The sequence below is a fragment of the Vallitalea maricola genome, assembly GCF_036985595.1.
Classification (GTDB): domain Bacteria; phylum Bacillota; class Clostridia; order Lachnospirales; family Vallitaleaceae; genus Vallitalea; species Vallitalea maricola.
This window is the reverse complement of sequence record NZ_BTPU01000023.1, coordinates 1-57,671: the sequence shown is the minus strand read 5'-3', so window position 1 is coordinate 57,671 and position 57,671 is coordinate 1. Positions and strand designations below refer to the sequence as shown.

At 31.1% G+C, this 57,671-nt stretch carries 41 protein-coding genes (1 of these 41 running past the window's edge); 5 read left to right on the top strand and 36 right to left on the bottom strand.

Translation table 11 applies throughout. The annotated features are described in order from the left end of the window. From AACQ14_RS07505 to AACQ14_RS07420, 18 genes are all read right to left on the bottom strand, one after another. Positions 1–1,082 carry the 5' portion of a zinc-dependent alcohol dehydrogenase gene (locus tag AACQ14_RS07505; protein WP_339362966.1) on the bottom strand. It extends 130 nt beyond the left edge of the window, so 1,082 of the gene's 1,212 nt are visible here — the first part of the coding sequence; it begins with the start codon at positions 1,080–1,082; its stop codon lies off the left edge, out of view. A 28-nt stretch (positions 1,083–1,110) separates the two neighbouring features. Beyond that, positions 1,111–2,517 (bottom strand): aldehyde dehydrogenase family protein, encoded by a 1,407-nt coding sequence (locus tag AACQ14_RS07500; protein WP_339362965.1) that lies wholly within the window; start codon positions 2,515–2,517, stop codon positions 1,111–1,113. 127 nt (positions 2,518–2,644) lie between these two features. Continuing rightward, a complete protein-coding gene (locus AACQ14_RS07495; protein WP_339362964.1) occupies positions 2,645–3,616 on the bottom strand; it encodes a cob(I)yrinic acid a,c-diamide adenosyltransferase in 972 nt (323 codons plus the stop codon). Between the two features lie 40 nt (positions 3,617–3,656). Further along, the gene (locus AACQ14_RS07490) at positions 3,657–3,989 is read right to left on the bottom strand and encodes a glycerol dehydratase reactivase beta/small subunit family protein (protein ID WP_339362963.1); all 333 of its coding nucleotides are present in this window, start codon (positions 3,987–3,989) and stop codon (positions 3,657–3,659) included. Further along, positions 3,989–5,815, bottom strand: coding sequence for a diol dehydratase reactivase subunit alpha (locus AACQ14_RS07485; protein WP_339362962.1), 1,827 nt, complete (start codon positions 5,813–5,815; stop codon positions 3,989–3,991). Before AACQ14_RS07485 ends, AACQ14_RS07490 begins: the two co-directional genes overlap by 1 nt. Positions 5,816–5,973: 158 nt before the next feature. Next, positions 5,974–6,375, bottom strand: coding sequence for a diol dehydratase small subunit (locus tag AACQ14_RS07480; protein ID WP_339362961.1), 402 nt, complete (start codon positions 6,373–6,375; stop codon positions 5,974–5,976). 22 nt (positions 6,376–6,397) lie between these two features. Continuing rightward, positions 6,398–7,045: a propanediol/glycerol family dehydratase medium subunit gene (locus AACQ14_RS07475; RefSeq protein ID WP_339362960.1), complete on the bottom strand. Its 648-nt coding sequence runs from the start codon at positions 7,043–7,045 to the stop codon at positions 6,398–6,400. 13 nt (positions 7,046–7,058) lie between these two features. After that, on the bottom strand, positions 7,059–8,723 hold the full coding sequence (locus AACQ14_RS07470) for a propanediol/glycerol family dehydratase large subunit (RefSeq protein WP_339362959.1): 1,665 nt from the start codon (positions 8,721–8,723) through the stop codon (positions 7,059–7,061). 25 nt (positions 8,724–8,748) lie between these two features. Further along, positions 8,749–9,537: a class II aldolase/adducin family protein gene (locus AACQ14_RS07465; protein WP_339362958.1), complete on the bottom strand. Its 789-nt coding sequence runs from the start codon at positions 9,535–9,537 to the stop codon at positions 8,749–8,751. A gap of 205 nt (positions 9,538–9,742) precedes the next feature. Beyond that, positions 9,743–10,516 (bottom strand): DeoR/GlpR family DNA-binding transcription regulator, encoded by a 774-nt coding sequence (locus tag AACQ14_RS07460; protein ID WP_339362957.1) that lies wholly within the window; start codon positions 10,514–10,516, stop codon positions 9,743–9,745. 153 nt (positions 10,517–10,669) lie between these two features. Next, positions 10,670–10,897 carry a small acid-soluble spore protein Tlp gene (gene tlp / locus AACQ14_RS07455; RefSeq protein ID WP_339362956.1) on the bottom strand — a complete coding sequence of 76 codons (228 nt, stop codon included), beginning with the start codon at positions 10,895–10,897 and terminating at the stop codon, positions 10,670–10,672. Between the two features lie 174 nt (positions 10,898–11,071). Continuing rightward, positions 11,072–12,091, bottom strand: a complete 1,020-nt coding sequence (gene add / locus AACQ14_RS07450) for an adenosine deaminase (RefSeq protein ID WP_339362955.1) — start codon at positions 12,089–12,091, stop codon at positions 11,072–11,074. Positions 12,092–12,248: 157 nt separating this feature from the next. Continuing rightward, entirely contained in the window at positions 12,249–13,358 is a 1,110-nt protein-coding gene (locus AACQ14_RS07445; RefSeq protein ID WP_339362954.1) for a BMP family ABC transporter substrate-binding protein, read from the bottom strand. Positions 13,359–13,424: 66 nt separating this feature from the next. After that, positions 13,425–14,357: a nucleoside hydrolase gene (locus AACQ14_RS07440; protein WP_339362953.1), complete on the bottom strand. Its 933-nt coding sequence runs from the start codon at positions 14,355–14,357 to the stop codon at positions 13,425–13,427. Between the two features lies 1 nt (position 14,358). Beyond that, positions 14,359–15,282: an ABC transporter permease gene (locus tag AACQ14_RS07435; protein ID WP_339362952.1), complete on the bottom strand. Its 924-nt coding sequence runs from the start codon at positions 15,280–15,282 to the stop codon at positions 14,359–14,361. A gap of 1 nt (position 15,283) precedes the next feature. Continuing rightward, positions 15,284–16,324 (bottom strand): ABC transporter permease, encoded by a 1,041-nt coding sequence (locus AACQ14_RS07430; protein ID WP_339362951.1) that lies wholly within the window; start codon positions 16,322–16,324, stop codon positions 15,284–15,286. Further along, a complete protein-coding gene (locus AACQ14_RS07425) occupies positions 16,317–17,876 on the bottom strand; it encodes an ABC transporter ATP-binding protein (protein WP_339362950.1) in 1,560 nt (519 codons plus the stop codon). Before AACQ14_RS07425 ends, AACQ14_RS07430 begins: the two co-directional genes overlap by 8 nt. A 643-nt stretch (positions 17,877–18,519) precedes the next feature. After that, positions 18,520–19,485: a LacI family DNA-binding transcriptional regulator gene (locus AACQ14_RS07420; RefSeq protein ID WP_339362949.1), complete on the bottom strand. Its 966-nt coding sequence runs from the start codon at positions 19,483–19,485 to the stop codon at positions 18,520–18,522. Between the two features lie 506 nt (positions 19,486–19,991). Between AACQ14_RS07420 and AACQ14_RS07415 the strand changes: the two genes are divergently transcribed. The 3 genes from AACQ14_RS07415 to AACQ14_RS07405 all read left to right on the top strand — a co-directional run bounded on the left by AACQ14_RS07415 (position 19,992) and on the right by AACQ14_RS07405 (position 23,987). Beyond that, entirely contained in the window at positions 19,992–21,188 is a 1,197-nt protein-coding gene (locus AACQ14_RS07415; protein WP_339362948.1) for a CapA family protein, read from the top strand. 363 nt (positions 21,189–21,551) lie between these two features. Next, positions 21,552–23,069 carry a glycoside-pentoside-hexuronide (GPH):cation symporter gene (locus tag AACQ14_RS07410; protein ID WP_339362947.1) on the top strand — a complete coding sequence of 506 codons (1,518 nt, stop codon included), beginning with the start codon at positions 21,552–21,554 and terminating at the stop codon, positions 23,067–23,069. A 459-nt stretch (positions 23,070–23,528) separates the two neighbouring features. Further along, complete coding sequence (locus tag AACQ14_RS07405) at positions 23,529–23,987, top strand: hypothetical protein (protein ID WP_339362946.1); 459 nt, start codon at positions 23,529–23,531, stop codon at positions 23,985–23,987. 46 nt (positions 23,988–24,033) lie between these two features. Here the strand turns inward: AACQ14_RS07405 and AACQ14_RS07400 are convergent, their stop codons facing one another. From AACQ14_RS07400 to AACQ14_RS07390, 3 genes are all read right to left on the bottom strand, one after another. Next, positions 24,034–24,753 carry a hypothetical protein gene (locus AACQ14_RS07400; protein ID WP_339362945.1) on the bottom strand — a complete coding sequence of 240 codons (720 nt, stop codon included), beginning with the start codon at positions 24,751–24,753 and terminating at the stop codon, positions 24,034–24,036. After that, on the bottom strand, positions 24,713–25,261 hold the full coding sequence (locus AACQ14_RS07395) for an RNA polymerase sigma factor (protein WP_339362944.1): 549 nt from the start codon (positions 25,259–25,261) through the stop codon (positions 24,713–24,715). Before AACQ14_RS07395 ends, AACQ14_RS07400 begins: the two co-directional genes overlap by 41 nt. Before the next feature lie 424 nt (positions 25,262–25,685). Next, the gene (locus AACQ14_RS07390; protein ID WP_339362943.1) at positions 25,686–27,434 is read right to left on the bottom strand and encodes a glycoside hydrolase family 35 protein; all 1,749 of its coding nucleotides are present in this window, start codon (positions 27,432–27,434) and stop codon (positions 25,686–25,688) included. Between the two features lie 217 nt (positions 27,435–27,651). Between AACQ14_RS07390 and AACQ14_RS07385 the strand changes: the two genes are divergently transcribed. Further along, on the top strand, positions 27,652–28,554 hold the full coding sequence (locus AACQ14_RS07385; RefSeq protein ID WP_339362942.1) for an AraC family transcriptional regulator: 903 nt from the start codon (positions 27,652–27,654) through the stop codon (positions 28,552–28,554). Between the two features lie 82 nt (positions 28,555–28,636). On the opposite strand, the gene AACQ14_RS07380 is transcribed toward AACQ14_RS07385, so the two are convergent. The 14 genes from AACQ14_RS07380 to AACQ14_RS07315 all read right to left on the bottom strand — a co-directional run bounded on the left by AACQ14_RS07380 (position 28,637) and on the right by AACQ14_RS07315 (position 54,693). Next, positions 28,637–30,982, bottom strand: coding sequence for an S-layer homology domain-containing protein (locus AACQ14_RS07380; protein ID WP_339362941.1), 2,346 nt, complete (start codon positions 30,980–30,982; stop codon positions 28,637–28,639). Between the two features lie 207 nt (positions 30,983–31,189). After that, on the bottom strand, positions 31,190–31,810 hold the full coding sequence (locus AACQ14_RS07375) for a DUF2812 domain-containing protein (protein ID WP_339362940.1): 621 nt from the start codon (positions 31,808–31,810) through the stop codon (positions 31,190–31,192). After that, positions 31,797–32,138 carry a PadR family transcriptional regulator gene (locus tag AACQ14_RS07370; RefSeq protein WP_339362939.1) on the bottom strand — a complete coding sequence of 114 codons (342 nt, stop codon included), beginning with the start codon at positions 32,136–32,138 and terminating at the stop codon, positions 31,797–31,799. Before AACQ14_RS07370 ends, AACQ14_RS07375 begins: the two co-directional genes overlap by 14 nt. Positions 32,139–32,537: 399 nt before the next feature. Then, entirely contained in the window at positions 32,538–34,268 is a 1,731-nt protein-coding gene (locus AACQ14_RS07365; RefSeq protein ID WP_423247988.1) for an ATP-dependent metallopeptidase FtsH/Yme1/Tma family protein, read from the bottom strand. 143 nt (positions 34,269–34,411) lie between these two features. Next, positions 34,412–36,082, bottom strand: coding sequence for a ribulokinase (locus tag AACQ14_RS07360; protein WP_339362937.1), 1,671 nt, complete (start codon positions 36,080–36,082; stop codon positions 34,412–34,414). A gap of 55 nt (positions 36,083–36,137) precedes the next feature. Next, positions 36,138–37,145 (bottom strand): LacI family DNA-binding transcriptional regulator, encoded by a 1,008-nt coding sequence (locus AACQ14_RS07355; RefSeq protein ID WP_339362936.1) that lies wholly within the window; start codon positions 37,143–37,145, stop codon positions 36,138–36,140. Positions 37,146–37,429: 284 nt separating this feature from the next. After that, positions 37,430–40,462, bottom strand: a complete 3,033-nt coding sequence (locus AACQ14_RS07350; protein WP_339362934.1) for a glycosyl hydrolase 2 galactose-binding domain-containing protein — start codon at positions 40,460–40,462, stop codon at positions 37,430–37,432. Between the two features lie 39 nt (positions 40,463–40,501). Continuing rightward, positions 40,502–42,751, bottom strand: coding sequence for a hypothetical protein (locus AACQ14_RS07345; RefSeq protein WP_339362933.1), 2,250 nt, complete (start codon positions 42,749–42,751; stop codon positions 40,502–40,504). 300 nt (positions 42,752–43,051) lie between these two features. Then, complete coding sequence (locus tag AACQ14_RS07340; protein WP_339362932.1) at positions 43,052–44,620, bottom strand: ABC transporter substrate-binding protein; 1,569 nt, start codon at positions 44,618–44,620, stop codon at positions 43,052–43,054. Between the two features lie 82 nt (positions 44,621–44,702). Next, complete coding sequence (locus AACQ14_RS07335; RefSeq protein ID WP_339362930.1) at positions 44,703–45,602, bottom strand: carbohydrate ABC transporter permease; 900 nt, start codon at positions 45,600–45,602, stop codon at positions 44,703–44,705. Between the two features lie 28 nt (positions 45,603–45,630). Beyond that, positions 45,631–46,554 (bottom strand): ABC transporter permease, encoded by a 924-nt coding sequence (locus AACQ14_RS07330; protein ID WP_339362929.1) that lies wholly within the window; start codon positions 46,552–46,554, stop codon positions 45,631–45,633. A gap of 254 nt (positions 46,555–46,808) precedes the next feature. Continuing rightward, positions 46,809–48,608, bottom strand: coding sequence for a sensor histidine kinase (locus tag AACQ14_RS07325; protein WP_339362928.1), 1,800 nt, complete (start codon positions 48,606–48,608; stop codon positions 46,809–46,811). A gap of 18 nt (positions 48,609–48,626) precedes the next feature. Further along, a complete protein-coding gene (locus AACQ14_RS07320; protein WP_339362927.1) occupies positions 48,627–50,168 on the bottom strand; it encodes a response regulator transcription factor in 1,542 nt (513 codons plus the stop codon). Positions 50,169–51,096: 928 nt separating this feature from the next. Further along, positions 51,097–54,693 carry a carbohydrate-binding protein gene (locus AACQ14_RS07315; RefSeq protein ID WP_339362926.1) on the bottom strand — a complete coding sequence of 1,199 codons (3,597 nt, stop codon included), beginning with the start codon at positions 54,691–54,693 and terminating at the stop codon, positions 51,097–51,099. Between the two features lie 212 nt (positions 54,694–54,905). Here AACQ14_RS07315 and AACQ14_RS07310 point away from each other — a divergent pair, with 212 nt between their 5' ends. Then, positions 54,906–57,011: a DUF5703 domain-containing protein gene (locus AACQ14_RS07310; protein WP_339362925.1), complete on the top strand. Its 2,106-nt coding sequence runs from the start codon at positions 54,906–54,908 to the stop codon at positions 57,009–57,011. Positions 57,012–57,194: 183 nt separating this feature from the next. Here AACQ14_RS07310 and AACQ14_RS07305 read toward each other — a convergent pair. Then, positions 57,195–57,671 (bottom strand): helix-turn-helix domain-containing protein (locus AACQ14_RS07305; protein WP_339362924.1); only part of this gene is annotated, 477 nt, incomplete at its 5' end.

The window sequence follows — 57,671 nt, the reverse complement described above, 5'->3', positions numbered from 1 at the left end:
CTCAAGAAATCTAGAGTAATTGGATAATCTGATACTTTATATACCCATGAACCTACTGCAGTGATTTCTTTGTTACATATATCAAAGTGAGGGTTGATTGAACAATTACCATTGTCTACGAAGAATCCAACTTCACATAAACCTCCACCACGTTTAACAAAACTCCATATGTTAGCTGCCGCTTGTGGTACACCAGTACATTGGAAAGCAAAATCTGCACCCATTCCAGTAATCTCTTTTATTCTGAGTTTCAATTGTTCACTATCTTTATAATGTCTGAAATTAACTGTGTGTTTTGCACCTAATCTTTTTGCCATATCAAGACGTTTAGTATCTCCATCAACTGCTATTATGTTTTCAACACCCATAGTACGGATGACAGCCATTACCATCAAACCGATAGGTCCACAACCTTGAATAAGCACTTTACTATTAAATGAAAGTAATCCTGTTGTCTTAGCTCTTTCTACTGCATGAACTGCAACTGCTGCTGGTTCAATAAGCATTCTTGTCTTCAAATCCATATCATTTACTTTAAAATATGTAGAACCATTTCTTATAATCAAATATTCACCGAACCATCCATTGAATTTCTTATCATCATCAGGAATAAGTCCGTAGATACCTGAATTCTCACATAGGTTGTCTCTATCAGGCATTGTAAGGCAATTATCACATTCTCCACAAGGAATTGTACATGTCACAATTTTATCCCCAATTCCTATAGGATTACCTACAGTATCTCTGCTAATATTTTTACCAATCTTAACTATTTCGCCAGTTCCCTCATGTCCTAAAACAACTGGTATCAATGAGAATGGATCATTCTTGTATTCATGTACATCAGTACCACAGATACCACAACCTTCTACTCTAATAAGCATTTCATCATCACTGATATTAGGTATTTCAAATTCTTTCACTTCAATGTTTTTCTTACTTGTTAACATAGCTACTTTGGCTGTTTTTGGTATAACTGATTTAGTTGCAGTAGTTTCTACTTTTGTTCCTTTATCATTACCAGCCACTTCACTTATTACCTGTTTAACAATGGATTCAATATCAATATTATTTATTTCCATCTTCTAATAACTCCTCTCTTAATATTTTTTATCTAATACATAAACTCTCTGCCATGACGCATCTTCTTTTCTTGGTAAATGAACTTGCTGAAGTAAGTCCTTCACCTGTTCTACTTGCTATTGTAAATGTACAATATCCTTCTCCACCGAATCCTAATGCTGCATATGAAGGTGCATTCTTTACGAAAATTGCTGTATCAATCAATTTTCCATATTTAGTTAGGTTATCAACATTCTTAGAATGCATATGAGCCGAATGTCTATTACCATGTTCAAGCTCAACTGCTAAATCAATAGCCTTATCTACATCACTTACTCTTACAATTCCAAGAATTGGCATCATAAGCTCTTCTATTACCAATGGGTGATTTTCATCTGCTTCAAATATGATACACTTGATATTTTCATCTACTGTAATTCCAATAGCATCAAGTATATATCTAGCATCTTTTCCTACATATTGTCTATTAAGAACAGTCTTACCGTTTTTATCAATTAATACTGTATTAGTCAATCTATCAATTTCATCGCCTTCAATCTTATAGCTTCCAGCTTCTTCCATGTAATAAATCAACTCATCTGCAACCTCTTCCACTACTACGACTTCTTTTTCTGCTATACATGGTAAGTTATTATCAAAAGTTGCTCCGTTAAATATGTCATAAGCCGCTTTTTTGATATCAGCTGTTTCATCAACAACTACTGGTGGATTACCTGCTCCAGCTCCAATAGCTCTCTTACCAGATGATAAAACTGCTGTCACTACTCCAGGTCCTCCTGTTGCAACTAGAAGTCCAATACTTTTATGCTTAAACATAATATCTGCACTTTGAAGAGTTGGTTTCTTAACGGAACATGCTATATAATTAGGTCCCCCAACTTCCACAGATGCTTTATTAACTAATTCCACCGCATAATTAGAAACTCCTATGGCTCCTGGATGTGGATTGAATACTACTGTATTACCACCTGAAAGCATTCCTATGGTATTACATATAACAGTTTCACTTGAATTAGTAGATGGAGTAATTGCTCCTATAACACCAAATGGTCCTTGTTCAACCAAAGTAAGTCCTCTATCTCCTGACCAAGCAACAGTTTTAATATCCTCAGTTCCAGGTGTTTTTTCAGCAACTAATTTGTGCTTTAATATTTTGTCGCCAACACGACCCATTCCAGTTTCTTTTACACCCATCTCTGCCATTGTCTCAGCATTCTCCATGGTCTTTTTTCTTATGTTCGCTATAATCTTTTCTCTAAATTCAAGAGGTAATTGTCTAACTTTTCTTTGAGTCTTGATACTAGCATTGATAGCATCTTCCATATTCTCAAAAATACCATATGAAGAATTGCTGCTTTCCTGTGTGGTACCCGTGTTACTCATATTAGCAATAACACTCTTGACAATAGACTCAATATCAACGTTGTTTACCACTTAATCCACACTCCTTCCTTATTTTAAGTATCTTATAATGTCTTATATTTCTATACATCTTGCTCTATATATATTGAACTTAGCTATCTATAAAACTTTCAATAAGTTCAAATATTTCCAATCCAACTTATATTACTGAAGCTCCATAATCAGCTAGCATGGTATCTTCCTCAGCACTTCCTCCACTAACACCAAGACCACCAATGATCTCACCATCATGTAACAACAAAGTTCCTCCACCAAATATAACAATCCTGCCATTATTAGTATCTTGAATACCATATAAAGGACCATTAGGCTGTGCTAACTTACTAAGTTCATGTGTGCTCATCTTCAAACTTACAGAAGTAAAAGCTTTATTAAGAGCAATATCATAACTTGCTATATACGCATCATCCATCACATTGACTGCAATAGGATTACCTTCTTTATTGACTACAGCTATTACAACATTCAAATCTATCTCTTTAGCCCTGTCCTTAACTCTCTCTATAAGCTCTTTAGCCTGTTCTAGATTAATACCTTTTTCTGAAACTCTTACTTTACTTGAAATGCTACCTAGTACATCCTTAACTTTTTCCATAATCACCTGATTAAACTCCTGATATCTTGCTAATACATATAGATAATCTGACAACCTGTTAACATATTTCAGATAATCTTTATCCAACTGTCTCTCTCTATAAGACTTCACTAAACCTCTCTCAGCACGTCTGCAAATTGTCCTTGCAACATCAATCTGAGCCGATAATCTAGTTTTTCCTGGTAGAATGAATTTCTTTTGCTTAGGATATTTACCCTCATATTCAACAATCCATTTTTCCAAGGAATTCAACTCTTCTGCTAATCCAGTTTCTCTATCTTCAAGTCCAGCTATAATACCCATCAAAGCAATAAGTCTATTCTGTATTTTTTCTAACTGCTCTATTATCGTTACATCATCTAAACCAGCTTTTACAAGACCAATATAGGACGTTAGTTCATCAAAATTACCATTGGTATCTATGAAAATATTATCTTTATCCACAGATGTACCATCATATAATCTTGTATATCCACCATCTCCACTTTTTGTAAACACATGATTACTGTTTTTCATATCGATTTTCCTTTCATCACAAAATAAAAAGTATCAAAATCTATAATTTAAAAGGCATTCCTTTTACATATCTAGCAGCATTGTTACCAAATACTCTAAATCTAGACCTATCAGCTATATTAATCTTCAGAAGCGGCTCATCCACCTTAAGATTACTAACATGCAAAACTATATGACTCTGTACAACACTTATCCCAACACCTAACAACGAACTTTCCGAAGCCTCATAAGCACTTGTTATAGAATCACAGTCCTTCGTTTCATAGGAATAACTAAACAATCCCTCTTCTTCTATACCAGCCAATATATCTTTTACATACTCTTTATTTTGTCTAGAATAACACACATGTATCTCTGGTCTTCTATGCTCCATCAAATCACCACTTTACCCTGACCCTTATAAGACATCAACAACCCTGTAGCTACTGCATTTCTTGGTCCTTCGCAATTTCTGATATTTCCTCTACCGGAAACAATCTTATATTTAGATAATTCATTAAGAATCAAATCAGGTATCTCAAAATCCAATGCACTTCCTCCAACCAATACTATATTAGGTATATTTCTAATCTGATTATTAGGCGCTATCTGAGTTAATGCACGTATTGCATTCTGCACAAATACTTTTTTCTTTATTGATTTTCTTATATCCACAATCTTTTCCATAGTTATATTACTATTGATAGGAATCATCTTTTCTTCATCCATTACCACTACTTTACCAAACAGCTTTGGAGACAATGGTTTATCAAAAAACTTGATTTCCTTGTTTTCCATCCTTATATGAAATAAACTCTCTACTTTTGCAAGAGGATTCCTTTTAATATGTTCACATAAAGCCAAATCATTAAGTCCTAATTCAGTATTAATCAATAGAGTAATCAATTGTCCTGCTCCTGCAAGATGCACAGATTTTACTAGTCCATTTTCATCTAATATAGCTGCATCTGTTGAACCTCCACCAAGATCAAGAATAGCTAAAGGCAATTCAGTACCAGGAGTAGTCCATGCACCTAATGATGCCATAACAGCTTCAACACCAGCTATCTTAACGTATACACCTGTTTCATCTTGTAATCTACGAGCTATCTTTTCCATAGGCAGATGTTCTGTCTTAACCATAGCCGCAATCCCTACAGCATTTTCCATAGAAACTTCTCCAGCCAAAGCCCCTTTGACATCTACTGGAATCAACGTATCCACCGCTAGAATATCCTGTATCTTAACAGTACCTTCTTGACCTGTTAACTCATGCATATTCTTCTTGATTCCATCTATCATAATTCCTATATTAGTACCTGATTCTCCATCTATATCAACAATTGGTGCCGCCTTATTGCAAGACTTCATTATCTCATCAGCACCTAAATCCACTTTGACTTTTTCTTCCGATTCCTCACCATGTATAGTCAGCTCACCAGCTTTTATTGATTGCTCCTTTACAGACCCTTTCGGTGTTCTAATGAATATAGCTGACCTGCTTCCAACAAAACTCTTGGCAATAGGGACAATATGTCTAGTTTCTTCTGCATTCAACTGAAATATTGAAGCTATACCATAAGGATTGGATAACCTAGTAATGGTATGTCCCTCAGGTGCCACCTCAACAGCGGCTTTCATACCTATCTCAATTTTATCAATGTACTTAACTTCATCCACTATGGGAATCTTCTTATTCAATCTATTATAAATAAGTACCGCTTCATCTTCCTGAACTACAACTGCACTTATTTCATAAACTTCCATCAATCTATTGATCTTCTCCGCCGCCTGCTCATACCCCATATCATTTGATACCAAACATATATATGACCTATTACGTGGCAGCTTATCAATCTCTTCCACAGGATAAATATACCCTGTCCCTATCCCTGCACCTGCTGGTGTATCAGGATTATGACCTATCATAGTTGACTCTGTGATAATTGTTTCTGTAATTGTTTCCATAGCAGTATCGCCGATAACTGGAGCCGCTTCATTAATTCTTATAACAGACAGGTCATCCATCTTTTTATGCACCCTATCCATAGCTATGACCAAGGCATTCTTAATCCCCTCCACATTACTAGGAGTACCCTTAGTACCAGTAGTCTCTACATTAGCACTAGCTAAAAACTTAAGCATCCCTTTATCATTTATCAAACCAATACATACCTCAGTTGTTGAATTACCAATATCAACCCCCGCAATATACTTCATCAAAATCACCTATTCATAAATATTAATATATTTCTCATACAACTATTTCTTGCAATACAGAAGGGTAAAGTGTTACAATCACGCAGACCGATCGCTTCTCAGAGTAAGGCAAGTGATTGTAACACTTTACCCTGACTCCTATCCACAAATCCAAACCATCACTGTTTTTTCAATATCCCTCTACGCTCATAAACCTTAACCGCATCCCTAATAAAATCAGCACACATTACAGCCGAATATTTATTTTCCAGAGTATTTGCATAGTCTAACAATTCATCTTTTGTAGCCCTGTTAGGTCTTAACTTATCATATATCTCAAGTATCAACTCATCCTCAACCTTAGTCAGCTCACTGGCTCTATTAAAGTTCTGCTGAAGTTGTTTTTTCCCGGAACTATAAGCTATTTCACCTTGCATCTTCAAGGTTTCTTTAGATATCTTTATATCCTCTGGCGTAACAATCCCATCTAGAACACTCTCCATATTGATACTATCCAATTTTTTACCTGTATAACTTCTTACTTTATCCTTAGGCAAGGGGTATTTTACCATGACTTTCATTCCTTTCCCCATCACAAAACTTTTAGATCAACCCAATATCCACAGAGTTTTTAGCAGTTACTACAAATTCAGTTTCTCTAGTATGCATTAATGCCGCTTTTACCTGATACTTTGCACGCACAGTAAAATCATTTTTACTTTCAATAGGTTTGACCTGTACTCCTTTTGCATATCTTGCAGCATTTTTTCCTATCTGCCTATATATATCCAAAGTTAAAAGTGGTGCTTGTGGGAACAATTCTAAATTAGTAAGGGGATATAGGTCTCTTTGGTGTATTATGGCTGTTCCTTTTGACTGAATTCCTATTGATACTCCTGAACCAGACATGTTAGCCGCCTCTTTACCTATGAAAGCTACATCCGAAGTTTTATTGACTCTGATTACTCTAGGCAACATTCCTTCTTCTTCAATCCCAGCCATGATTTCCTTAATGACTCTTACATGTTCCAATTCATTGATGGTCTTTTTGATTACACTTCCAAAAGCGGGTCCAATACCTATTACCACTTCTTTTCTATTCATTCCACGTTCAGATTTCTTTATATCCCTAAAAATAGAATCATATTGCTTGTTATCTACATTCTCTTTATTGATTATAGTAGCTTTCTTGTTAAGCTCTTTTACAACTAATCTGGTAATCTGTTCAATAAGCTCATTAGTTAATTCCACTATTTCACCACCTTTATAGATCATCAAGATTAATAATATGTGGAATATCCTTTATTTCCTGCCATCTTTTACCTGATACTCTATATCCAGTACCAGGACCCATATAATCATTTTCCATATTGACAGCACTTATAACATTAAATTCATCATCCAATATTGCAGAGGTATGTAAGTAATCACCTGTTATCCTCTGTTTCAACATATTCAACAAACTGTCAGCTACATCTATATATGAAGCGTTATGTAGTGCTTTTACAATATCAAGTCCTGTTATACCTTTGTTCATCATATCATCAATAGCTGCAAGATCAGCTAATATGTCTCTCTCAGGCATATCTTTACTACCATGAGCATAAGCCGCCGCTTCCACTTCTTCATCGCTGATATCAGGAAGTTTTAGCTCTCTAAATACACCTTGTAAAGCTTTTGCAGCTTTTCTTCTTGTATCAATAACATCTTCTTCTTTTACTGGTCTAAGTCCACCATCAATTTTCAGATCTCGCTGAAGTACATTATAATCATCAAAATCTTCTGCATCGAAATTGGAACCAGCAAACATATTATCGTAATTAGGTGTTCCACTATAACCAGAAAATATAAAATCAGTTCCAGGTAGGAATTGCATCATTGTTCTTGCTGTTCTTCTTTGGTCAGAATGAGTAAAACTTTGATCGTTAGAAGATGCTACTTCCAAATCAAGCATTGCAGCAATCAAGTTCTCAGCAAGTACAGCCCTAATTCCTGATGGTACAGACGCTGGAATACCAATACAACTAACAGAACCGTTTTGTAATCCCTGAACACCAGCACCTTTTGTAACTAGAATACATCTTGTTTCAAGATATAGCATTGATTTACTTTCTGCATTACCCATCAACACTTCTGAACCAGTACCAGAGGTAAATCTCATTTTCAATCCTCTTGATGCATAAGCGGATGCTAAAAACGCTTTTGAATAAGGAGTATCATCACCATCAATAAATACGGATTCTGTTCCGTATACCGATATGGTTTCAGCATAAGTAGTTAACCCTCTTATTCCAAGGTCAAGTTCAATAGCTTCTTCAACAGCACATTGGGTTAGTACACCTTTCCTGCCTACTTGGGCACCAATCAACAATGCTATTGCATTAAAAGGTGCATATCTGGCTACTGCTACTGTTGTTTCTTCTTCTGCGAATCCTCTAAGTGCTCCTTCTGCCGCATCAGCCGCTATCTGTACAGGATTATCTTTGAGATTGGTTATATGTGCTTGGTTTGCAGGTAACTTTCTTGCTCTCATCTTCTGCATTGCCATCATCATCTCTACTACATTAAGATGTCCAACGACTTCACATATCTTGGCAGGAGTTAACCCTGAGATGATTTTTATTATTTCTTCTCTTTTTATATGTATATCAACTAATTTCCTAGCTATATCCAAGGAATCCATTGCCATCATTTGTTCTGTCAGCTCTATATCAATTGCGTAGTCTGCAATAAACTGATCAATGAAATCGAATTCTTCTCTTGATTTTCCATCCATCTTGGTTATAGTATTACTTCTAACCTCTACAGATGGTTTTGGATCAAGAGGACTATTCATAGCAATAAACCCTTTTTCTGGCCATTCATTGATATATCCATCTTGATTAATAGGTCTTTTGTCAAGTATTTCAAATCTTTTTGAACGCTTCATACTTAATCTCTCCTCAAGAGAAATATTATTTTAATTGCTCTATAACTCTCTTAGTTACTTCAGCAACGATTGCACTTACATCATTATCACTTACTTGTGCTTTTTCTTCTTTAACTGGACTACAGCTGCTTCCACCTGTCTTACAAAGATTAGCAGGATGTTTTCCTGATAGATTAAATTTACTTCTTAGATCATATAATGTTTGAACTTGAGTATCTGATAATTCTTGTGGTCCGCCAAGTTGCTTAGATATATATAATAATTGTGCATAGAACTCTAATGATTCCATTTTGTAATAAGCAGTTATTAAACTGTCTCCATAACTTAGTGCCCCATGATTAGCTAATAATACTGCATCATAGTTTTGTAAGAATTTTTCTACCGCATCTGGGATTTCATCAGTTGAAGGTGTTCCATATTCAGCAATTGGTACACAACCTAATGAAATAACTGCTTCTGGCATGATTGGTTGTGTTAATGGAATACCAGCAATGGCAAAACCAGTAGCGTACATTGGATGCGCATGAACAACAGATTTTACATCTGGTCTTTGTTTGTATACTCTAAGATGCATTTTAATCTCTGAAGATGGTTTTAATCCTTTGTTAGCTTGAAGAACATTACCATCAATATCAACTTTACAAATCATGTCTGGTGTCATAAATCCTTTACTTGTACCTGTTGGTGTACATAAAAATTCATTATCAGATATTTTTACACTAATATTACCGTCATTAGCTGCAACCATACCTCTATCATAGATTCTCTTACCAATTTCACATATTTGTTTCTTTATTTCGTATTCACCTATCATTATTATTCCTCCTAATAATATATTTAAAAGTTCTTTGTTCTTGTTTGTTTTTCTTTTATTATCTTTGTTTAATATAATAATAACAGAATAACCAACATTAGTCAAGTATCTTTGCAACAAAAAAACAGTACAAAATTTATATATTTGCACTGTTTTCTTGTTGGTTTCTATTTGTTTTGTTATATCTGAAGTAGATAAGTGATTATTAATCTATCCCTTCACCCACTTTTATTATATCAACTTTATTATCATGTAAAGTTTCAACCCATTTATTGGATAATTCTTTGTCAGTAACAATAATATCAATCTTATCAAGATTATAAGCTTTGATAAATGATTTTTTATCAAATTTACTGCTGTCAACAGCTAATATCACCTGTTCAGAAGTTTTTATCATCTTTTTCTTTACTTCTGTTTCCAATTGATGGGGTTCCATAATTCCATGTTCAATGTTAATTGCTTTACAGCTGATTATTGTCTTATTTACATAGTATTTTTCAATCGCTGATTCTGCCCAGTGTCCCACAAATGATAAGGAAGTGCTTTTTAGTGTTCCACCCGTTGATATAACATTAATGTTAGAATCACCTGCTAAAACCATAGGTATTTTCAATGCATTAGTTATTATAGTAATCTTTTTACCTTTTAGGTATTTTGCAACATATAAAGCAGTTGTACTGGAATCCATCATAATGGTATCTCCATCTTGAATTAAATCAGCCACTGCTTTTCCTATTAGATTTTTGTCTTCTTTATTAGTTGCTTCTCTTATGTTAATGGATATGTCTTCATTAGTGCTTTTATTAAGTACAGCTCCACCATAACTTCTTGTTATGTAGCCTTCGTTTTCTAGTTTTTCAAGGTCTCTTCTTATTGTCTCAAGTGTAACATTAAATTGTTTGCTGAGGTCTAATACTTTTACACTTTCTTCCTTATTAATTATCTCTAATATTGTTTTTCTTCTATCAATTGCTAACATAAAACCACCTATTCCCACCCTTTTTTATTGTTGTTTTTTCTTTTTTATTATAACATTAATAATAATAATAGCAAGAACAAATTTTTATTCTGTAAAATCCAAGCAACTTTCCTATAAGAAAAAAAGACCCCTTGAGGGGGTCATCTAACAATTTTATCTATATCCATCTTTCTTATCTTTTGCTTCATCCTCTATTTCATTTCTCATACTGTTTAATGATTCTTCTCTTCTTCTATTTTTTTCTTCTAATGTTTTTTTCATTTTTTCATCATCTGTCTCTTCAATCATTTCATCAGCCAAATGAATATTTTGTATTGTTTTATCAATATTGTATTGAATTCTATCTACATTATCTCTTCTGTCGTCTTGTTTATGTTCCATTTTAATGTCTCCTTCATTATTTTTTTAGTGATAGATATGGATGATAATCTCTTACATACCTACTTTTATTATTTCATTAACCTTTTTATAATATTCAAAAATATATCCTTTAGTTTTCAGTCTTTTGTAATTATGTTACATTAAGATGAAAACTCCACCCTAATACTTCTTTTATTATAAACCAATTATTTTATATTCTTTTTCTAATATTTTTTTTAATTTTTGTTTGTCATTATTATTTATAAAAGCAGCATTAAGAGAATTAAATGTTATTTCCTTTAATTCATCTAAAATAAAACCATAACGTTCAACTAATATTCTATATTCATTTGTAATATTAGTATTGGAGACAGTCGTATTATCTGTATTTACTGTTACCAAAATACCTTTATCAAAATAATACTTAATAGGATGACTTTCCCATGAATCTACAGCTTTTGTTTGCACATTACTCGTAGGACATAATTCTAACGTGATTTTTTTTTCTTTAATAAGTTCTACTAAATGAGGATCTTCCTTAAGTCTTATACCATGACCTATTCTTTTTGCTCCCAAATTAACTACTGCATCATAGATATTTTCTGAACCTGCTGCTTCACCTGCATGGATTGTGATAGGTATATTATATTTTTTTGCTAAATTAAAGGCATCTTTATTTAAATCAGGTGGAAAATTTGCTTCATCTCCTGCCAAATCAACGCCAACTACACCTTTATCTAAAAACTTAGCAGCAACCTCTATTATTTCAATATTTTTTTCCACTGAATCGTTTCTCATACAAATTAGTATTGCTCTTGCCATAGTAGCAAAGTCATTTTCTCCTTCTTTTAACCCACTCAAGACATTTGATACTACTTCATCAATTCTTAATCCTTGTTCAGTATGTAGATACGGTGCAAATCTAACTTCAATATACCTAACATTTTGTTTTGATACATCCTCAATTGCTTTATAAGCAACTTGTTTTAATGCCCTAGGTGATTGCATACATTTTTTTGATATTTCAAATTTAGTTAAATATTCAGCAAGATTTCTACACTCTTCTTCAACCTGTACATATTCTCTTAATTTATCTACGTTCATTGTAGGAAGTTGAATATTTTCCTGTAGTGCTATTTCTATTAATGTAACTGGACTTACACTTCCATCTAAATGATAATGCAAATCTATTTTTGGAAACAATTGTAAATTCATTAAATTACACCTCCAGCTTCTTGCCTATCTTGCTAAATATTTTATCCATATAACCTGATAATATTATAATTTTTAGTGAATCTTATAATAAAAACATGCCAGTATTTTTTTAACCTTAATAGTGATTGGTTAAAAATCCTGGCATTGTTTTTATATACTAATTATTTTCATTTTTAGGTTTTACCGAATTTCTCATCTCATTTATTTCTTCTGTGCTCATACCTAATGCACTTTTTACTGTTATTTCACCTTCATTCAACTTGGATTCAACATTTTCTATTGTTGCTTTCATTTCATCGCTTAACAAATCATTATAATATTCATTTTTTGCAAGCCCTACTCCACCTTCAGTAACACCTAGTGTTTCATATGTTCCAAATTCTAAAGTTCCATCTACATATTTTGTTACTGCTCTTAAAATAGAATTATCAATTCTCTTAATAGCTGATGTAACAATGTGACTAGCTTTTTCTTTATCTGTTTCAGCAAATAACAATGCTTGATCAGAATCTACTCCAATAGCATATTTATTTCCTTCTTTTGCAGCATCAATAACTCCCAATCCAGTTCCTCCAGCAACATTAAAACTAATATCTGCTGCTTGTTTATATTGAATTAATGATAATTCTTTTCCTTTAGCAGGGTCAGTAAAACTACCTGCGTATGAAACAATTACTTTTATGTCTTCATCAATAAACTGAGCACCTTCAATGTATCCAACTAAAAAGTCATTAATTCCTGGTATATCCATACCACCTATGAAACCTATTATGGGTTCTTCATTTGCAAGTTCCATATCTGATTCTGTTACCAGTGCTGCACAAACTCCTGCTAAAAATGATAATTCATTTGCACCATACAATATAGAATATACATTTTCTACTTCTCCCTCTACAGAAGCATCAAAATTAATGAATCTTTCATCTGGATACTGAACTGCGATTTCATTCATCATCTCTGTAGCTGATCCGCCAGAAATAATAAGATCCCAGTCACCTTCAATTGCATCTAAAAAATTTGGTTCCCATTTTGTAAAATCAGTACTCATTTCAACAACTTTTGTTTTAGCTCCAAACTTTTCTTCAATTAGTTTCATTCCATTATTTGCTGAATCATAAAATGATTTATCTCCCAGTTCACCTGGAATAAGTAAGATAGCTTTTAACGGATCTTCTGTCTTTTTATCACCTTGAGTGTCAGTACCACACCCGCTTAACATAATACTTAAAAGCATAATAACAGTTAATATAATATTTTTTTTCCTCATGATTCTCCTCCTATAATTTTAAAGTTTTTTATTCTTTTTTGTTATCCATCAGCAGCCTTGATATTCTTATACTATTTCATCCAATTTTTCGAATGCTTCAAATAAAAGCTTAACAAATTTTTCTCTATTTATATCTAATAGTACTTTTGCATTTGGCTCTTTTAGAGGTCTAGGTCTAGTATCAGCCAAAGTTTTTCCTCTTGCTCCATCTCCTGTTATAATATCTACATGATAATCTTTATATGCAAATAATTCGGGTTGTAGCAAGTATGCGACTGCACAAGCATCGTGCATAGCATTACCAGTATATCCATGAAGTTCTCCGTATTTAGAATAAAAATCTAATAACTCTGCTACAAAGTTTGAGACTTTACCGTTATTCCTTATTTGTTGATATTCTTCTTTTAATATATAAGCTTTATTAGTAACATCTAGCCCACTCATTATAATTGGTATTCCAGATTCGTATACTATTTTAGCTGCTTCAGGGTCAACATATATATTAAATTCTGCTGCTGATGTAGCATTTCCATTAAAAATTCCTCCTCCCATCAAGGATATTTCTTCAATCTTATCTTTCACATCAGGAAAAGTTTTGATTAATAATGCAATATTCGTAAGTGGACCAATTGCAACAAGTGTTATTTTTTCATTAGAATTTCTAATAATTTTTGCCATATGCTCTATAGCATTAGTTTTTAATACTTTTTTCATAGAATTAGGCAATATTGGACCATCCATTCCAGAATCCCCATGTGCATTATCCATAGCTATCTCTAATTCTCTTACAAGGGGTTCAGAAACACCTCTTGCAACATCAATATCTTCTCCTAGAAAATCTAGAATTTTAAGTGCATTATTTGTAATTTTTTCCACTGTTTGATTTCCAGCTACAGTAGTAACTGCCTCTATTTTTAATTGTTTTTTATGAGCTAACGCCAGACAGATTGCAATTGCATCATCATGTCCAGGGTCACAATCTATTATTATTCTTCTCATGTTAGACACCTCTATTACCCTTATTTTTAGTAGCTATAATTGCATATATACAAAGTCCCACAACAGTAAACACATATGGAATAGTTGATACCAATTCTGCCGGAATATTCAATACCTGTAGTGAGTTTGCAAAAGCATCTGCGAAACCAAATAGAAGGGAAGTTAAAGTTGACCCAATTGTTGTACCTCTTCCCATTGCTTCAGCTGCTAATGCTATCCATCCTCTACCAGCAGACATATTTCGTGAGAACCATGAAACATATCCCATTGATAAGAAAGCTCCTCCCATTCCTGTAAAGAGTCCGCTCAAACATAATGCAAGGAATTGAATTTTATTTACATTAATACCAACTGATTCTGCAGCATGAAAATTTTCTCCTACTGCCCTTATTTTCATTCCTAATGAAGTTTTATTTAGCATTAAATATACGATTATTACAGAAAGTATAGCTAAATAAGTAATTACATTATGTCCTGATAATATATCTCCAATAATAGGTATATCTCTTAGAATAGGTATACTTATATTTGGCATTACCTTACTTGCCAATGATACTGATGTACCTTTGTCTCCTGTTACTAAATATAATATAAATACTGAACCACCACTTGCAAATAAATTTATAGCAATACCACCTAATATAATATGTGTCTTAAACTTTAGTACAAAATAAGCCATTATTGCTGAAATCAAAATACCAATCAAGACAGCTCCCATAAACCCTATAAGAGCGCTTTGAGAAAGTGTGCTAAACAATACTCCTGAAAGAGCAGCCATTATCATTATCCCTTCAAGCCCAATATTAACAATTCCTGCTCTATCTGATATTAATGCTCCTAATGTAGCTAATAATATAGGTGTTGTAACTCTTATCATAGAAAAAGCAAAATCCGTAGAAAAAATCATATCCAGAATTGTATCCATATTACTTAGCCTCCTTTAAAAGCATTCTTTGTCTCCAATAGAATAAAAATCTTTCCCCTGAAATAAGTAAAATTATTACCGCTTGGATAATAGCAACCATTTCTGCCGGTACATTTGTTAATCTTGCCATTAGATCCGCACTAATTCTAATATAAGCTAGAAATAATGCCGCCCCCAGGGTTCCAAAAGGTTTGTTTTTTCCTAGCATTGCCACTAATGCACCATCAAAACCAAGCCCTGGTAATGCAGTCCATCTAAATCTGTTATACATACCTAAAACTTCTACAGCGCCACCCATTCCTGCAATAAATCCAGCAATAAGATGTGCAATAATAATAATCCAGAATGTTTTGATTCCAATATACTTAGAAAATACGCTGTTTATACCAGTCATTCTTAATGAATATCCCCATTTTGTTTTATAAAAAAACAAATATACCAAAAGAGCCATCATTAAAACAATAATTAACCCTATATGTATTCTTGTACCAGGTACTAAATTGGCAAGAACTGTTGTTTCAGCAAATCTATAAGAAGCTACCTCAGTTAGAATAGGATCTCTTAAATAGTAATTTAAAATATAGAAACCTATACCAAAATATATACTGTTAAACATCAAAGAAGTAACCAATACGTTAGCATCCCATTTAGCTTTTAATATTCCAGGAATAACACCTAATACCATCCCAACTAGAGCTGCTACAGCAATAGCTAAAAATCCTTGCATAAAGCCTCCATCAATAAATTTCAAAGCTACTATTGTTGCTACTATTCCACTAATATAATAAATCCCTTCTGAACCTAAATTAAATAACTCAGCCTGAAAAAAGACAGATGTAGCAAGCCCAGCAAATGCTAAGGGTATAAAAAGTTCTATTACATTTCCCATATATCTTTTTGATTTAAATGGCCCTAATAAAAACACCTTTAATGTTTCAATAGGTTCATCACTTACAAAAATTACAATTACAAAGGCTAATGCCAGAGCAATTATTACAGCCATTAAAGTTCTTAGTACTTCAAATCTTTTTTCACTAACCATTGACTGCCCTCCTTATTCTATCTTCTGAATGTTTTTTAATTCCCAGCATACATAATCCTAATTCTTCTTCGGTTATCGATTTTGTATCATCAAAATATGCTACTATTTCACCTTCATACATAACTAAAATATTATCACTTAACTCTATAACTTCATTTAAGTCTGCAGACACTAATAATATTCCTGTTTGATTATCTCTCATATCTAATAGCTGATGGTGAATAAATTCTATCGCTCCAACATCAACACCCCTTGAAGGTTGTTCTGCGATTAAAATTTCTGGTTTAATAGAACATTCTCTTGCCACTACTACTTTTTGAATATTTCCACCTGATAATGATTTAATTTTAGTAAACCGATTAGAACATTTAACTAAAAACTTCTCTATTAAATTATCACTAAGTTCATCCATGTTTTTAGTATTTAGTAAAAATTTCTTTTCAAATTCCCCTGAAACAACTCTATTTCCAATAACATTTTCCTTTATGTTACCTTCACCTGCTATCCCTGTTGTCATTCTGTCCTCTGGAATATATGACAATCCCTTTTTTCTTATATTAAGAATACTCAAATCATTTATTATATCGCCTTTAATTTTAATTTCTCCTGAATTTTCTGTCTGCATTGCCATATTACCTGTAATTAACCTTATTAATTGGCTTTGCCCATTACCTTCTACACCTGCAATTCCTAGAATTTCACCTTTTCTTAGACTAAAATTTATGTTATTAAGAATTTTCTTATTTTGTTGAGAATAATTAAGATTTTTTACTGAAAGTACAGTTTCTCCATATTTAGCAGTTTTTTTATCATACTTTAGTACAACATCTCTACCAACCATTAATCTTGATATATCTTTTTCTGTTACATCTGACGTGTTAAATATGCCTTCAGACTTTCCTTTTCTCACAATGGTAATTCTATCACTAATTTCTTTTACTTCCTTTAGTTTATGAGAAATGAAAATAATAGTATGGCCTTCAGTTCTTAATTTTTTCAGTTGTGCAAATAATTCAACTGTCTCCTGAGGTGTCAAAACTGCTGTGGGTTCGTCAAGTATTAGTATCTTAGCACCACGCACTAGTGCTTTTAGAATTTCTACTTTTTGTTTCATACCTACAGTTAGATTTTTCACTTTGGAATTTGGGTCAACATGCAAGTCATATCTGTTTGATAATTCTTCTGTTATTTTTTTTGCTTTAACTTTGTCAATGAATATACGTTTTTTCGGCTCCATACCAAGCAATAAATTTTGCATAACAGTAAAAGAGGGTACTAACATAAAATGCTGATGTACCATTCCAATTCCCATTTCTATTGCCTTTTCAGGATTATCAATAGTTGTTTTACTACCTTTAAATATTATTTCACCATCACTAGGTTGTTCCATTCCAAATAAAATTTTCATTAAAGTGGATTTACCTGCTCCGTTTTCTCCAACAATCGCATGTATTTCCCCTTCTTTTAAATCAAATTCTATATCTTTATTTGCAACAACGCCATTAGGATATACTTTTGTTATTTTTTTTAATTCTAATATATTATTACTCATGCATAATACCTCCTCACATTTTTATATAAAATGAGTCCTTGGAATATATACTTTATTAATAATAAACATTTTACCAACAATTTTCCGCCGATATAATAGTTGTTCAAGATTAGTATTACCAAAAACAATAATGCATTCTCCTAAATTTGGCATGATAGATAACAATAATTATATAAGCTATCCTTATAGGAGAATGTGGAGAATGTGGAACTTGTTCCACTAAGCCTAAAAAAAATTATACACCATTTAACATGCTCCATATTATGCCTATATTTTTAACAACCACTTATGAAACATGTTCCATACTCTGTATTATAATTTATATTTTCCTCTATGTCAACAACAAATTTTATACATTTTCCTTAGCATTTTTTTGTCACTAACATTAAAATAATATAAATATAACAAATATCCTTTTATTTCCTTACCTATTTTATATATTTTTACCATTTGCCATTACTATAAAAATAGTTGATTATTTTTATGAATAAAGGATTTTGGGTTTAAAAAAGAACAATCTTATGATTGTTCCTTAATCCATAAATTTCTTATTTTATTACTGAATAATTCTATGTATTATTCTATACTAACATCGTTGCTGAGAGAAAATATCAATTTGATAAAGGTAACCTGCAGTTTCACTTTACTTTTCACGTGGTTTAGTTGAACTTCGTTGTATAAATTCTACATTGAAAATATGCTCATTGTCTACTGTTTTTTTATTTTCTATTTGTTCTATAATTAAATCAACTGAAGTCTCACCCATTTTTTGAATTGACTGACCAACAGTAGTAAGAGGTGGACTTGTTTTACTACTATAATATATATTATCAAAACCAATTATTTGAATATCATCTGGCACATTAAGTCCAATCTTATAGCACTCACTCATCAGGGATATTGCTAAATCGTCATTCCAAACGAATACAATCTCATAATTGCTAAGACGATTTTTTATATTAGAAATATCCTCACCATAGATACCTTCGATAATATCACATTTAATTCCTTTTTCCTTCAATTTAGATTCAAAACCACCAAACCTTTTTGAAGATGTTATAATATTATCCGGAACTTTTATATGCAGAATCTTTTTTAAGTTATTTTTTATAATATACTCTGCTACTAGTTCTCCACCTTTAAAATAATCTGAAGCGATAAATGTAATATCTTTGGAAATCTTCTTTTCTATAGATACTACAGGGATATCACTATTTATATATTCTTCTGAACATTGGGGATTAGCAACTATAATTCCATCAACACGATGTCTCTGCATCATTTCTATAATATTCTGTTCATTATTCTTACTATATTCAGTATTGCTTAATACAATATTATACCCTCTCTCTCTTGCTCGGTTTTCTATACCTGTTGCTAGTTCGGGGTAAAACGGATTTACAATATTGGGAATTATTAGCCCTAACATCATAGAACTTTTAGTAAAAATAGCTCTTGCTAATGCATTTGGTTTGTAATTCAATTCATCTATGGCTTTTTGAATTCTTTCTCTAACCTCAAGACTAACATATCCATCTTCATTTATACATCTTGATACTGTAGCTATACCAACTCCAGCTTTTTTTGCAACATCTCTAATATTTGCCATCAATAATCCTCCTAAGATAGAATATCGCCATGAAATTATAGAATATATTCAGTACAATGTCAATATTATTTTATTTTTCAACATACTAAAGAAAATTCTACAACTTTATCCACAAATTTTATAAATCAATATAAAATCACTTAAAATATTAGTATCATTTTTTTATTATCAGTAACACTAATTAAAAATACATATATTTACTTATGACTAATTATAACAAATTACCTTGTTAATTGAAAAGAAAAATATTAAATTTTATTGATATGTATGAAAATATCTTACATACCTTTCTTTTATTATTTCAGTAATCTTTTTATAATATTCCAAAAATACTTCTCTCGTCTTTATTAGTTATTAATAGTAGTAATAAATTCACATATGCTTAGACTAAAATTATAAAATAAAGACCGATTGAATTTATTAAGGTAAAAGCTTATAATATTATTAAAATACTATAATTTTTAAACATTGAGACTGCGAAAATAAATAAATAGGTGGGAGCACATATGATAAAAACAATAAAAAATTTCATAGTTACTATTTTAGCTATCAGCTGTTTTATACTTATGATTGGAGGATGCAGTAATCTAAAATCCGAAGAGGATAATCCCATAATTGATAGGGAAACAAGTGGTGATAATACCAATACTACAAGTACTGACACAGAAACCACTGATAAAGTAGAAAATGATGATAAATCTAGTGCTGATGATGAATTGGATACAGATATAGTAAATCACCATAGAAAAACATTAACCATCACAGCCATAGGAGATTGTACTCTAGGTAGTTTTCCAGAAGTTACAAAAGGAAAATCATTTGAAGATGTCCTAGCTGCTAATAATAACGATTATGAATATCCATTTAAAAATGCTTTTAAATGGATTAAATCAGATGATATAACACTAATAAATTTTGAAGGGACATTAACGGATGCAACAAAACTTGCTAATAAAAAATGGAGATTCAAAGGACCAAAAGAATATACTAATTTTTTAACATCCTCTAGTATTGAGGTTGTAAATATAGCAAACAACCATAGTTATGATTACTTAGAGGAAGGATATATTGATACAGTTACGAATATGAATGATGCAGGTATAGGAGTAACAGGAAATGAGTATATCCATATTAAAAATATTGACAGCATTAAAGTAGCATTTATAGGACACATGGTCAAAGATGAGCCAGAAGATATATTTGATAAGGTAAAAAAAGATATACTGAAAGCCAATCAGGATGGTGCTGATGTAATCGTATGTTCTTTCCATTGGGGAATAGAGTACAATAATACGCCTACCGAGTATCAAAAAAAATTAGGGCATTTTGCAATTGACTGCGGAGCTGATATGGTTATAGGTCATCACCCACACATTTTACAAGGAATCGAGTTATACAATGACAAATATATAGCCTATAGCCTTGGAAATTTTGTTTTTGGTGGAAATGAAATATTATACGACGAAAAACATAAAGACGTTGATACAATATTATTAAGACAACAAATAGATTTAGATGATAAAGAAATAATAGATATAAAACTTTCTATAGTACCTTTTAGATTATCTGGTGATGCAAAATATAATAATTATCAACCTGTTGTTCAACAAGGCGATGAAGGATTACGTATCAGAGATAAATTAATAAGCTTAAGTGATAAATTAGAATATGGTATAAAATCACTAGAGATAGAAGAAGAATAATACAACTATTATTTATACCTTTTTATAAATATGTATTAATAACAAAACAAAGAACTAGTAATATTAATAATTATTATCTAATCTTTGTAACATTAATACATATTTTTTTATTTTATTATTACGATACATATTGCATAATATCTTAATTAATAATAGTTATTTATGTAAATTATTTAACTAAAATAGGTTATATGCACAATTTGACAAAATATTGTTATCTGCTATAATTTTTGTATAGGTAGATTAATCAGCAAAAAGTAAGAATCATTGTATTAACACACAATATATCATCCTGAAAGGAGTCAACTATTGCTTTTTGTGAATTAATCATAGGTTAAAAAATAAATTTCTTGGGGGAATACTATGAAAAATCTAGGTAGAACAAATTATGTTTGTGATGTTGATAGTGTTTCAAAATGGGTGTTTTCTTCAACAGGTATTGGACGAGATGCGGCTTTTAATTTAGTCTCATTATTTTTATTAACCTACATACAGTTTACTATGGGGCTTAGTGTATCCCAATTTAGTGCTCTGACAGTCATAATCGTTCTATGCAGGATATGGGACGGTGTTAATGACCCACTAATGGGTATGATAATAGAAAATACTCATACGAAGTGGGGAAAATTTAAACCATGGATATTTATAGGAGCTATAATTAATGGATTCATTATAATGTCTCTATTCATGATTAGACCTGAGGGCTGGGGTTTTGTATGTTTCTTCGGAATAGCTTATTTACTATGGGGCATGACATTTACCATGAATGATATTGCCTACTGGTCAATGTTACCCTCCTTATCAAGTCAGCCAAGAACTAGAGATCAGCTTACAACTTTAGTTGCACTCTTTGCTAACGTTGGTGCTTTTTTTGTGGGTGGATTAGTTCCTATCCTAACTACTGGAAATATGGTCACAGCTTATAGAAATATTGCTATCTTTGTTGGTCTTCTATTCATTGTATGTCAAATCATTTGTGTATTATTGGTAAAAGAAAAACCTGAAAGAGTCTTGAATGATAAACCAAAAGTATCCTTTTCTAAGATGTTCAAGATGATTAAAAGCAATGATCAATTATTATGGATAACTATTGCTTTATTCTTCCATTATTTATTGCAATCAATTATTAATGCTCTTGGAATAAATATGTTCTACTTTGAATTTGGATATGATGGAAAGAACATGACTATCTTTATTGCAGTATACGCTCTTGTTTCTTTGATTTCTACAGCTCTTTACCCTATACTGACTAAAAAATTCAATCGTATGCAAATTGTAAAACATGCTTTTAGATTAAGTATCATTGGATATATAGTATTTTTCTTGACAGGTTACATTCCTATTCTTCCTCATAGTATCATAACTTTTTGTATTGGTGGAATACTTATTTTTGGTGGATACGGATTAATCTATTTAGTTATCTTAGTTCAATTTTCAAATACTATAGAATATGATGAATATTTGACTGGTGAGAGAAATGAATCAGTATCATTTTCATTAAGACCTTTAACTGCAAAGATTTCTGGAGCTGTTCAGCAATCTATAGTAACCATTGTTTTAATCTCAAGTGGTATTTATGGTCTTTCACAAAAGATTTCAGATCTTGAGTCATCAGTGGGAATTTCAGAAAGTATGAGAAGTCAAGAAGCTAATGCTATAATTGCTACTGCCACTGATAATATGCTATTGATTTTACGTATAGGAATAGCTATTGTTCCATTGATATTGGCAATTATTGTTTATTATATTATTACAAAAAAATATTTTATCAATGAAAATGTTTATTCCATGATATTGGATGAACTTGAATTAAGAAAGAAAAATCCTAATCATTTTGATAATAAATCAATATTAGACTCAATGAATAAAAAAATTTCTTGACATATTTTAGAAATAGGTACTATTACCTGTTTACTGATTCAGACTCCTTTTAACACATATATTAATTCTTGATTGTATTAATTCTATAAATGTTATACATCTTTCTCAATATAACAATAATATAATATTATTACAATATTAAGATTATTATATAATTATTGTTGATTTATAGTATTAATTGATTTATAATATACCCTATATGTATATATAGGAAAATTAATACAAAAATTATCAATTATTAAACTTAAACTTTTTTAAATCATTTCTTATTACTTGAAGACAGGCATAGATTCAACAATAATCGACACTTTTATTTGCAGCATACAATTTACTAATTGCGTAGAAAAAGAATTTTTTTAAATATTTTTGTAACCTTTTAAGACTTTTTGCCCTTATATAAATGTAGAGGTTTTTATGATAAAAAAAATATAAAATAAATAAGAAAAGGAATGATTACAAATGAGAAAGATTAAATTATTATTATTAACAGTTTTATTAACATCAGTATTATCAGTAGGAGTTAATGCACAAGGAGATCATATGATAGTGGAAGAATCAAGAATTGGTAATACACTACTTAGAGCTACATTAGATACAGCTGATGACCCATTATCTTATTGTACAGATAGTATAAGTTCTTCAAATGGTTATCTAGTAATTGATAGCAATACATTTTCTAATCAAACATGTGATGAATTAGAGTTACAAATTAACTTACAAGAAAACAAAAATGGTTCTTGGTCAACAATAAAAACTTATTCTTATACTTCATATAATACTAGTAGCATTAGTAAGTATCCTACTTATTCATCTCAAACAATTGGGGCTAAATACAGAGTAAAAACTTATCATTATGCTACAGTTGATGGTGAAACTTATGCTAAAATAATTACCTCACCTGAAGTTACAGCTAAATAATATAAAATGAAAAAGGGGTGAATTAAATTCATCCCTTTCTAGAATATTATAAAGATAATGTAGTTTCAAAAACTATAGAATAATCTATTCCAATAACTTCAAACTCAATATCTCCCTTAACAAATATACCTATATTTAAATTATCACCGTTTAGCATAGTATATTCAATACCATTCTTATTAACGGTTTTTTTATTAAATTGAAGCGAATTATAATTGGCTATTGTACCTGTTTCACTCAACCTTACATCTTTCTGTTTAATTAATAATTGATTGTTATTATTATCTACCAAAGTTATTACTAACAAATTTATATTATCATTTACATTTTGAAGAGTATAATTGTCAGGTAATACAGGTGAAATAAATTCACTACCATTTTTTTCATTAATCTCCGCTACCTTAGCATCCAGCTCTGAATCTCTATTTTCTTCATAAGGTTTAGAGTCCCTTGAATGGAATTGGATTGTATTACCACTTACACTAGTTAGTAACCTTTTGAATAAACTTGCGTTACTAGATAAATCAACTGTGACCAATGCTACTATCACTATACACGCTGTAACTACAGCTTTATAAGTTCTTCTAACCCTAAATTTCTTTTTTAATTGTTCTTCATGTATTTCCTTACTTAGATTATTCCATATTTTATTTTTTGCATCCTCATCAATATGTACATTATTCATACTGTTTTCTAGATGAATCTTTAATTTTTCATCTAATTCACTATACGCTTTGTTTTTGTTGCTGTTGTTGCTGTTTCTCATAAATTAACTCCCCCTTCATATTCTGCATTAGTAATTTTCTTGTCCTATGCAATTTAACTTTTGCATTTGGTACAGATATGCTTAATAGTTGAGCAATTTCCCTAACTTTATACCCCTGAATGCTTAACAACATTACCTCTCTATCAACATGAGGTAACTTGTCCATAATTTGTTCTACGTAAATATCTTCAAAAGCCTCTCCTATAATATCTTTATCACTACTTATTTCCTCATTGATGGTTGTAGGAAATAAATTGTTACGAGCAGTATTTTTCTTAGCCTTTGTAATTGCTATATTATAGGCAGCTTTTAAAATATAATTTCTAAAATGGTCAAAATTCTTAATTTTGTTCATATTCTTAAATCCAATGCTAAAAGCATCTTGAGTTATTTCCTCACAGTCTTCCTTATTCTTTACTATTCTATATGCAGTTGTATAAACAAGTCTATAATATTTATCAAACAAGTATTGATACAAATCATCGTTATAGTTATCCATCTTGTACATAGTGCCACTCCCTTGTAGTAAATATTACGTTATCCTATCAATTAAAGACTATGTATAGCTATTTTCTCATTAGTTACCATGATTTGTCAAGTACTGTCTTAATCTACATATCCTTTTGTACTTAAAATATAATTCAAACTTTTTCTATGAAATTATTAATTATTTTATATTTTTAATACTTAAACTATATAAAATCCAATCACCAAACAACGTTATAATAAATTCTTTTAGTAAATTATACCTATTTTCAACAATTATTTTAGTACTTATTACCTTTTTATTTTATAATACTAACTTTATTATACCAACTATTATCAATATCCTCAATATACATAACTAAATCAAGCCGATAAAAAGATTACTTTGTCCATACAAAACAAAGTAATCTTTATACTTAAGAAAATACACTATAAATCAGTTAAAATTAATCAAATTTAGGTCTATCCATCAATGTTACATCATCACTATCATGTCCATGCAATTCAAATATTACCACTTCATTCCTACCCATTCTTAATATTGGTGCAGGTACATATAATGTTCTCTGAGGTACTTTTTCCCAATATCTGCCTAAGTTGAATCCATTAATGTATACAATACCCTTTTTCCAGTTATCCATTAATATAAAAGTATCAGCTATCTCATCTATGTTAAATGAACCCTTATAAAAACATGGAGTTCTTTGTTCTTTAATAGTACTATACTGTATATTATCAATATTATTAAGCTCTATTGGATACATGACCCAACCAAATTGCTGTTGGTAATCAAGAAGTACATTATCTGTTATACCATTGTATTCACCTAGGAGAGTACCATAGTTTACTCTTCCAAGATTTTCTACAAGTATATCTAACACCATTTCCTCTTTATCAATGATAATATCTATCTTTTTATCAACTTGCTCAGTTCTATCAATGATACCTTGAAACTTACCATCTAGATAAATAATTCCTCTATCATTACATTTATTGATTGTTAATTTCACATTACCTTTTGGACCAGTTACTTTTGTTCTATATAATGTAAAACCGTAACTTTGATCTAATTTTTCCATTGGTAATGGAGTAGCATTCTCAACAGGATTAGATAATATATTCAACTGTTCAAATAACTCAGCTTGCTCCTCCATCTTTACTTTCCCATAAGCTATCTTCTTAGTGTTTTCAACTTCTATATCATTATGGATATTGAAATAAAAAGCTATGGTATTTTTAACAGCATAATATTTTTCTGTCATATCTCCTGCTTCTGTTAATAAAGCATCATAATCATAACTTGTTGTAGTTGGCAATAATTTTCCCTTATCATAATTAGCACCATTATAAAATCCAAAATTAGTTCCACCATGGAACATATAGAAATTAACATTACCGTTCATTTCTAGCAATGAATCAAAATCTTTAACTACATCTTGGGGCTCTCTTGTATAATGTTCACTACCCCAATGGTCAAACCAACCATTCCAAAATTCCATACACATCATTGGACCTTTTTTCTCATATTCTCCCAGCTTATCAAAAGCTTCTTCTGGACGAGAGCCAAAATTTGCAGTTTTATAAATTTCAGGCAATGTTCCTCCTTGAAGCATTATATCCGTAGGTCCATCTGAAGTGAACAACATTACATCAATACCTCTATTTATCAGACTTTCTCTTAGATAATTCAAGTATTTTTTATCGTTACCATAACTTCCATATTCATTTTCTATCTGAAAAGCTATTATAGGACCGCCATTAGTACATAATAATGGTTTCAATAATGGTAGAAGCTTATTATAAAAAGCATCCACTTTATCAAGATATGTTCTGTTATAACATCTTAATTTTATGTCAGGATATTTTAATAGCCAACTAGGTAACCCGCCTAATTCCCATTCTGCACAGATATAAGGTCCAGGACGAATTATTACCATTAGCCCTAACTCTTCAGCTATTTTTACGAATCTTGTTATATTTGCTATACCTTCAAAATTGAATTCTCCTTCTTTTGGTTCATGAATATTCCAAGCCACATATGTCTCAACTGTATTGAATCCACAAGCCTTTAACTTCTTCAATCGATCTTCCCAATATTCAGGAACTGTTCTAAAATAATGAATTGCTCCTGATATAATTCTTATAGGTTCCCCATTATAATGAAACTCTTTGTTTTTTATTTCCAATCTAGCCATACAACCACTCCTTAAATTTATAAGTTATTAATACTCATTATAATGTCTTGTAGAAATTATAAAATAGATAATCCAATTATTTTTTGTATTATTCCGTTGTTGTTCAAAGGGTAACAACAGGTAACTCTAATTATTTATGACTAATCTTGTAATTCTCTTAACCATCTAGATTGATTATGCTATAATAATAAGATATCTAATAGGAAAGGTGATAGGTATGGATAAGACTATAATTGTTGATTTGAATGACATAAATCCATTTGTGAGACAAGCTGGTTACCAAAAAGATAATTGGCCCGATCATGAGCGTAAAATCTACGATTATGAGATGTTTTACTGTAATAAAGGTGAAGCCTATATGACAATTAAAGGTAATTACAAACATATAAAAAAAGGCACCCTTGTATTGGTTAAACCTAATACCCCTACTAGATTATGGTTTGATAAAAAACAAACTCCTGAAATATATTGGATTCATTTTGATTTCATCTATTTTGATGGTGATCAACACATTAATAAATATCTTACTGAAAAAAGTCATTTGTTATTTAGTGATCGCCTGCCAGATGATTATTTAATCAGACCTAATATCATATTTTCTAATGGTTTGGAGTTCCCTGATTATCTAGTAGTCAAGAATCCTGAAAAAATAAAGCACTTGTATATGTCAATAATTGATTCTTATAATTCAAAACATTTTTACTGGCAATTTGATTGCAAAATCTATTTGCTGCAACTTTTCAAATGTATCCTAGAACAAATATGTCCAGATGTGGAACCACCTATCAATACTCAAAAAGATATCACTAACCTGATTCTTGAGTATATAAAACACCATTATTATGAAAAATTGAGTGTTGAGGAAATCTCTAATTATATTGGTCTAAGTAAAGATTATATTAGTAAAATATTCAAGTTCAATACAGGTAAAAGCATTATTACATATCTTAATATGTATCGTATAAAAAAAGCAAAACAGCTTCTGATATATAGCAGCCTAACCATTAAAGAAATATCAGAAGTCATCGGTTATAATGACCAATACTATTTTAGTAAACAAATGAAAAAACTTACAGGATATTCTCCCATAAGTTATCGTAAAAATAATATAAGGGAATAGACCTAACAAAGTCTATTCCCTCTTAATATAATTACTTTCTTAGGTCATTATGAACCTAAGTTAACTCCCCTCATAAAATTATTTATTTACTACTTTCTTCTAGATTAGCAATAAAATCATATAAAATATCAATCGTCTCTGCTCTTGATTTAGTTTTTTTGATATTAGTAGTGTCCTCAATTAATTTGTAATATTTAGCTAATCCAATATAACCTTGATCATTATCTGCTACACCTTGCTCTTTAGCAAAAATATCTGTATACTCAGCTAAATCTTTCTGTCCCATACCATTGATAATCCATTTTGTCATTTCCATTAAAGTTACTTTATGATTTTTATTGAAGTACTTACCATCTTCAATAATATTCATTCTTACAGCATCAACAACATATCTATAATATTCATCATCTTCATCTATATCTTTGAAACTGATTTCATCATTACCATAGTAATTTCGTTTAGCACTTGGTATATACTCATATTGTCTTGATAGTGTTAGAACAATCCATTTGATTGCATCTTTTTTAGTTAGTGTTGCATTAGGTGAAAATTTATCGTTAGTTTCTCTTATGAATCCCATTTTGTTCATAAGTTTTATTGATTGTTCATATTTATTCCCTTTTATATCTGTAAAATACTCCGCCTCATCATTATCTTTGTATTCTTCTCCGCTATAATCTAATAATTTACCATTTTCAACATCAATATATGAGAATCTATATGGCTTCAATTTATAGACAAGAGCTAAATCTGTTAATGGTAATAAAACATTTTCTTTTTCTTCTTTATCTTTATCTTTTAATTGTATTAACTCTTTGTCAAAACCAACTTGGTCATAAAATATTTCACTTACTTTTTCTTTAGCAATAATAGTTTTTGGTTCTTCAACTTCTATATTGTAGAACCATTCAAATGAAAATCTTACTACTTCATTAGTTTCTACATCAAATTCCATAGAAAAACCATTTCTATTATATTCAATATCATTAATTACTCTTGTACCTTTTACATATGCCTTAACATTTTCATCTTGTGATGGTTCTATATCAATAGAATAATCCTTCTTGTCTATATTAGGGAACATATTACTCATAATATTTTGTGCTTTTTTATTTAGAGCATCAGTATCTATTTTAGCATTTTTTTCAATATCTTTTGATCTATTATCATATTGCTCTTTTGTTATTTCACCTGCAGCTAACATTAGTTTTGCTTTCGTTTCAAAATCTTCTTTTGTTAATTCTCCAGAAGCTAATTCTAATTTTAATCTATTGATTGAGTCATTATTCCTATAAGAATATTTATTATAATTTATTTCTAATATTTTTCCAGAATCTGCATCTAATGTTACATTTACATATATGTTATCTTCATCATTCTCTAAAGTCATATTCCAGAATTTACCGTCTATTCCATTATACCAACCTTGGTAATTACTGCGTTTAATATTAAGATTCTTGGTATCAGTTATTTTTGATATTTTTTCTACAATAGTCTTTTGGGCTTTTTCTCTAGAGATTGCACCTTTCTCAGGTATCATTTCTTGACCCCTATCTAAACCACCAGCCTCCTTTTCATTTGTTGCAGCGTCATTATAAACTATTTCATCTCTATTATATGAGTATATATCTTCCACATCATAGAATTTTTTAGTTACTGAATCAAGAAGCCCAGAATTTATTATCTCATAATAATAAACAGGTTTTAGAGTTAAAATAGTATTTTTATCCTCTTCTTTGTTTACTTTTATATATTTTAATTTCAGTCCATCTTCTTTTTCAAAAATAAGTCTCGCTTCTTTTTCAGAGATTTCACTATTTTTCTTAGTATATTTACTATCATCCCAAACAATTTTGAATCCAGTAATTTCACCAGTTATTCCTGATACAGATATTGATATATAATTTTCTTTAAATATTTCATTACTTAATTTTCTAGCATAAATAAATACATAATTATCTCTTCCATAATAAGAAATATATCTATTGAACTTATCTTCTTCTATCTCAACTAGTTCCTTCTTTATATCAGCATAATTATCATCAATATACTTTTCAGCTGTTTTTCTAACTTGCTCCTTAGTATATTTTAATACTTCACCATCGTTTCTACCCCAATGTTCAAATTCAATGATTTTACCTGTTTCGGCATCAACTCTAACCTGAATATTCTTATCATCTGATTTAAATACCAAGTTCCATACTTTTTTAAGATAATAATCATCAGTAGATAATCTTGAATCTTCTAACTCAAACTCTTTACCTATTTTTAATTCTTTCTTTACTATTTCTGTAACCTCATCCACTTTCAATATGCTGCTATCCGCTTCTTTCTCTTTCACAGCAACTAATTCATTAGCATAAATGCCCTGTGACAACGTTAAAATACATAATACTGTTGCCATAACTCTCTTCAATACTTTTTTCATAAATATCCTCCTTAACATTTTAAATAACTACATAATTTTTCCATACTCAGTTAGACGAAAGGACATGGTAAAAAGTTCCACTCTCTTATAACATTTTTCACACTTTATTTTGATATAATAACCTCAAGAACTTTCTTATAAGAAAAAAAGGTTGATAAATCAACCTTTCTCCTTACTTTCAATAATAATTAACTATATAAAAAATTATTATATCTTAACTTTTTTCATTTTTCTATACTCTTTCTCTGATAATAATGCAAAAATAATAAATGCTATAAAAAAAACAGGAATTAAGTACCATATAAAACCTCTTAATAGTGCAAAAGGTGTCTCAAATAAAAATCCTTTCCAAAATGCTGCTCCTGACCTCTCCCATAATCCTGGTGTATAATATAATAACCTTGGATGTAGAAGTGCATTTATATCAATACTTTTAGATAAGCATAATGATATAAAAATAGTAAAATAGCACAATGCTAATGACATCCATACATCAGCTAACCTTTTATATCTACCAGCTTTTGATGAAATATCAGAAAATATATCAGAATCACTTCTTTCATCAATTCTCCTAAAATATTGGGATCCACAAGAACGATTTCCGCAAATATGTTCCCAACCACTATCTTTAAACAACATTAAGTAATCTTCATAAGCATCCCTCTTATTGAAAACTCTATAATCAACCTTAATGACTGTATCCTCTGGCTCTTCTTTGCAAAATCTGTATCTTGTTGATTTCCCCTTCAACTGCCATCCATTCCTAGCCATTTCATTCAACCATTTCTCTTCCTTATCAAAATTAACAAATATCTTAAATTTCTTCATCAGTATCACTACCTCCCATCCCTAAACTTCTTTCCGTTGTCTTTATAATATGCTGCATCCTTCTATAATCAAGAAGCAATATCTCTCTACCCTTATCAGTGATTAAATAGACTTTTCGTCTCTTATCCTCACTCTTTACAGGCATAATAAATCCTAACTTCAATAAATTCTCAATAGCTCCATACAAAGTCCCCGCAGCTATTCTTACTTGCCCATCACTTAATTCTTCCACCTTCTGCATAATCAAATATCCATGAGCCGGCTCATTCAATGCCAAAAGGATATAATAAACCGTCTCCGTAAGAGGAAGATTCTTATTCTTTTTCATCCATTCATCATACTCCCATAACTTATTATACAGTAAAACTATACAGTGCAACTGTATAAAGTAATTATATACAGTTGGACTGTATATGTCAACAATTATCTAACGAAAATCCCCAAAAACATTCTAGTAATATAAAATAATAAAAAAAAGATACCTAACACTAAATAATGCTAGATATCTTAAAACAACCAAACTCCAGAGCGCCAAACACATAAAAAACCATATATAATGATAAGAACAATTTTTACAGCTTGTTGCCATTCCTTTCAAATCAGATAAAAGCAACAAATGTAACGAGAGTGATTATCATTATATATGGTTTCAACCCATTTCCGTTGTCCACTTAATATAAATATGGCTATTACCTATGCCATTTACTAACAACAATGACTATAAATATTAAGCACAAATCTCTTCTATATCATTATTATCAATAGTTTCTTTTTCAATAAGCATACTTGCAATTCTACTAAGATATTCTCTGTTTTTTTCTATTATATCTTTTGCACTTATATACGCTTTTTTGATTTCTTCTCTACATTGATCTATTATTGCCATATCATTAACACCAGCTGATTCAAAATTGAATAATCCAAACTTGTCATCCATACCATATTTTACAATATAATCTTTTATAAGATTGGATGCTTTTTCAATATCGTTACTTGCACCAGTTGTTACACCATCTTCTCCGAAAATGATTTCTTCAGCAACTCTACCTGCAAGTAAAACTTTTATATTACTGACAATTTCTTTTTTACTCTGATACATCTTATCTTTTGGTATACTCATACTGAATCCACCAGCACCTCTGGTACTTGGTATTATAGTAACTTTTGATATAATGTTATCTGGTAATAATAATTTTGTCATGAGTGCATGTCCTGCTTCATGATATGCAGTTATCTGTCTGTCTTTATCAGTAATATTACTTCTATCCTTTTTCTCTGCACCAGCTATAACTGTATAGAAAGCTTTGTCTATATGTTCTTTTCTTATAGCTTTTTCATTACTGTTTGCTGTAATTATAGCAGCCTCATTCATGAGATTTTCTAACATGGCACCACTAAAGTATACTGTATCCTTAGCTATACTATCAATATCTACTGTATCATGAATAGGCTTATTCTTGGCATGTAAAGATATTATAGCTCTTCTAGCATTATAGTCTGGCAACCCTATCTCAATCTGTCTATCGAATCTACCAGGTCTAAGTAATGCAGGGTCAAGTGTATCAATACGGTTAGTTGCAGCAATTACTACTATACCCTCATTATCATTAAAACCTGACATCTCAGTAAGAAGAGCATTTAATGTTTGATCTCTTTCATCATTGCTTGCTGAAGCTTTACCTGCTCTTGTCTTACCGATTGCATCAATCTCATCTATAAAAATAACTGCTTTTTCGCTTTTTTTGGCTTTTTTGAATAATTGTCTTATCCTGCTGGCTCCAACCCCTACATACATCTGTATAAAATCAGAACCACTTACTGCATAATAAGGTACGTCTGCTTCTCCAGCAACAGCCTTAGCCATAAGAGTTTTACCTGTTCCTGGTGGACCATATAATAATACACCTCTAGGCATTCTAGCTCCCATTGAAGAATATTTTTCTGGTGTCTTAATAAAATCAATAATATCTCCTACTAAATCTTTTGCTTCTTCGTTACCAGCAACATTGCTAAAATTGACTACATTGTTATTGTTTATCTTATTCTTATTGGCATCAACTATAACTTGCTTGTTATTGCCTGAACCTTTTCTGATATACCAGAATACTCCAATAAGAAGTAATCCAACACCAACAGTCTGGAAAGTTTTTTCAAGCCCAGAACTACTTCCAGCTCCTACTTTAATATCCTGCAATAATAAATATTCTTTAAAACCATCCTTCAAGGGATTAGGAACTTTATATACTGTTTTGTCATTATCTTTCAACTTAACATACAACGTGTTATCATCAATTATTGTTACTTCCCCAACGGAACTTTGTTCAACATAGTTAACAAACTCATTATATGTCATATCTTCATATTCTTTTTTAGTTAATAAAAATGTGGTAATAGATGCTATTAATATAAGAGCGCTAATCACTATAATAACCAACTTCTTATTTTTCAATTCATTCACCCCTAAGTTAACATAATATAATAATTATACATGTTACAAGTATAATAATCCACTATAAGTATTTAGAAATACTGTATATTGTTGGATATAACACTCAAACAATACAATAAAATTATGTAAACTTATCTGAGGCTAACAAACATTTATTTATAGGATAATTTAATATCTTTTAATCTCTTCATAACGTCATTACCACCTCTGCCAAAGTAGTCATGAAGTAATTTATATTCATTAAATAATTTTTTATAGATTTCATTATTTTCTTTTATAGGCTTATAATATTCTTTTTTTACTTTTGACATCTTATCTACAGCTTCAATTATTGTATCGTAACCACCTTTAACTCTTCCTGCTGCCACTGCACCGAACATGGCTGAACCTAGAGCTACGGCTTGGTTGGAATCACATATATGAATATCCATGTTAGTTACATCTGAATATATCTGCATCATCAAAGAGTTCTTCTGTGCTATACCCCCTGCCGCATATAATTCTTTTATTTCTACACCATTTTCCTTGAATGTATCAATAATCATCTTAGTTCCAAAAGCTGTTGCTTCAATAAGTGCCCTATATATTTCTTCTGGTTTTGTAGTTAATGTACATCCCATGATTAAACCTGTCAAATTAGCATCAACCAATACTGAACGATTACCATTCCACCAGTCCAGTGCAATTAAACCGCTTTCCCCAACTCTTAATTTTGAAGCTTTTTCAGTTAATAATGTATGAATAGTAATATTTTTCTCTTTACATTCATTGATGTACTTTTCAGAAATACAGTTCTTGACAAACCAGCCAAAATGATCACCTACACATGCCTGACCAGCTTCATAACCTATAAATTCAGGTAATATTCCATCTTCTACAAGCCCTGAAATACCAGGTACAATAATCTCATCTTTATTAAGTACCATATGACAGGTGGAAGTTCCCATAATCATTAGCATTTTACTTTCTTCACAGATACCAGCTGCTGGTACTGCTGCATGTGCGTCTATAATTGCTACTGCAACAGCTGTCCCTTTGTCCAACCCAGTAAGATTAGCACCTACTTGGTTAATTTCACCAGCTTTATCCCCAAGAGGGTAAATATCTGTACTTAGTTTATCCTCAACTATATTTTTGTATCTTTCATCTATCGCACCTAGAAATTCCTTCGTTGGATAACCATTACGCTTATGCCATAACCCCTTATATCCTGCAAAACAGCTGCTTCTCTTAACTTCTCCAGTTAACTTATATACAATCCAATCTCCTGCCTCGATAAATTGGTCAGCTGCCCCATAGATTTCTGGAGCTTCATCAATAATTTGCATAACTTTTGGAATAAGCCATTCAGAAGAAATTTTACCACCATATAACTTTGGAAAAGTTTCTCCTCTTTTTTCTGCTACTTCATTAATCTTGTCAGCATATTTTTGGGCAGCATGATGTTTCCATAACTTAACATATGCATGCGGATTACTCTTGTATTTTTCATCAAAACATAAGGGTTCCATATTTTTGTCAACAGGCAATATAGTACATGCTGTAAAATCAACACCTACACCAATTACATCTTCTGTATTTACATTGTATTTCTCCAAAACCCCTTTTGTAACTGTTGATAGACAATATAAATAATCCTGTGGATGTTGAAGTACCCAATAAGGTGGTAATTTTGTTATCATATCAGGTAATACCTCTTCCATAACTGCGTGAGGATACGCCTGCTCATAATCCCCAATCTCATTGCCTGTATCCACTTCAACCAATAACGCCCTACATGATTGTGTACCGTAATCAATTCCTAGACAATATTTTTTTTTCATCTAGTTAGCCTCCTAATGTTTTTATAAAGAATTTGTATAATTATAAAATATAATTTCAAATTGATTTTACGGAATTTCTTATGATGATTTCTGATGGTATTGTGACTTTGGTAATATCATGCTCACTATTACCAGAAACTTTTTTCAACATTAACTCTCCAGCTTTCTCTCCAATTAATACAGCATTCTGGGATATTATAGTCAATCTAGGTTCAATCAATTCAGCTAGATTAATATCCCCAAATGAAACTAAAGATATATCATCAGGTATTTTAAGATTCATTTCTTTTAATGCTATCATTGCACCTTCTGCCATATCATTATTAGCTGCAAATAGTACAGTTGGAAGCTTATTTATATTTCTTTGAATCATAAATTTTACTTCTTCATATGTTTTTCTTCTATTATAAGCACCGTTTACTATATATGATTGTTCTAAAGGAATATCATGGTCTTCTAATGCCTTGCAAAAGCCATTATAGCGTTCTTTTGCTGTACTAACACTTAGTAGTCCATTTACCGCACCAATTCTCTTATGCCCTTGGTCTATAACATATGAAATCAGCTTATATGTTGCATTATAATTGTCTTCTACTACACTATCTGTCTGAAGATTCTCCAGGCTTGTATCAATCATAATAATGTTCATACCTTGGTCTATAAATTTTTGTAATTTATGGTCTTCTTGTGTACTTGATGCCAACAGGACGTAATCTACTCTTTTATCATTTAATGCGTTCAACAGTCTTAATTCTTTGTCTGTATTTTCATCAGTGCTGCAGAAGATAAGACTATATCCTAGAGGGCTGATAACACTTTCTACACCTCTTGCAATATCCATGAAATAATTATTAGAGATGTCTGGTACAACCATTCCTACCATATATGTTTTATTACATTTAAGGCTTCTTGCTATTGAATTAGGTCTATATCCTAATTCTTTTATAGTTTTCATAACCTTATTTTTTACTTTTTCACTAACTGGATAGTTTCCATTAATGACTCTAGATACTGTTGCTGTCGATACATTTGCTTTTTCTGCTACTTGTTTTATAGTGACCATACTATCATCCCATCATTTTCTTCTATATTTTCAAATCTATAGTAATCGTTTACTATATTATATAAAATTATTTTATTTTCATCAAGTTATTTTTGTTTTTCACTGTTTTTTAAATTATGTTATATTGCAAGTCGGTCAGAAAAACTGTTTCTTCTGATTAGTATAACTTATTGGCTATTCCAATTGTGTAAAATTAGTTATTCTTTTAATAAGCCAAAAAGCAAGTCAGGGTAGTTTCTTATTCTGACTTGCTTTTTTGAAATGTCATAATCCATATAATTGAATTACTTCATAATCCTTTTTATTAATTTATCCAAATATGGATTCTCTCCTAGTAATCTATCTATTTTTATGGTTGAGAAATATAGGGTTCCTTTGCCTATTTTTTTCTCGCTTAATATTCCTACTTTTTCTTTTGGTCCTTTTAGATTGACTCCGAATTCAGGTGTTTTGTAAGTAAATAATATATGTTCATCTACGTCACCGACTATACCATCTTCGGTAATGAAATCGAAACTATCGGTTTTCTTATCGTACATGAATGAATAATCTTTATCTTTATTGTCTTTTGTAAAGTTATGATTTTCATTTCTTGCTACAAAGAAAAGTCCTTTTCCTGTTTGGGAGTCTGCTCCTTTTTCACCTAGAATCTTGACACCATATTTTTGTCCTTCAATGGTGCATTCTTTTATATCGTTTAGTGAAATCAACGCTTTTCCACCATTTTTCACATTGTCAATTATATTGTCATATTGGTTTTCAAAGCCATTTTTATCAATTACTATAAATTTGTTACTAGCAACATTATCAGATTCAAGATTTAATTTGTTAAGTCCTTCCTCGATTGATTTATCAAAGCCAATGGTAGTGATTTCAACGTTTGTATTATCTCTATTCATTGCAACTAAACTAAGTCTTTCTTGGTTTATAATTTCGTTTTTGTTGTTAATCAAGACAGAGTCTATATGAACAAATTCTTTTTCATTGCTTATTTCAGGTATCACGAATTTAATGCTTCCACAGTAGATGGAAATGGAATCTTGTATTGTCAATTCTTTTTCAAATGAACATATATCTTCTTCATCTGTTCTAATTGTAATAATAATTTTGCCATCCATTTTCCTTGGTGTATCATTTAATGAGAAACATTCTATTTCTATCTCTTCTCCAGTATAAACTGTGAACTTATCACTTCTAAGATTAACTCTGACAGGTTCTAGAGTCTCTTTGAAAGTAAAATATGCTGGTTTTGGCTTTCTTCTATAATCAACAAGTGTTTTCATCCATCCTGATGGCCATGCATCTATTAATAAGTGTACTGCTGTTGATATAAGAACATCACTTCTTCTTCTAAAGGCATCATTCATAAGTTTTGTTGCAAGCGCTTGGTGCTTCTGACTTTCTTTAATCCAATCAACTATATTGTCTTGTTCTTCAAACCAATCCCCGTGCATTGTATATGATTGTGAATTTACAACATCTTGTGGAGTCCACTGGTCATGAATATTATCTGGAATCCAGTCTTTTGGATAGTCTTCCAACATAATCTCCAAAGGATCTAAGCCTTCAGTACCGTATTCACCGCATCCTGTTTTCCATCCTTTTTTTATTGCTGGCAGATATCCTTTGTGTAACTTGCCAATAGGTAGTGCATGGTTAGTGTACCACATGTTATAACAATGGAAGTCTGATAATCCTGTTCTTGTAGGAGGGTCATAGTCTCCTTCTACATTTTTTATTACTCTATCAGGGTTATTCAATCTAATAGCTTTGCTTGCCGCCTCAAAGAATTCTTCCATTTCATTTCTAAGTAGACTTCTATGTCCTTTGAATCCCCATGATGCTGGGAAAGGCTCATTAATATATGTAACCATTATATTAGAAGGATGACTTCTGATTAATCTTTCCATCTCTTCTGATTGCCTGATGGCTTCACAGAATTTATTTCTTCTTATCCATCCAAAAAATGGCAGGTCTGTTTGCAGCATCATTCCCAGGCAATCGCAATAATCATATATTTCTTCTTGTACAGGACGTTGAGTCAATCTATAGTAATTCATATTACAATATTTAGCTATTAAAATATCTTTAATCAATAAGTCAAAATCCCCGTTATAAACACATTGCTGCATATGTCCCATTGTGTTGGCACCTCTAAGGATTACTTTTTCATTATTAAGGTATAGAGTTCCTTTAACAGCTTCGGTCTCATCCATATGAAATTTTCTCATACCAAAATGTCTAGCTTTTTGGTCTACCAATTTATCATCTTTAAATAAATCCATTCTTACCTTGTATAGATAAGGGTTATCAGATTCCCATATCTTCATATCCTTGATATCCACAATGGTTCTATAGTAGTTTACATAAGGCCCACATTTCTCAATTTCAAATTCAATGTTTTCGTCTGCGTAGCCTTTGAAGTTCTTAGAGTAAATGGACATCTTTAGATTCAATTCTACATTAGCAAAATCTGTATTATATATTTCTACCCATACTTCAGCTTTACTCTTATCAATGTCTGGTCTTACAAAGATATCATTAATAAAATACTTATTTCTTTTTTCTACAATGATCTTATGACATATTCCAGCTCCTGGTGGGCAGTGATGCCATCCTTTTTCACTATCATCCCAGCCATATCCAGTTGCAGCATATATCTTATCTCCATCTATTTTATCATCACCAATATCTATACCAAGGGTTGGTGCATCGTTTTGAACTTCTACTACTAGGGTATTGTTTTTATCTGTGTAAATATAATCTGTTACATCAAATTCAAATGGTGCAAAGAAACCTTCATGATTTCCAATGAATTTTCCATTGAGATATATATTAGCAATATAATCTACTCCTAAAAATCTAATATATATTCTTTCATCTGTATTGGCGTCATAACCACATTGGAATTCTTTTCTATAATATCCTGTCCATTTGCCGATAGGACCTTTGTAGTCAGGTATAGTTACTTGTTGGAATTCTCCTTGACCATTTAGGATTCTGGCAAAATCTCTTTTATCTTCATCTTCCTCATATCGAAATTGAAAATCATTCAGTTCAAATCGTTCTCTTTCCATTTGAAGCTTTGGTGTATAGTCTTCTAAGAAAGGTAAATATCTTTGTTTTAGTTCTTCAATTCCTTTACTGAAGTCATCAAGTTTTTCTTGATAACTTTTTTCTATGATAGGACTTACAATATCTTCACTACTTTTAAAATATTCCTTTACAAATCCTGCTGGTTTTATTTCTTCTAATTCTTCTTTGTTGTTATCTATGCCATTTAACGCAATCCTAGCGAATCCATCAACTTTTGCCATAGTAAATGCCTCCTATGTATCTTCTTAATTATTATGTTGCTAGTATACTCGAAATAGAACTTTAATTACTAATTCTCCTTTTTTACAGGATTTCTTGAATGATATTCTTTTTTGAAAACTATTTTCGTCGAAAAGTCTTAGTTCTGTAACTTCTACACTTACTTCCTCTGGTATAGTTATTACTGCCTCACCTTTATCCCCGCTTATTACTACTTGATTTTCCTCTACTTTTACATCTAGTTGGGTACTCCATCCAAAGTCAATACCCTCTCCTTTTTTCAAATCATACTTTTCTTTGATTATCAATTCATCTGGTGTTGATGATAAATATTCACGAGTATACTCATTGAAGAATTCTCTCCATGTATAACTTAAGTCAACTTTACCATTAAAACTTCGTTCATCACCATTAGCTATAACCTTAATATCTTTTGTATTAGGTCTTTCTGGTTGAGGTCTTTTTTCTAGATTACCATATGGTACTGAAGTATTGTGTCTATATGCTTGTTTAACTAAATTAGATACTTCACTAGAATAATTGCCACTACCTGGATCCATAGCAAATGTCTCATTGCAAAATTCGATTACAAAACTTCCTTTATCTTCATGAGCATGGTCCACGTTAGCCTTATTCCCAAATATAAATATCTTCAACCATTGGTCATCAAGCTTCCTCAGTGATGATACGCTTCCCATTTCTGGTAAAGATATAAAACTTCTGTTTATTATATCTTTCTTATTGAATTCCCTGATGAAATTGAATGCAAGTATATCACTAGGTATTTTTTCCTCTCTATTAAGAGATTTATGCAGAATAGTCGTCCAATGACTATTGGGAAGTAAATAAGCCATATACGCTAGTGTTGGTTTTTTGAATCTTGGTTCTCCGTCACAAACTGGTATCACGTCCTGTGATGGAACTGTTGATTGAAGACATTCTACAAAATCAGCAGTTTTCATAATCTTATCTGGAACAATATCTTTAAATTTCAATCCTCTAAGCTTAGCATAAATATATGTAGCAAAGTTGGCATTGTCACCTATGCAGTTATAATAATTTGGTCCTTCTCCATAAGCACCGTCTTCAAAAATTATATTATCTATATTTTCCACAAGCTCTTTATATGCTATATCTGTATAAGGCTTGACATGGTTGAAGTGCTGTTCTAATACTGCATAAGCTAACATTCTACCATAAGTAAACCATACTAATTGGTTATTATCAAATATATAATCATGTTTCCATGTAATATAATTAATACCACCAATAGCCTCTTCACCTAATCTTCTAAGTATTAAATCTCTCCCAAGATCAGTAAACATTTCACCAGCTAAATCAAGAACCATACTTATTTCGTAACAAATTACTGCTTTTACGAAAGCTCTATGTTCCCAATAACCAGCTTTGAATTCAGTAATAAAAGAATCATTCCAATTAGTGCACATGGCTAATGACATTGCATATCTAGCTGCTAATCTCAATAATGATTTATCCTTTAATATTAAACCAGCAGAAGCCAATAATGGTCCTTTTAATGTTAACCGCTTCATATAATCTCTTGTTCTTGCGAATCTTTGGTCAGTCCAAAATATTACATAATCATGGATCATATCTTCTGGAATTTCATGCTTTAATTCTTTAACATAATCAGCATACATTGATTTACCTGTAAGTTTTTCATGAATCATATGATAATTTCTTAACTTCACTAGTTCTTCTTCATCAACAATAAGATTATATGTTGGTTTAAATTCTGGATTGTAGTTTTCATCCTTAAGATATCCTATCCACTTACTATCATAATTATTGTATTGCTCTAGATATTCATTTAATAAATCTGAGTTCTGGAGCATTATCCACTTGAAATGTCCTCCTTGAAAGCCATCTTCATTGGTATAGATTTCAATTATAATTTTATTTATTTTCTTGCTATTACCTAAATCCAGCTGAATTTCTTCTGAGAAATCTGTAAATTCGTCTGATAATTCTTCGATTATACCATTTTCTGTATCAGCAATAATTTTAACCCTTGATTTAGATGGTGAATTAATTGCTAAAATCAATTTATCAAATTTAGTACAGTCTAAACTATATTCTTTTGATATTTTTAGTGATGGTCCGTTTAATGGTCTTTGTATCCAGCTAAAGGCTTCTGCGCACCATGTTTCTTGGAATTCAAGACCTTTTGTTTTTGTATCTTCAATCTTCCATTCTTGGAAATTTCTTAGTTCTGGAGCCCAGAATGCTTCAATTATTGCCTCCCCAATATTGACTTGAACGGGTTTCATTTTTTATACCTCCATATAAATGATTAAGTGCTTATTAGTGGTTACTCAACTTTCCAACCTTTAATTTAATGCAGGTAAATTAAGGTTATAGGTTTGGTTTGCAGAATAAAAAGATAGAAGAAACACCTATATTTTTATTCTGCAAAGCCTTTTAATTAGCTTACCTGCATAGAATAATGAAATAGGAAAGTTGAGTTATTTATATCATTTTGAAAATGGCTTTAGAAAACCGAAAGGTATATTCTAAAGCCTATTTTTCATCATTTTTAATTATTTATATAATTTAGAAGTTCAACTTGATTATTTTTTTGATGCTAAGAATTCATCAATTTGTTGTTGGAATCCTTCAATTACTTTATCGATTCCAGCTTTATCTAACTTATCTAAGAATTCTTCGTATTTCTCATCTACACTAGAACCTAGAGCACCGAACTCTAATGCATTTTGATATTCTTTGATGATTGTATCTAATTGTTGTAAAGTAGTTGAATATTTTTCTGTATCTACTTTAAAGCCCATTAGGTATGATTGTTTAGCTTCTCTATGCATTTGATCAAGATAGGTTGACCAACCTTTAACTCCGCCTTCAATCTCATAACCAAGTAATGTATTTCCTGTTGCCCAGTTTGCTAAACCATAAGAATCTTTATCAGTTATTTTAATTGTATTTTCATCAATCTTCTCATAGTTCTTACCTTCTAGACCGTAAACCATTAGATTATAGAATTCTTTATCAGTATTAAGTAAGTTTATTAATTTAATTGCTTCATCTGGATATTTTGCTGTAAATGGTATTGCAAGGTTAGTAGCCGTTCCATATGGAGCTAGATATTGAAAATCTGTAGTTGGAACTACAACAAGCTCTACATCATTACCTGCATCGTTTGCTCTCTTAGTATCTTTTTTGTCTTGATCTTTAAGAGTTTCATGTACCCATGAAATATTACCATCTTTTACAAATTCATCTGCACGAGGTTTATCAAATGATTCTACTGCTAGTACATCTTCTCTGATATATCCTTTTTCATACCAGTCAGCCATAGTATGTATCATTGTTTTATACTGAGGAGTTGCAAATTTATTAAGAACAGTACATGATTCATCACCAATTTTAATGGCAACAGGTGAATCTTGATTTGCTATAGGTTCATATCCATTTCTGTATAACCAGCTAATAGATGGTGATGGTCCTTTTTGCAATGTACCATTTTCTTTAGCTTTTTTGAAATATACTTCTAATGCATCCCAATCATCTTGATCAAAAGTTAAATCTTTTGTAAATTGTTCTTCTAATGCAGCTACATCAACATATTCATCAGCCAAATGTTTATATAGTCTAATACCTCTTCTCATTTCAACCATTTGTTGATAGTTAGGAACTGCATAAACGTGTCCATCAACAGTAGCCTTATCAAAAACAAATTGTGGTATTACATCTTTGATTTCAGGACAATTCTTTTCAATTAGACCTTCTAGTGGAGTTAACATTTCTTCTCTTGATATTGTATCAAAATTTAACATCCAGCCAATCCATGCTATATCCATTTGATCTCCTGCTGCTGTTAGAAGTTTCCATCTTTCAATCCAGTTACCATAAGGAATAACTTCAATATCCATTTGAACACCTGGCAGCTTAGTCTTTAACATTTCGTTTGCTGCTGCAAAGACTTCCTCTTGTTTCTCTTTTTCGTCTCCACCTAAAAATATTTTCAATACTTTTACATCTTCATCTTTTTTTGCTGTTGTGCCACTATCTTTTGAACCACTATCTGTTTTCTTTGTATCACTACTTTTACAACCCATCAATGTGATACTAAGGATAAATACAACTGCTAATAAAATGCTAATACCTTTTTTAAAATTTTTCATGTAAATTCCCCTTTCTATTTCTGGTTCTGTTTTAAAACTATTACTAATCTATAATTATAGGATTATACCTACAACTAACTATTTAACCTTTAACTGAACCTACTGTTAACCCTTTCGCAAAATACTTTTGGAAGAATGGGAATACCAATAACATTGGTCCAGCTGCAATAATACACATTGCGAATTTCAATGTTTCAACTGGCATATCTTCAAGGTAACTCAAGTCTATACCTGGCGGTGTATTATTTGCCATATACCTTAAGAACTCTACTTCTTGAAGTATTCTCTTCAACAAGAATTGTAATGTATATAAGTGTGAATCCGTAATATAAATCAAACTTGTATACCAATCATTCCATTTTGTTAATAATGTTAGTAATGCTACTGTCGCTAATACTGGTTTTGACAGTGGTAATATTATTTGGAAGAATATTCTTATTTCACTAGCCCCATCAAGCTTTGCTGATTCAACCAATGAAATAGGTAACCCTTGGAAGAATGTTCTAAAAATAATAATATAAAATGCTGAACAAAGTGTTGGCAGTATGTATATCCATATGGTATTTCCTAGATGTAAATATTTATAGTTCAATAAATATGTTGGAATCAAACCACCGTTGAACAACATTGTGAAAAACACAAAGAATGTAATTGGTTTACGGAATTTGAAATCTTTTCTTGATAACGGGTATGCACATAGAGTCATAACTAAAACAGATAAAAAAGTTCCAAAAAATGCTTGAAAAGTTGTTATTGCATATGCTCTTAAAATTTCACCAACATTACTAAATACAAATTTGTATCCTGTCCAATCTATAAAAGGCGGGATTATCTTAAATCCTTCTTTAGCCAATATATCCTCATTAGTTAAAGATGCTGAAACTATTAATAAGAAAGGTAAAATAAACGTAATGGACATAATTATAAAATATAGATTTATCCAAGTTCTATAAGTTATCCTTTTCTTTTTCACTACAGACATATTATTCACTCCATTTCCCTTACGATAATTAAAATAATGATGAATCAGGTTCTACCTTTCTCACTATTCCGTTCATAGTAACAATCATTACAAATCCTACTAGTGATTGGAAAAGTCCTACAGCAGCAGTAATCCCTAGGTTACCAGTTCTTAGACCACGATAAACATATGTATCAATTATATCTGTCGCTGGATATAACACTCCTACATCTCTAGGAATAACGTAGAACAAACCGAAATCTCCTCTGAATATATTACCAAAGGCTAATAATGTAAGTACTATCATAAGTGGTTTAATGCTAGGTAAAGAAATATGAATAATCTGTTGAAATCTATTAGCTCCATCAATCTCTGCAGCTTCAAAATATGCTTTATCAATACCCATCAATGCTGCATAATACATAATACTATTTAGACCTATTACTTTCCAGGTATTAGTTATTATCAATATCCATGGCCAAGCTGACACTTTTGAATACCAATCAACGGGTTGTCCTCCAAACATTTCAATCACTTGGTTTAAGATACCCATAGTAGGACTTAAAAGTGTGTATGTTATATATCCTACAATTACCCAAGACAAAAATCTTGGCAACATCATTGAAGTTTGATAAAATTTTAGTGCTTTTCTACTTCTTACTTCATATAGTAATAATGCTACAAAAACTCCTGCCACAAGATTAACTACAATAAATATCAATGCATATCCAACGGTATTTCTTGTAATTCTCCATGCATCTTGTGAGGTAAAAAAGAATTTAAAATTTTCTAATCCATTCCACGCACTTCCTAAAATACCTTTTGGTGCTTTATAATCTTTAAAAGCAATTATCGCTCCGAACATTGGAATATAGTTAAAGATAAAATAAGCTAATATAGCAGGTAATGTTAATATTAATAATTCTAGATTTTTCTTAGTTGAATTCTTTGATGTTTTCTTCATTTTCTTCATTAATCTCACCTTCTTTTCTGTCTATTATTAATTGTGCCGCTTCGATATATTAATAATAACATCATAGATAAATGTTTTAAATTCTAAATAATTAATTAACAGGTATGCATTTTTACCAATAAAAATATGGTGTGGTTCACTATTTTTACATGGGTATACAATTTTATAAAACCTGTTAAATTCAGGTATATTAATAAAGAAAACAATGGGGCTATCAAGATAAAATATTTTATTATCTGACAGCCCTTTATTTCCTATTTTTCATATGGAAGAATTATTATAATACTTGTACCAATACCTTTTGTACTGATAACCTTAAGACCATACTCATCTCCATACAATAATTTTATACGTTGATTTACATTGTACATACCTATTCCTTGATTTCTCAATAGGTATTTATCGTTGATTTTTGTGTTCAACTCAATTTCTTCTTCCTTAGTCATTCCTACGCCATCATCATCTACAGTTATTTCAAGCTTGTCTTTCATGCTATTACAACTGATTTCTATCAGCCCTTTGTCCCGTTTTGGTTTTATTCCATGATATATTGCATTTTCAATGATTGGCTGTAGGGTTAGTTTCATTATCCTATTATCATATACTTCTTCTTGGATATTCCATTTGACTTCAAGTTTATTCTTATATCTTTTTTTCATGATATTTATATATATCTTACAATATTTCACTTCATCTTTTACTGAACTGAACTGTTCTCCATCCAGAGAATACCTTAATACTTCAGATAGATTAGAAATCATATCAGAGGCTTCATTATAGCCATCCAGTAATTCAATCGCAGTCCAATTTATTGCTTCCAGAGTGTTGAATAAAAAGTGGGGATTCATTTGGGATTGCAAAGCTTTATTCTGTGCTTTATCCAGTAATATGATTTTATTTCTTAATTCTTCCTCTAATTCCGTATTGGATATTATGATCTTGAATATATTATCTGATATATATTTTACCTCATTTTTATTTTTATGTTTTTCTCTATCCCACATCTGAGGATTATCAATTATCCTCATAACAGTACTAACAGGTTCATATGTTTTTATTGTTAATAAATAGCTTAATATAAGACTTATAATCATGTAAGCTATTAGGATATTCTTTACATAATCATATATTTTGTTTACATCATTACTATAACTTGTTAGTGGAAGAACCGATAAATATGTCCAATTACCATATTGTGACTTAATATTAGTTATAATGTATTGTTCATTATTGACCGATAGTATTTCTGATTTATCTATCTTAGAAAAATCAATGGAGTTAAATATATCAATATCACTAACATCTTTTAGAAAATCATCTGTATTCTTGCTTATAATAACCTTGTTACTCTCATTATCAACAACAATTGTCTTAACACCATTATCAGAATAAATCATATCTGCCATTTTAGCCAAGTGATTTACTTTCAAGTTTATAGTTACGGAACCTAATATTTTAGTTCTTTTTTTTCTCACATAATGTATAACAGATACATAATTACTAATGACTTTACTATCTCTTGTTTCTCTCCATGCAAAATATCTATTGATTTTGTTATTGTCAGCTTTATCTTTCGCATACCAATCTTCATCTTGTAATGTTGAATTCTCTAAACCAACTTCTTTAATTGCATTATCTATGGAATCATACAAAATACCTAGATTATCAGATTGTAAATATACACTATGGATATAATCATCCAAACTGATGTACTCTGTAGTTCTATCATTTATAATGTCAATGATATTATAATAATCTGCAAATGTTTTATTAGATATAAAAAACAAGTCATACACTGAAGATATTGATAAATGAGTAGCTAACCTTGTTGTATCCTGCATGGCTCTGTCAATAGTCGCTTGAGTTTTAAGAGCAGCATTATAATTGGCAGTTTTTATTTCATCTTCTACTGCACTATTATATTTTGATTGAACAGATATAGTAATGATTATAACGGGAATAAATACAATCAAGAAAATCAGCAGAAAATTTTTAATGAGAATTGATTGAAATTTATAGGATTTTATATACTTCCACATATTTTTCTTTTTCATCATACCACCACTTGCTTTCTACATTTTCCCGTATTCACTTGGAGATAATCCTGTATATTGCTTAAATACTCTTGAAAAATATTTACTGCTTTTATACCCTACCATATTACTAATTTCGTATGTCTTGTACTTAGCTTTATTAATAAGTTTTATAGCTTCCTCCATTCTCACTTTGGTAAGATAATCTGTAAATGTTTCACCTGTCTTTTGTTTAAAATATCTGCAAAAATAAACAGAGTTAAGAAATACATGATTAGCTACATCTTCTAAAGAAATATCTAGATAAAATTTCTCATCTATATAAGCTATAGCCTTTTCAATTACTTTTTCAGCTGATTTATCCTTGTTCTTAGCTATAAAATTAACTAAATCAGTAAAAATCTCTATACAGTACTGCTGCAGTTCTTTTATACTATTTATTTTTAATATATAATTATAATTAACTTTGCCATTAGTTATTTTAATAATATCTAATTCTAATTGACTAAATTTGTTTGAGAGATTAGCAAATAAATCTATTATGACTTTTTGAGAGAATTGTATAGATTGATTGGATAGTTGTTCAAATAAAGTTTGAGTCAGACTCTCTAATTCGCTAATATTACTTTCATTTATTTTACTAAAAAATAATTTGTATTTTTGAACTATCTTTTTGTATTCAACAACATTGATATTAAGATTATTGCTTCCGTCACCTAGTTCTTCATTAATATGTACCTTTTTATTGAATTCAGCTAATTCAAAGAATGTTTTAAAGTTATTGATGTGACTTATTTCAAGACTTAAATCCATAAAACCTTTTATTGACTTACAAATGTTTTCAACTTCTATATTGAGTATTTCCAAGAAATTTTTTTCATCTTTGTCTTTTGAATAAGCAAATATAACAAAATTATCATCTTCTGAAAAAAGGGGACAATATATTATTTTATTCTTTTTGGAAACAAAAAAATTATTGATTGCTGTATTTAGTCTTTCTTTACCGTAATTCCAATTGTTGTCTAGAAAGGCTTGGTTATTGATAATACTGAATTCAAGATATGCACACTCATGATATATTATATCTGCAAAATCAACTAATCTTGCTCTATTTACAATATCCTGTTCTTTTTTGACTGCACCGTATATTAAATCATTTATGAATTGTGTTTTTAACAAAGGTAATTGCTTTTGAAATTTTCTTTCTTTATCTAATTTTTGTACGACTTCTTTGAATACATCGTTCACTTGTTGAAAATTAGTTGGCTTCAATACATAATTTTCCACATTTAATTCTATAGCTTTTTTGGCGTATTCAAATTCTTTATATCCACTAATCAAAACAGTTTTTATATAAGGTTTACAATCGTATAGATATTTTGCAATATCCAGCCCAGTTTTATCAGCCATCCTGATGTCAGTCAAAACAATATCAACATCATTATTAATCAAGTAATCTATTGCTTCCTTACCATCTTCAAACAATTCAACTACTTTTATGTTTAAACTATCCCAATCAATAAATCTTTTTAGACCGTTCCTTATTATTTCTTCGTCATCGACAATAATAAGATCGTACACTTTACCAACTCCTTTAGTTTAGCCCATATCTAATTAATGATTACTGATTTTTTATTATATCATCTTATTATTTTAATGTAAAATCAGTTTTTGCTTAATAATAATATATCAATTCCATATAATACTAATTAAAGAAATGTATTAAGTGAAGTGGTATTTGTAATAGATTATTGAATTTGCCAAAATAATATTGACAAATAAATTAATAGTTAATATTACACTATTTGTCTTATACATTGACAGTTTTCTCCTTTTATCCATTATTTATGGTTACATATTTTACTTATACTAATAATTTTATAGTGATTGAAATATTCGCACAAGGATAATATCTTTTATTAAGTTCAATAAATTAACTTTATATTGTTATTAAGGTATCTAATATTAACATGGAGTCATTATCTTAACTTGATAGATTTTGGTGGTGATTGAATTATGTAGATAACGGTCGCATAGATAGTATAGGGGAATATTCCGTCAGCTAATTAAACGTCCGTGTTTAAATAGCTGAGTTCGCCGTCCATGGCTCACTGCTCCATATTCCCCTATACTATCTATGCTCGGTATTTTGAATCATACTTTTTTGTACTTCATATGAGTATGTATTTATTAATTATGCATAAGAATATTACTTTTGCATAAGAGAAAGAAAGATAATTTCTAGGAAATCATCGCAGATGCAATAACTTTGTGACAAGCAGTTTAGATCTTATAGGCTAAAGTCACATTTTTAAACTAGCTTAAGAGTGGTAAATACAGAGCAAATCATATATAGTGATAATAACGATTTTTACGGCTTGTTGCCATACCTTATAAACAGATAGAAGCAACAAACGTAACGAGAGTTATTATCACTATATATGATTTCAATATACGACCGTTGTCTATTTTTATATTAATACTTTGTCGACAGTCTGAGATGATTTTGTTATTTTACAATTATCATGTACATCCATAGGTTGCTTTCGTGGGCATTTAGGGATACGGTTGAGCCGGAGCTGTATGTTTTTTTGTAGAGACTGAATGTTTTTGAGTGATTGTTGGTTATGTTTTCGGTTGTATCGGTCCATGTGGATAGCCATGTGGGGGTTGGTGCTTCGTCGGGATATCCTATATATACTTGGAAATCTGAATTTACTGTGAATGTTACTAGTGGATTGCCTGTGTATGCGTAAGAGTCTATGGCTGTTTTAATCCAATCACTTCCTTCAATAGTGGATGGTAGTGATGAGATTATATATGTTCTGTCACCGAATTGTTCATCTCCTGATTGCAGGTTAGACATAATTGACCAATTGGATGCGTTTTGAGTATCTTTTACACTTAAGTTTGTTATTTTAGGGGTTGGTACAGCTATATCTTTTACCATTACCATATACATCCATAGATTACTTCCGTGGGCGTCTAGGGATACTGTTGAACCTTTGGTGTATGTTTTTTTGTAGAGGCTGAATGTTTTTGAGTAATTATTGGTTATGTCTTCTCCTGTGTTCGTCCATGTAGATAACCATGAAGGGGTTGGTGCTTCGTCGGGGTATCCTACGTAGACTTCAACATCTGATTCTACTGTAAATGTTACCAGTGGATTTCCTGTGTATGCAGAGGATTCTATGGCTGTCATTATCCTATCGGAGCCTAGTACACAGTCTGGTACAGTGGAGACAGTATATCCTCTATCACCAAATTGTATTGAACCTGGTTGCAAATTTCCTTTTTCTGACCAATTTATGGCATTCTCTGTATCGTTGACATTAAGATTAGTTATGAGTTCTGAATCATATACATTTTCAGGTAATTCTTCAATAATTCCAAAATCGTCTACATATGCATAATAATCTCCATCTGGCTTATGGGCATAGATTGTAGCAGTTGTATTTTCGGTTCCTGTAGTAAATTGAAATTTATTTTCTTCAGTACCCCAAGAAGTTGAATTTATTGTTGTGTAAATTTCACTGCCGCCATAATTTTTGACTCCTAGTTGTACATCGTCTGTCATGTTTGAATTATAGAGTTTAAAGCTGTCTATTAATCCTATATCAGCCGATCCACTGTTCTTGAATACTAGATAGAGGTCATGAACACCTGTTACGGAGTTGATAGGCGTACTTTTGAATGCCCAAGTTGCACTGTAAGTATCTAAATCGAGGGTTCCAATTAGTCTACCTGTTACGCTGTCAAGTCTAACTTCTATAGAACCAGTATTAACAGTTTTATTTCTGCCAATAGCAAATGTATCATATTTACTTTGACCGAAATCAATATTATTGAATGAAACATAATCATTGTTCCTGACAGGTCCTACGTATTGTACGTCCCTGTAATATCCATGTTCTCCATCTACATAATTCCAATGACTTGAATTAGAGGAAGTGTCATATTCAGTTGCTTTTTTGTGATAGCCGTTAATCTTAGCCCATGCTGAAAAAACATATGTTGTTGAAGGTTTTAGTCCTGTTACCACTTGTTCAATACCATCACCGCCTCCAAGTACAGCAGAAGTAATTTGCCCTCTAGACATAGAATTGGCTGAATGATAGTCCCAATTACAACTTGTAGTTATTCTTGCACCAAGATTACCTGTTTTAGTCCATGATGATAAATCATAATATTCAAAACCTCCATTAAGTACCTTGTTCATATAAGGAACATCTAGTTTTTGGTATACTGGATATGGTGGATTATCAAAATCATGACCCGCTGTCCAATTATCTCCATACTCATATGCACCTGCATCAGGAGCGTTACCTTTATAGTTGTCTGTGATATTTGGAAGTACCCTGCCAACATCAATTCCGATTGAATCAGAAGCAATGTGAAGGTCACCATTTGAAGGATTAATAAAATCAGGGTCTGCATTAACTATATTATTCTTTACTATGCAACCGCTTCTTGGTGATATTCCATTTCTGAAAATATTGTTAAATAACTTATCTCCATACATGTCATTTCCATATAATGTACTTTGCCCCCAGGAGGATTCACTTCCACTATTATAGAATGAATTGTTGTATGCGAGGACAAAATTATTAGGAGTATTTAATAATAATCCTACAGCCGAATTGTTCCATACAACATTACGATACATTATTAAGTTTCTAGTATCACAATCTGCGTATAGTCCACCATCAGAAAAGTTAGCAGCATTATCATGAACATAATTATGATGAATCTGGGTATTTTGATAATCCATGCTGCCAAGAGCTAATACTCCTGAATCTTCAGTCAGCATATTAGCATATGAAAAATCGTTATATTGTATAATACTGTCTTGTATACTTCCTCTCATACTACCTCTTCCCAATCTGTAAACTGTATTATGACTTATTAGATGTCTTCTTCCATAAACATCAATGCCACCAGCATTACTGGCTTCTGAGGAAACATCGTGGATATAGCAGTTGATAACCTTATTATCTGTTCCAGAAACCTTAATACCTCTTCCAAAAGTATGTGCAATCTCTGAATCTCTGATAACATTATTAGTTCCACCCAATTCTATCCCTTTTGTCAATGTATCAGCATCTTTTCCAGTATCTAAATTCTGGTCAATATATTGGAAAACCCCATCAGAGATAGTACAATTATCAGCTCCGACAGTTGTTATTGAACCTAAAATTGTATCTATTCCTTTAACATCAATATATGAACGATTTCTCAGGTCAAAAGTATATGTCCTTTTTTTTGCTTCTACCACATGATTATAAGGATTATCGCCACCTGGTACCCATATATATAATTTTTGATTTGCTCCATCTACATACCATTCATTAGCTGTATCAAGTGCGTTCAAATGCCTGGTTATATAATATTTATTACCTCTTTTACTGTAATACCATGAATTCGTTCTTGCCCATGGTTCAAAATGAAGAGTGGAAGAACTAAAATCAGTAATTGTACTAGCTGAAGCATAGTACTCTGGACCATTTAGACACCATATTAATCCCCCATTCCAATAATCTGCTGGAAAAGATGAAAGGTCAGAATCAGTTATAGTGTACTTATTCAATGGGTCATTGGTTGCTGAGTCAACAGTTGCTAATACAGATTTTGTATGTAAATTACTACCTGCATTAGGCCATCTAGCTTCATTTGAAAGGTTGCCATCTACTGCAACAATATTTTGTCCTCCAAGGTCCCAATCCATATCACCTTTATAAATAGAACCTGAATATTGTGACCAATTGGTAATGATATCACCACCGCTAACCACAACTTTTTCATTATTATATGCCTCAAATGTAATTGGATTATCTGTTGAACCAGAATTTGCAGGAATTACTGTTTCTCTATACACACCTTCTCTGATATAACATTTGTCTCCTGCCGTCATTATATCAGCTGCTTTTTGTATAGTCCTAAAAGGTGAAGCTAAAGTTCCAGAATTAGCATCATCACCTGTTTCAGCAACATAATAGATGTTCCCTGAGGCATATGCAACATTGGAATCGAATCCCGTTCCAACTAATAAACAGACTGTACAAATTATCCCCAAACATATAGATACAATTCTTGTTTTTCTTACCACATATATCATCTCCTTCTTAATTTTATAATTTAATATTAACACTTGGAGAATAGTATCTAAATGTACGAAACTAACTTTATTATGTCGAAAACTAATATCTGGATATTCAGAAAGTTAATTATATACATAACAAAGGCTATTATCTACATTTATTATTTCCATAGTTTTGTTAGAATTAACTTGAACATATAATAATAAAACGAGGTGATATGTTGGATACTAAAAATTATTTTGGAACTAAGGATTTCAAGGGTTATTGGCATGAGAATAAAAAGATTATATATAACAAACGCCCAAAAGAAAGCTGGCAATGTATGCCTATAGGTACCGGTAAAACTGGAGCTGTAGTTTTTGTACCTGATGAAGGAATATGTTTACAGATAAATCATGGTGGAAGCTTTGATAGTGATGGTAACCTTCCCGCTCTACTAAAGGTCAACCTAGAGATAGATGGTAAGCCATTTGTTAATGCAAGGGACTACAAACAAATATTATCATTAGAAAAGGGTATGGTGACTATATGTGCAGATACACCTGATGGAAAAGTCAAAGCAGAGTTCATAGCTCATCAAGAATTGGATGTTATCTCTATCTATATAGAAGATATGAGAAATAGTTATGGTGAAGTAAGTATATGTCCTCTATTTTGGAGACAAGGTGTTTCACAAACTCTTATAGATAATATGATGTTTTTTACAGAAACCAACATCTGCTCTGCTTTTAATGAAATTAACTTTCAATCTGGTGTAATGAATAACAACTTATCAGACCCATTAAAAGATTTGTCTTATGGTACAGCAGTATGGGTAGATAAAGCTGATTCAAATAATTTACCAATGAAAAAAGTTATGTCAAGAAAAGTTAGAATATTGATTGCAGCAGATTCAGGTAAATATTCAAAAGATACTTTAGTCAATAGTTTGATAAATAAGATAGATAGAGCTTCAACCATTTCCTTAGATGAGTTTAGAAATTCACATTTCAGCTGGTGGAAAAGTTTCTGGGCTAGAAGTGAATTTGAATTAAATAAAGATTCAAAGCTACAACCTGTCAGGGCAATTTGGCACTTAAGCCGCTACTTTACCGCATCATCTATGGCAGGTAAATTACCACCTAAACATAATGGTTCAATTTTTCTCTACGATTATGACCGAAGACACTGGGGAGGAGCTTATTGGTTTCAAAATACAAGACTTCAATACTGGCCTTTATTCAAATGTGGTGACTTAGACTATATCATGCCTTTTTTTGATATGTACATAAATGCTTTGGAATATGCCAAGGAAAGAACACTATCATTATATGGACATAAGGGAGCTATATATCTGGAAACCATGCATTCTTGGGGTGGAAGCCGAATTGGAGACAGTAGAAATGGTAAAGGAGTTGTAAATAATTATATCAAAAATTATTTTACAGGTTCATTAGAGTTGTTAATGATGATGCTTGAATATTACCGCTATACACAAGACAATTCCTTCGTAATTGACAAAATGTTGCCAGTAGCTGATGAAATAATACTTTTTTTCTTTACTCACTTTCCTATCAGGGATGGTAAATTGTTTTTGGAAAAATCTGCTGCTCTAGAAACGTGGTGGGAAGCAGATAATCCTAGTGATCAAATCGCAGGTTTAAGGGCAGTCATCCCTAAATTGATAAATACAGCTATTAAACATGGATATGACAACTGGGTAATTAATAGATGGAAAAACTATCTTGAGTTATTACCTGAACTACCTATAGGTGTAAACTGGTTCAATAAGAATGTGAAGAAATATAATTATCAAGGATATGAAGGCACTTGGAGGAAACCAGAAACAGGTAATGCACTGATGCCTGCCGAAAACGTTCATCACCTTGATAAGAGAAACTATGAAGACCCTGAATTATATGCTGTTTGGCCTTTCGGTCTCTTTGGTAAGACTTTACCTGATTATTCTTCTGCTCTGCTTACATTTAATAATCGTATTCATGAAGAACCTTCTAATGGATGGTCCCAGACTGCTGTTTGGGCTGCACGTTTGGGGCTTGCAGATGAAACCGCTAAGCTATTGTTGAAGCAGTACAGATATGCTTCTGTATTTCCTGGTGGCATGATGTTTTCACCTGGTAATATAGTTCCTAATAGACCTGATATACCTGAATGTGGTTATTTTGATACTATTGGTGTGATGACTACAGCAATTAATGAAATGCTTTTACAAGACTATACAGACCAATCAGAAATATTACCTGCTTGGCCAAAAGATGAGTTTGTTCATTTTAAATTACATACTGTTTGTTCAAAAGTGGTTGAAAAGACTTATCAACCAAAATAAATAATTACTTTTTGAATTAATTTATATTGCCAATGGGTCAGAAATGATGTCTTGTTCTGACTTGGCATTTGCAAAATAGTATGTGTATACATATACACATACTATTTTGCTTATATATATCCATCAATATAATCACAGAACCTTTTTTCTTCTATATTTAGTACAAATAAACTCTTACTCTTTTTATCTTCTTTTTATATTACGAAATTCTGACGGTGTGAAACCTGTTTTTTTCTTGAAATATTTAGAGAAATAGCATGAATCTGAATATCCAATTTCTTTGGATATGTCTATTATACTTAACTCTGATATTAGAAGTAGCTCCTTTGCTTTTTCTAGTCTTAGTTTATTCATATAATTTTTTGGCGAGGTACCCATATGTTTTTTGAAGTATTTTATGAAATAATTGGGATGGAGATATACTAATTCGGCTAAATCATTAATGTTAATGTTTTTTGATAGATTATTAGTTATATAATTTATTACGCTAGATAATATTTCGTTGGATTTAGTTTTAGCGATTCTGATTTCTCCATTATCAATGTGTTCAAAATAATACATAATCAGTTGTAGAAGTGCTGTGTTTTCTTTTAAGACTGCCATATAATCGTAGCTTGTGAAGCTTTGGATCAGCTGTTTAAATAGTTGTATTAAACTATT

Excerpts from the sequence above, each read along its gene's own strand:
- AACQ14_RS07360 (WP_339362937.1), bottom strand. The coding sequence starts at position 36,082 with ATGAAAAAAAAATATTGTCTAGGAATTGATTACGGTACACAATCATGT.
- AACQ14_RS07395 (WP_339362944.1), bottom strand. The coding sequence starts at position 25,261 with ATGTACAAGATGGATAACTATAACGATGATTTGTATCAATACTTGTTT.
- AACQ14_RS07440 (WP_339362953.1), bottom strand. The coding sequence starts at position 14,357 with ATGAGAAGAATAATAATAGATTGTGACCCTGGACATGATGATGCAATT.
- AACQ14_RS07390 (WP_339362943.1), bottom strand. The coding sequence starts at position 27,434 with ATGGCTAGATTGGAAATAAAAAACAAAGAGTTTCATTATAATGGGGAA.
- AACQ14_RS07465 (WP_339362958.1), bottom strand. The coding sequence starts at position 9,537 with ATGATAGGTGAATACGAAATAAAGAAACAAATATGTGAAATTGGTAAG.
- AACQ14_RS07345 (WP_339362933.1), bottom strand. The coding sequence starts at position 42,751 with ATGAAACCCGTTCAAGTCAATATTGGGGAGGCAATAATTGAAGCATTC.
- AACQ14_RS07405 (WP_339362946.1), top strand. The coding sequence starts at position 23,529 with ATGAGAAAGATTAAATTATTATTATTAACAGTTTTATTAACATCAGTA.
- AACQ14_RS07445 (WP_339362954.1), bottom strand. The coding sequence starts at position 13,358 with ATGAGGAAAAAAAATATTATATTAACTGTTATTATGCTTTTAAGTATT.
- AACQ14_RS07325 (WP_339362928.1), bottom strand. The coding sequence starts at position 48,608 with ATGAAAAAGAAAAATATGTGGAAGTATATAAAATCCTATAAATTTCAA.
- AACQ14_RS07490 (WP_339362963.1), bottom strand. The coding sequence starts at position 3,989 with ATGGAGCATAGAAGACCAGAGATACATGTGTGTTATTCTAGACAAAAT.
- AACQ14_RS07380 (WP_339362941.1), bottom strand. The coding sequence starts at position 30,982 with ATGAAAAAAGTATTGAAGAGAGTTATGGCAACAGTATTATGTATTTTA.
- AACQ14_RS07470 (WP_339362959.1), bottom strand. The coding sequence starts at position 8,723 with ATGAAGCGTTCAAAAAGATTTGAAATACTTGACAAAAGACCTATTAAT.
- tlp (WP_339362956.1), bottom strand. The coding sequence starts at position 10,897 with ATGGAACATAAACAAGACGACAGAAGAGATAATGTAGATAGAATTCAA.
- AACQ14_RS07430 (WP_339362951.1), bottom strand. The coding sequence starts at position 16,324 with ATGGTTAGTGAAAAAAGATTTGAAGTACTAAGAACTTTAATGGCTGTA.
- AACQ14_RS07415 (WP_339362948.1), top strand. The coding sequence starts at position 19,992 with ATGATAAAAACAATAAAAAATTTCATAGTTACTATTTTAGCTATCAGC.
- AACQ14_RS07350 (WP_339362934.1), bottom strand. The coding sequence starts at position 40,462 with ATGGCAAAAGTTGATGGATTCGCTAGGATTGCGTTAAATGGCATAGAT.
- AACQ14_RS07330 (WP_339362929.1), bottom strand. The coding sequence starts at position 46,554 with ATGAAGAAAATGAAGAAAACATCAAAGAATTCAACTAAGAAAAATCTA.
- AACQ14_RS07495 (WP_339362964.1), bottom strand. The coding sequence starts at position 3,616 with ATGAAAAACAGTAATCATGTGTTTACAAAAAGTGGAGATGGTGGATAT.
- AACQ14_RS07460 (WP_339362957.1), bottom strand. The coding sequence starts at position 10,516 with ATGTTAGCAATTGATAGAAGAAAAACAATATTAGAGATAATTAATAAG.
- AACQ14_RS07355 (WP_339362936.1), bottom strand. The coding sequence starts at position 37,145 with ATGGTCACTATAAAACAAGTAGCAGAAAAAGCAAATGTATCGACAGCA.
- AACQ14_RS07435 (WP_339362952.1), bottom strand. The coding sequence starts at position 15,282 with ATGGATACAATTCTGGATATGATTTTTTCTACGGATTTTGCTTTTTCT.
- AACQ14_RS07370 (WP_339362939.1), bottom strand. The coding sequence starts at position 32,138 with ATGAAAAAGAATAAGAATCTTCCTCTTACGGAGACGGTTTATTATATC.
- AACQ14_RS07335 (WP_339362930.1), bottom strand. The coding sequence starts at position 45,602 with ATGTCTGTAGTGAAAAAGAAAAGGATAACTTATAGAACTTGGATAAAT.
- AACQ14_RS07420 (WP_339362949.1), bottom strand. The coding sequence starts at position 19,485 with ATGGCAAATATTAGAGATGTTGCAAAAAAAGCTGGAGTTGGTATAGCT.
- AACQ14_RS07385 (WP_339362942.1), top strand. The coding sequence starts at position 27,652 with ATGGATAAGACTATAATTGTTGATTTGAATGACATAAATCCATTTGTG.
- AACQ14_RS07375 (WP_339362940.1), bottom strand. The coding sequence starts at position 31,810 with ATGAAGAAATTTAAGATATTTGTTAATTTTGATAAGGAAGAGAAATGG.
- AACQ14_RS07425 (WP_339362950.1), bottom strand. The coding sequence starts at position 17,876 with ATGAGTAATAATATATTAGAATTAAAAAAAATAACAAAAGTATATCCT.
- AACQ14_RS07410 (WP_339362947.1), top strand. The coding sequence starts at position 21,552 with ATGAAAAATCTAGGTAGAACAAATTATGTTTGTGATGTTGATAGTGTT.
- AACQ14_RS07480 (WP_339362961.1), bottom strand. The coding sequence starts at position 6,375 with ATGAAAGTCATGGTAAAATACCCCTTGCCTAAGGATAAAGTAAGAAGT.
- add (WP_339362955.1), bottom strand. The coding sequence starts at position 12,091 with ATGAATTTACAATTGTTTCCAAAAATAGATTTGCATTATCATTTAGAT.
- AACQ14_RS07340 (WP_339362932.1), bottom strand. The coding sequence starts at position 44,620 with ATGAAAAATTTTAAAAAAGGTATTAGCATTTTATTAGCAGTTGTATTT.
- AACQ14_RS07485 (WP_339362962.1), bottom strand. The coding sequence starts at position 5,815 with ATGAAGTATATTGCGGGGGTTGATATTGGTAATTCAACAACTGAGGTA.
- AACQ14_RS07400 (WP_339362945.1), bottom strand. The coding sequence starts at position 24,753 with ATGAGAAACAGCAACAACAGCAACAAAAACAAAGCGTATAGTGAATTA.